49 protein-coding genes (1 of these 49 running past the window's edge) are annotated in these 57383 nt (G+C 74.2%); 35 read left to right on the top strand and 14 right to left on the bottom strand.

The genetic code is table 11. From position 1 onward, the window contains the following. A protein-coding gene (locus HPT28_RS16320; RefSeq protein WP_219091827.1) for an MMPL family transporter crosses the window boundary here: on the top strand, positions 1 to 86 show its 3' end. It extends 2194 nt beyond the left edge of the window; 86 of the gene's 2280 nt are visible here — the last part of the coding sequence; the start codon falls outside the window, past its left edge; it ends in the stop codon at positions 84 to 86. Positions 87 to 164: 78 nt separating this feature from the next. Here HPT28_RS16320 and HPT28_RS16315 read toward each other — a convergent pair whose 3' ends face one another. The 4 genes from HPT28_RS16315 to HPT28_RS16300 form a co-directional block, all read right to left on the bottom strand. Continuing rightward, on the bottom strand, positions 165 to 1502 hold the full coding sequence (locus HPT28_RS16315; protein ID WP_219091826.1) for an NAD(P)/FAD-dependent oxidoreductase: 1338 nt from the start codon (positions 1500 to 1502) through the stop codon (positions 165 to 167). Continuing rightward, the gene (locus HPT28_RS16310) at positions 1495 to 2292 is read right to left on the bottom strand and encodes a hypothetical protein (protein WP_219091825.1); all 798 of its coding nucleotides are present in this window, start codon (positions 2290 to 2292) and stop codon (positions 1495 to 1497) included. The genes HPT28_RS16315 and HPT28_RS16310 overlap by 8 nt, the downstream gene beginning before the upstream one ends. A 133-nt stretch (positions 2293 to 2425) precedes the next feature. Next, positions 2426 to 4066, bottom strand: a complete 1641-nt coding sequence (locus HPT28_RS16305) for an AMP-binding protein (RefSeq protein ID WP_219091824.1) — start codon at positions 4064 to 4066, stop codon at positions 2426 to 2428. 280 nt (positions 4067 to 4346) lie between these two features. After that, positions 4347 to 5705, bottom strand: coding sequence for an NAD(P)/FAD-dependent oxidoreductase (locus HPT28_RS16300; protein WP_219091823.1), 1359 nt, complete (start codon positions 5703 to 5705; stop codon positions 4347 to 4349). 148 nt (positions 5706 to 5853) lie between these two features. Here HPT28_RS16300 and HPT28_RS16295 point away from each other — a divergent pair, with 148 nt between their 5' ends. Then, the gene (locus HPT28_RS16295) at positions 5854 to 6810 is read left to right on the top strand and encodes a 4-hydroxy-3-methylbut-2-enyl diphosphate reductase (protein ID WP_374226974.1); all 957 of its coding nucleotides are present in this window, start codon (positions 5854 to 5856) and stop codon (positions 6808 to 6810) included. Continuing rightward, positions 6807 to 7868, top strand: coding sequence for a polyprenyl synthetase family protein (locus HPT28_RS16290; RefSeq protein ID WP_219091821.1), 1062 nt, complete (start codon positions 6807 to 6809; stop codon positions 7866 to 7868). The genes HPT28_RS16295 and HPT28_RS16290 overlap by 4 nt, the downstream gene beginning before the upstream one ends. Before the next feature lie 315 nt (positions 7869 to 8183). On the opposite strand, the gene HPT28_RS27455 is transcribed toward HPT28_RS16290, so the two are convergent. From HPT28_RS27455 to HPT28_RS16275, 3 genes are all read right to left on the bottom strand, one after another. Then, a complete protein-coding gene (locus tag HPT28_RS27455) occupies positions 8184 to 10601 on the bottom strand; it encodes a LuxR C-terminal-related transcriptional regulator (RefSeq protein ID WP_219091820.1) in 2418 nt (805 codons plus the stop codon). A gap of 318 nt (positions 10602 to 10919) precedes the next feature. Continuing rightward, a complete protein-coding gene (locus HPT28_RS16280) occupies positions 10920 to 11540 on the bottom strand; it encodes a TetR/AcrR family transcriptional regulator (protein ID WP_219091819.1) in 621 nt (206 codons plus the stop codon). Positions 11541 to 11628: 88 nt separating this feature from the next. After that, positions 11629 to 12990, bottom strand: coding sequence for an MFS transporter (locus HPT28_RS16275; RefSeq protein ID WP_219091818.1), 1362 nt, complete (start codon positions 12988 to 12990; stop codon positions 11629 to 11631). Between the two features lie 99 nt (positions 12991 to 13089). Between HPT28_RS16275 and HPT28_RS16270 the strand changes: the two genes are divergently transcribed. The 6 genes from HPT28_RS16270 (at position 13090) to HPT28_RS16245 (ending at position 19860) form a co-directional block, all read left to right on the top strand. Next, on the top strand, positions 13090 to 14088 hold the full coding sequence (locus HPT28_RS16270; RefSeq protein WP_219091817.1) for a LysR family transcriptional regulator: 999 nt from the start codon (positions 13090 to 13092) through the stop codon (positions 14086 to 14088). 237 nt (positions 14089 to 14325) lie between these two features. Further along, on the top strand, positions 14326 to 14889 hold the full coding sequence (locus HPT28_RS16265) for a hypothetical protein (protein ID WP_219091816.1): 564 nt from the start codon (positions 14326 to 14328) through the stop codon (positions 14887 to 14889). Continuing rightward, complete coding sequence (locus tag HPT28_RS16260) at positions 14889 to 17090, top strand: glycosyltransferase (protein WP_219091815.1); 2202 nt, start codon at positions 14889 to 14891, stop codon at positions 17088 to 17090. Before HPT28_RS16265 ends, HPT28_RS16260 begins: the two co-directional genes overlap by 1 nt. Then, complete coding sequence (locus HPT28_RS16255) at positions 17087 to 18253, top strand: acyltransferase family protein (protein ID WP_219091814.1); 1167 nt, start codon at positions 17087 to 17089, stop codon at positions 18251 to 18253. The genes HPT28_RS16260 and HPT28_RS16255 overlap by 4 nt, the downstream gene beginning before the upstream one ends. Before the next feature lie 80 nt (positions 18254 to 18333). After that, on the top strand, positions 18334 to 19278 hold the full coding sequence (hemC, locus tag HPT28_RS16250) for a hydroxymethylbilane synthase (RefSeq protein WP_308119299.1): 945 nt from the start codon (positions 18334 to 18336) through the stop codon (positions 19276 to 19278). A gap of 111 nt (positions 19279 to 19389) precedes the next feature. Further along, a complete protein-coding gene (locus HPT28_RS16245) occupies positions 19390 to 19860 on the top strand; it encodes an SRPBCC family protein (RefSeq protein ID WP_219091813.1) in 471 nt (156 codons plus the stop codon). 369 nt (positions 19861 to 20229) lie between these two features. Here the strand turns inward: HPT28_RS16245 and HPT28_RS16240 are convergent, their stop codons facing one another. Further along, on the bottom strand, positions 20230 to 20697 hold the full coding sequence (locus HPT28_RS16240; protein ID WP_219091812.1) for a hypothetical protein: 468 nt from the start codon (positions 20695 to 20697) through the stop codon (positions 20230 to 20232). Between the two features lie 212 nt (positions 20698 to 20909). After that, positions 20910 to 21791 carry a trypsin-like serine protease gene (locus HPT28_RS16235; protein WP_219091811.1) on the bottom strand — a complete coding sequence of 294 codons (882 nt, stop codon included), beginning with the start codon at positions 21789 to 21791 and terminating at the stop codon, positions 20910 to 20912. Positions 21792 to 21965: 174 nt separating this feature from the next. Here HPT28_RS16235 and HPT28_RS16230 point away from each other — a divergent pair, with 174 nt between their 5' ends. From HPT28_RS16230 to HPT28_RS16220, 3 genes are read left to right on the top strand one after another with little or no spacing between them, the layout of a single operon-like run. Then, entirely contained in the window at positions 21966 to 22265 is a 300-nt protein-coding gene (locus HPT28_RS16230; RefSeq protein ID WP_219091810.1) for a hypothetical protein, read from the top strand. Positions 22266 to 22273: 8 nt separating this feature from the next. After that, entirely contained in the window at positions 22274 to 23140 is an 867-nt protein-coding gene (locus HPT28_RS16225; protein ID WP_308119298.1) for an alpha/beta hydrolase, read from the top strand. After that, complete coding sequence (locus HPT28_RS16220) at positions 23137 to 23973, top strand: class I SAM-dependent methyltransferase (protein WP_219091808.1); 837 nt, start codon at positions 23137 to 23139, stop codon at positions 23971 to 23973. The genes HPT28_RS16225 and HPT28_RS16220 overlap by 4 nt, the downstream gene beginning before the upstream one ends. A 16-nt stretch (positions 23974 to 23989) precedes the next feature. Here the strand turns inward: HPT28_RS16220 and HPT28_RS16215 are convergent, their stop codons facing one another. Together HPT28_RS16215 and HPT28_RS16210 are read right to left on the bottom strand one after the other, a co-directional pair. Then, positions 23990 to 24577: a TetR/AcrR family transcriptional regulator gene (locus HPT28_RS16215; protein ID WP_219091807.1), complete on the bottom strand. Its 588-nt coding sequence runs from the start codon at positions 24575 to 24577 to the stop codon at positions 23990 to 23992. Then, complete coding sequence (locus HPT28_RS16210) at positions 24570 to 25412, bottom strand: alpha/beta fold hydrolase (RefSeq protein WP_219091806.1); 843 nt, start codon at positions 25410 to 25412, stop codon at positions 24570 to 24572. The genes HPT28_RS16215 and HPT28_RS16210 overlap by 8 nt, the downstream gene beginning before the upstream one ends. A 325-nt stretch (positions 25413 to 25737) precedes the next feature. Here HPT28_RS16210 and HPT28_RS16205 point away from each other — a divergent pair, with 325 nt between their 5' ends. The 9 genes from HPT28_RS16205 to HPT28_RS16165 all read left to right on the top strand — a co-directional run bounded on the left by HPT28_RS16205 (position 25738) and on the right by HPT28_RS16165 (position 36639). Next, the gene (locus HPT28_RS16205) at positions 25738 to 26046 is read left to right on the top strand and encodes a GNAT family N-acetyltransferase (protein ID WP_219091805.1); all 309 of its coding nucleotides are present in this window, start codon (positions 25738 to 25740) and stop codon (positions 26044 to 26046) included. A gap of 490 nt (positions 26047 to 26536) precedes the next feature. Beyond that, positions 26537 to 27487, top strand: a complete 951-nt coding sequence (locus HPT28_RS16200) for a hypothetical protein (protein WP_219091804.1) — start codon at positions 26537 to 26539, stop codon at positions 27485 to 27487. Positions 27488 to 27589: 102 nt separating this feature from the next. Beyond that, positions 27590 to 28984 (top strand): NarK/NasA family nitrate transporter, encoded by a 1395-nt coding sequence (locus HPT28_RS16195; protein WP_219091803.1) that lies wholly within the window; start codon positions 27590 to 27592, stop codon positions 28982 to 28984. Between the two features lie 175 nt (positions 28985 to 29159). Next, on the top strand, positions 29160 to 30278 hold the full coding sequence (locus HPT28_RS16190) for a uroporphyrinogen-III synthase (protein WP_219091802.1): 1119 nt from the start codon (positions 29160 to 29162) through the stop codon (positions 30276 to 30278). 124 nt (positions 30279 to 30402) lie between these two features. Next, a complete protein-coding gene (locus tag HPT28_RS16185) occupies positions 30403 to 30966 on the top strand; it encodes a sigma-70 family RNA polymerase sigma factor (protein WP_219091801.1) in 564 nt (187 codons plus the stop codon). Continuing rightward, positions 30963 to 31679, top strand: coding sequence for an anti-sigma factor (locus HPT28_RS16180; protein ID WP_219091800.1), 717 nt, complete (start codon positions 30963 to 30965; stop codon positions 31677 to 31679). The genes HPT28_RS16185 and HPT28_RS16180 overlap by 4 nt, the downstream gene beginning before the upstream one ends. A 151-nt stretch (positions 31680 to 31830) precedes the next feature. Then, positions 31831 to 34119, top strand: a complete 2289-nt coding sequence (locus HPT28_RS16175) for a UvrD-helicase domain-containing protein (protein WP_308119296.1) — start codon at positions 31831 to 31833, stop codon at positions 34117 to 34119. Positions 34120 to 34607: 488 nt separating this feature from the next. Beyond that, positions 34608 to 36011 (top strand): NAD-dependent malic enzyme, encoded by a 1404-nt coding sequence (locus HPT28_RS16170; RefSeq protein ID WP_219091799.1) that lies wholly within the window; start codon positions 34608 to 34610, stop codon positions 36009 to 36011. A gap of 346 nt (positions 36012 to 36357) precedes the next feature. Next, entirely contained in the window at positions 36358 to 36639 is a 282-nt protein-coding gene (locus HPT28_RS16165) for an HU family DNA-binding protein (RefSeq protein WP_219091798.1), read from the top strand. A gap of 166 nt (positions 36640 to 36805) precedes the next feature. Here the strand turns inward: HPT28_RS16165 and murA are convergent, their stop codons facing one another. Next, positions 36806 to 38131 (bottom strand): UDP-N-acetylglucosamine 1-carboxyvinyltransferase, encoded by a 1326-nt coding sequence (murA, locus tag HPT28_RS16160; protein ID WP_219091797.1) that lies wholly within the window; start codon positions 38129 to 38131, stop codon positions 36806 to 36808. Between the two features lie 204 nt (positions 38132 to 38335). Here murA and HPT28_RS16155 point away from each other — a divergent pair, with 204 nt between their 5' ends. The 8 genes from HPT28_RS16155 to HPT28_RS16120 all read left to right on the top strand — a co-directional run bounded on the left by HPT28_RS16155 (position 38336) and on the right by HPT28_RS16120 (position 48242). Then, entirely contained in the window at positions 38336 to 38899 is a 564-nt protein-coding gene (locus HPT28_RS16155) for a YqgE/AlgH family protein (RefSeq protein WP_219091796.1), read from the top strand. 42 nt (positions 38900 to 38941) lie between these two features. Next, positions 38942 to 39241 (top strand): DUF3039 domain-containing protein, encoded by a 300-nt coding sequence (locus HPT28_RS16150; RefSeq protein ID WP_219091795.1) that lies wholly within the window; start codon positions 38942 to 38944, stop codon positions 39239 to 39241. Between the two features lie 419 nt (positions 39242 to 39660). After that, positions 39661 to 40590 (top strand): xanthine dehydrogenase family protein subunit M, encoded by a 930-nt coding sequence (locus HPT28_RS16145; RefSeq protein WP_219091794.1) that lies wholly within the window; start codon positions 39661 to 39663, stop codon positions 40588 to 40590. After that, complete coding sequence (locus HPT28_RS16140; RefSeq protein WP_219091793.1) at positions 40587 to 41993, top strand: (2Fe-2S)-binding protein; 1407 nt, start codon at positions 40587 to 40589, stop codon at positions 41991 to 41993. The genes HPT28_RS16145 and HPT28_RS16140 overlap by 4 nt, the downstream gene beginning before the upstream one ends. Beyond that, positions 41990 to 44311 carry a xanthine dehydrogenase family protein molybdopterin-binding subunit gene (locus HPT28_RS16135; protein WP_219091792.1) on the top strand — a complete coding sequence of 774 codons (2322 nt, stop codon included), beginning with the start codon at positions 41990 to 41992 and terminating at the stop codon, positions 44309 to 44311. Before HPT28_RS16140 ends, HPT28_RS16135 begins: the two co-directional genes overlap by 4 nt. A gap of 193 nt (positions 44312 to 44504) precedes the next feature. Further along, positions 44505 to 46286, top strand: a complete 1782-nt coding sequence (locus tag HPT28_RS16130) for a DEAD/DEAH box helicase (protein ID WP_219091791.1) — start codon at positions 44505 to 44507, stop codon at positions 46284 to 46286. Positions 46287 to 46723: 437 nt separating this feature from the next. Beyond that, the gene (locus HPT28_RS16125) at positions 46724 to 47368 is read left to right on the top strand and encodes an IclR family transcriptional regulator (RefSeq protein ID WP_219091790.1); all 645 of its coding nucleotides are present in this window, start codon (positions 46724 to 46726) and stop codon (positions 47366 to 47368) included. A 79-nt stretch (positions 47369 to 47447) separates the two neighbouring features. Continuing rightward, complete coding sequence (locus tag HPT28_RS16120; protein WP_219091789.1) at positions 47448 to 48242, top strand: S16 family serine protease; 795 nt, start codon at positions 47448 to 47450, stop codon at positions 48240 to 48242. A 62-nt stretch (positions 48243 to 48304) separates the two neighbouring features. Here HPT28_RS16120 and HPT28_RS16115 read toward each other — a convergent pair whose 3' ends face one another. Further along, positions 48305 to 48781 carry an Lrp/AsnC family transcriptional regulator gene (locus HPT28_RS16115; protein ID WP_219091788.1) on the bottom strand — a complete coding sequence of 159 codons (477 nt, stop codon included), beginning with the start codon at positions 48779 to 48781 and terminating at the stop codon, positions 48305 to 48307. A 121-nt stretch (positions 48782 to 48902) separates the two neighbouring features. Between HPT28_RS16115 and hppD the strand changes: the two genes are divergently transcribed. From hppD to HPT28_RS16090, 5 genes are all read left to right on the top strand, one after another. Beyond that, a complete protein-coding gene (gene hppD, locus HPT28_RS16110; RefSeq protein WP_219091787.1) occupies positions 48903 to 50045 on the top strand; it encodes a 4-hydroxyphenylpyruvate dioxygenase in 1143 nt (380 codons plus the stop codon). Between the two features lie 101 nt (positions 50046 to 50146). Beyond that, positions 50147 to 51556 (top strand): FAD-binding oxidoreductase, encoded by a 1410-nt coding sequence (locus HPT28_RS16105; RefSeq protein ID WP_219091786.1) that lies wholly within the window; start codon positions 50147 to 50149, stop codon positions 51554 to 51556. Positions 51557 to 51699: 143 nt separating this feature from the next. Next, entirely contained in the window at positions 51700 to 52611 is a 912-nt protein-coding gene (locus HPT28_RS16100; RefSeq protein ID WP_308119304.1) for a universal stress protein, read from the top strand. Continuing rightward, on the top strand, positions 52598 to 55345 hold the full coding sequence (locus tag HPT28_RS16095) for an HAD-IC family P-type ATPase (RefSeq protein WP_219091784.1): 2748 nt from the start codon (positions 52598 to 52600) through the stop codon (positions 55343 to 55345). Before HPT28_RS16100 ends, HPT28_RS16095 begins: the two co-directional genes overlap by 14 nt. Positions 55346 to 55442: 97 nt before the next feature. Next, positions 55443 to 56093: a universal stress protein gene (locus tag HPT28_RS16090; RefSeq protein WP_219091783.1), complete on the top strand. Its 651-nt coding sequence runs from the start codon at positions 55443 to 55445 to the stop codon at positions 56091 to 56093. Positions 56094 to 56149: 56 nt separating this feature from the next. Here HPT28_RS16090 and HPT28_RS16085 read toward each other — a convergent pair whose 3' ends face one another. Continuing rightward, positions 56150 to 56590 (bottom strand): SsgA family sporulation/cell division regulator, encoded by a 441-nt coding sequence (locus tag HPT28_RS16085; protein WP_219091782.1) that lies wholly within the window; start codon positions 56588 to 56590, stop codon positions 56150 to 56152. Between the two features lie 217 nt (positions 56591 to 56807). Here HPT28_RS16085 and HPT28_RS16080 point away from each other — a divergent pair. After that, on the top strand, positions 56808 to 57383 hold a 576-nt coding region (locus HPT28_RS16080; RefSeq protein WP_219091781.1), incomplete at its 3' end, for a DUF2510 domain-containing protein.

Here is a 57383-nt window from a genome sequence, read left to right as displayed (position 1 = left end):
CGGCGGGCGGGGACGCGGAGCGAAGCCAACGCGGGGAGGACGGCACTGACCACGCCGCCGAGCCGCGTCCCGCAGGACGGGTCTGACCCCCGGGTCCCGTCCGCAGGTGCGGTGCACCCCAGGCCTGGTGGCCCGGGGTGCACCGCCGCCGCGTGCCGTACGGCTCAGCCGTCCAGCCAGGCCCGCACCCGGGGCACGGCGAGCCGTGCCGACCCGATGGCGGCCTCGCTGCTGGGCCGCAGATACAGCCAGTCGCCGGCGTACTCCACCGGCTGGGCGGGGCGGTCGAGGAACCGCCGACGCAGAGCGAGGGCCTTGGGCGGCGCCTCCGGCAGCGCGTGGCGCCAGCGGATCACGTCATACCCGACGACGGCCGAGCGCAGCCCGTCGATGAGCTTCCCGCCCTCCGCGATCACCGCATCGGCGACCTCGGCGTCCGGCTTCTCGTCGAACTCCGGCACCCGGCGCGGGGAGATGAGCAGCGACACCATCCCGGCCCCTCGCGGCACCCGGGCCCCGCACTTGTTGTGCTCGACGGTGCAGCCCGCGAGCAGCGGGCTCGCGCCCTCCGCCATCAGCGCCGCGTACAGCCGCGGGCCGAACCGGCCCCGGCGCGGCTCCAGCGGGCGGTCGAGCAGCAGCGCCACGCGCATCACCCGGGTGAACGTCGAGGCCTCCAGGAACTCCCGCTCCTCCTCGGGCACCTCCGGGTGGAGCGCCGGGATCTGCGGGGAGGGCATCGTGAGGACGGCCGCCCGGGCCGAGACGTCGGAGCCGTCTTCGAAGCGCAGCCGGGCCTCCCTCGCCCCTTCCCGCTTGACCTCGGTGACCCGCTTCGAGAGGTGGACCGTCAGCCGGTCGCCCAGAGCGCGGGCCATGGTGTCCTGCCCGTCCCGGTAGGTGCGCCAGCGCCACACCCCCTTCGTGGCCAGGACGATGGCGATCAGCGGCGCCGCGGCCGAGCGCTCCGGCAGCCAGCCGAACGCGGAGGCCGCCATCGGGGCCAGTACCCGGTTCATCGCCTCGGGGCCGTACTCCTCGCCGACCTCGGTGAGCGTGCGGAGCCCGTAGGGGGAGCTCTCGGGCGCGTCCTGGTCGATCGAGCGGGACTTCAGCATCGCCGAGCCCAGCAGCCTGGCCGACTGCAGCCGGCCGCGGGCGGACAGCCCCGCGCCGGTCAGGGTCGAGAGCGGATGCCCCAGCCACGGATGCGCCTTCCCGTCCCGCCACAGGGCGACGGGCTGTCGGATGCGGGAAACCTGCCCGGACCGGTCAAGCCCCAGCTCCCGGATCAGCTCCCAGGTGGCCGGGTAGCCGAACGGGGCGAGCGTCTCGGCTCCGTGGTCCACCGTGTAGCCGTCGACCCGGCGCGAGTACATCCGGCCGCCGAGGTGCGGTTCGGACTCGAACACCTCCACGCGGTGACCCTGTTCGGCCAGCCGCCAGGCGGTGACCAGCCCGGAGATCCCGGCTCCGACCACCGCGACGTCGAGATCAGCCATGCGCCACGGCCTCCTTCTCCGCGTCCTCCCCGGCGGCGCGCGGGCCGCCGGACCGTTGCCGGGACTCGGCCGGACCGGCCACCGGCGGCCGGTTGAAGGCCCACGGCGACTGCCCCTCGCTGGTGATCTGCCGGTGCAGCAGGACCGTGTAGACGAGGTCGATGCCGAGGATGGTGAAGCCCGCCAGCGTGAGGAGCCAGCGGTCGGGGAACATCGCGTAGAACATGAGCGTCACCGCGAAGGTGCCGATCATCTTGGCCATGGCGATGTGCAGCGACTGCCCGGCCGAGCTGCCCCGGCGGCGCAGCGTCGCGATGAAGGCGTAGCTCATGTAGACGTTGATGCCGATGGCGCCGTAGATGCCGTGCTCGTCGCCCAGCTCCCAGCCCAGCGTGAAGTGGAAGACGCCGAAGTAGAGGATCGAGCCGAACAGCATCCAGCGGAACGCGCGGCGGCTCAGCCCGGGGAAGTCCTTCTCCCCGAAGCGGTAGGCCATCCACAGGATGAAGCAGTTGACCCCCGCCCAGATGATGTTGATCGGCTTCTGCTCGGGCGGGATGGGGAGCACGAAGCCGTACACCAGCTCCCAGCTCAGGTTGAGCCCGAGCGCGAACAGGGGCATGGCGAGGTACTTGTCGACCAGGCTCCGCTGGATCACGCACACATAGGTGTAGATCCAGCAGGCGCCCTGGACCATGAGCAGCGGCCAGTAGATCCAGCCCGCCGGGTCGACCGGGTCGAGCGTGACCGGCGGATCGTCCGGCAGGGGAACGAGGGTGGGGCCGTCCATCAGACCTTCTTTCGAGGGAGCCACCGGCGGCGGCCGGTGGGGGAAGCGTTTCCCTGGGTGGGTTCGTCGTCCGGTTGTGCTCCGGGAAGCCGTCGGGCGCGGGGCGGGTGAAGCGGCGGGCGGGCGGCGCGGCTCAGGTCCAGCGCCCGGTGCCCACGCCGTGCCGGGCGCCCAGCACCCGTTCGCGCAGCTCCAGCCGGCGGACCTTCCAGGTCGCCGTGCGCGGCACCTCGTGCCAGGGGACGAGGTGGGGCTCGGCCAGCTCCGGCAGGCCGACGGTGGCCTCGCGCCACTCCTGCGGGTCGAGCGTGTCGTCCCGCATGGACAGCACCGGGACGGGCGGGCCGTCCGGCACGCCCAGCACCGTCACGTCGGAGGCCCGGGGCAGCCGGTCGAGCAGCAGCGTCTCCAGCTCGACGCCGCTCATACCGGGGATGATGTCCACCTCGCGGTCCACCAGGCGCAGTTCGCCGAAGCGGCCCAGCTCACCGATGTCCCCGGTGTTCCACCACCTGCCCCGCACCTTCTCGGCGTGGCGGTCGGACTCGCCCAGGTAGTCGAGGCAGCGGCCCTTGGAGGCGACCATCATGATGCCGGGCTTGCCGCGCGGCATCGTACGGCCCGTCTCCGGGTCCACCACCTTGACCTTCGCCAGGCCCGGCACCGTCCAGCCGATGCTGTTGGTGACGGCCTTCTCCGGGCCGCCGCCCTTCTTCCCGCCCTTGCTCAGCCGCCCCCGGGTGAAGACCGCGATGCACATGGGGCCCACCTCGCTCTGCCCCCAGCTCTGCCCCCACACCGGGAAGCGGCGGCCGGAGGCGCGCAGGAAGGTGCGGACGGTGCGCTCGTGGATCGCGTCGAACGTGCCCGCGTACAGCCGGACCTGGCGGAACAGGTCGGGCTTCTCGTCGGCCAGCTCCTCCCAGTACTGGAAGATGTTCGGGCACGCCTCCAGCGTCGTCGGCCGGTGCTCGCCGATCATCCGTGCGGCCACGTCCAGCTCGTGCCGGGAGATCATGACCAGCCGGCGCGGGGCGAGCGCGAACTGGCCCATCGTCCAGGAGGCGATCCGGCCGTGGGCGAAGGAGACCGAGATGCCGACGACGTCGTTGTGCTTGCTCGCGACCACCGGGAAGGGGATCTGTTCCATCGCGGCGACCCCGCCCAGCAGCGTCTCACCGGAGTGGACCACCAGCTTGGGCACGCCCGTCGTACCCGAGCTGTGCATGATGAGCTGCGGCTGCTCCGGCGACCGGTAGGACTCCGGCGCCCGCTCCGCACCCGCCAGCTCCGCCAACGTGACGGTGTTCTCCGGGACCTCCTCGACAGCGTCCCGCTCGCCCAGCAGCAGGACCCGCACCCGCGGCTCGACCAGCTTGACCCCGGCGGCGGCGGCCTGCGCCAGGACGTCGGGCGTGGTGACGAGCACCTTCGGGTCCAGCCGCTCCAGCATGACGCGGTGCGCCTCGGGGGAGTTCTGCCCCGCCAGCTGGGCGGGCACGGCCCCGATCCTCGCCGCGGCGGCCGAGCACAGGAAGACGTCGTAGTGGTTGTCCTTGACGACGGCCACGCGGTCGCCCGGGCGGGCGCCGGCGGCGTACAGCCGGGCGGAGAAGTCCCGCACGAGCCGGGCCAGCTCCTCGGCGCCGTGCCGCACGCCCGCCTCGGGGGCGAGGTCGAAGGGGCGGTCGAGGTACATGACCGTCTGGCGGCGCAGCGTGGTGTGCCAGTCGAAGAGCTGGCCGATGTTCAGTGGATGTTTGCGAAAAGGCATTCCGGCACTCCCGGCGTGGGTCGGGGCAGCGAGGGGCGTCGCGCGCGGGCGATGACGCGGCGCGGGCCACTGGGACGTCTGCCGTGATCGGGCTGGCTCGGCGCCGGGCTCAGCGGCCGGCGCACGGTGTGCGACGCGGACGTCGGCCACCCGGTGCCGATCCGGGGTGATGCAGCCTCAAAGTACGTACTGACCTGCGGGAATCGCCATAGCAGAAGGCATGGCAAACACTCCGCCACCGGGTAGCAAGAATCAGCCTCCCCGGGCCCTGCCGCCCTCGTCAGCGGCCGGTCAGGGCACCGAGGAGCACACGCGGCGAGAACAGGACGCCGGCCGGGGTGTCGAGCTGGCTGACCCGGGTCATGGCCTGGGCCACGGCGGGGCTGGTGGTGGCCGTCCTCAGCAGACGGTTGACGTACGCCCCGCCGAGCCGGGCCGCGAGGTCCGGCTCGCCCTCCGTCCACGGGTAGACGAGATCGGTGTTCGCCGACACCGTCCAGGCCGCGTCGATACGGCGGGCCACGCGCCTGCGCAGCCCGGAGGCGATCCCGGTGAGCGGATCGGCCCCGCCCCGGGCCGCCGCCTCCACCGCCCGCGCCAGGTCGAGGGCGCAGAGCGCCGCCACGGACACCCCCTGCCCGTAGGAGGGGTTGAGGCAGCCCGCGGCGTCGCCGAGCACCAGGAAGCGGTCCGGCCAGCGGGAGAGCCGCTCGTAGCGCCGACGGCGGTTCTCCGTGCGCCCCGAGCCGTGGATCTCCCCGACGAGGGGGGCGTCCCGGATCGTCTCGTACAGCAGCGGCGTGCGCAGGTTCCGCGTGAACTCCAGGAACCCGGCGTGGTCGGTGGGCGGGCGCTCCCCGCCCATGGCGGCGACGGACACCACCCAACGGTCGTCCTCGACCGGGTGCAGGATCGCCGAGTGCGGTGCCTGCGGTGTGGCCTGCACGATCAGGGACTTCCACGGCGCCGTCGGTTCCGCCGGACGCTTGAACAGGGCCGTCGCGTACGCGGTGCCCGCGTTCACCACCGTCTCGGCGGGCGCCGGAAGGCCCAGCCCGGCCAGCCAGGAGGGCGTCCGCGAGGTGCGGCCGGTGGCGTCCACGACGAAGTCGGCGTCCAGGGTGAACGGCTCGCCCGCGACACCCGAGGCGTCCCGCGTCTGCGCCCGGACACCGCGGACCGCCGCCGCGTCGCCCGTCAGCCCGAGGACCGTGGTGCGCTCCAGGACCCGCACCCTCGACAGCTCCCGGACGCGGCACTGGAGCAGCCAGTCGAGCAGGGGGCGGGTGCCGCAGACGATGGTGTAGTCGCTCGGGTACGCGCACAGCCAGCCGGTGGGCAGCAGCAGCCGCACCTCGTCGGGCCAGCGCACCTCGGCCATGCCGGCGTCCAGCAACCGCGCCCGCAGCCCGGGGAACAGCTCCTCCAGCGCGTTCTGCCCGCCGCGCAGGATGTTGTGCGTGTGCCGGGACTGCGGCACGCCCCGGCGCCAGTGCGGGCCCTCGGGGAGGGCGTCCCGCTCCACCAGCGAGACCCGGCCGACGTGCCGGGCCAGGGCCGCCGCCGCGCACATCCCGGCCAGGCTGCCGCCCAGGACGACCGCGTGTCCGCCGTTGACGGCGGAGCCGCCTCCCACCATGAACCGGCCTCCCTCAGACATGGATTACCGCGGCGTCACGCTACCGGCGACTGCCAACACCTCCCATGACAGATAACTGCCAGCGGATTGTCATGGCTTTTCGGCGCTCTCGTTGGCGAAGTTGGGAGCACGAAGCTTTGGAGGTCCAGTGAATTCGTCGACCACGACTTCGACTTCCGTCCGCAAGCGCCTCGTCATGGCCGAACCCCGGGGTTTCTGCGCCGGTGTCGAGCGAGCCATCGGCATGGTCGAGCGGGCACTCGAAATCCACGGGGAGCCGGTCTACGTACGAAAGCAGATCGTCCACAACCAGCATGTGGTGAGCCAGCTCGAAAAGCGTGGCGCGATTTTCGTGGATTCCGAGGAGGAGGTCCCGGAGGGGTCCGTCTGCATTTTCTCGGCGCACGGGGTGTCACCCGAGGTGCGGAACAATGCGCAGACGCGGTCCCTGGACGTCATCGACGCGACCTGCCCGCTGGTGTCCAAGGTGCACCAGGAGGCCAAGAGGTTCGCGGGCGCCGGCCACACCATCCTCCTGGTGGGCCACAAGGAACACGAGGAGGTGGAGGGCACGTTCGGCGAGGCGCCGGAGAACACGATCATCGTGGAGACCCTCCAGGACGCCCGGGAGCTGTCCGTTCCCGAGGGCGACAGCCTCTCCTATCTGACCCAGACGACCCTCTCGGTGGACGAGACGAGCGAGATCATCGAGGAGCTCGTCCGCCGGTTCCCGCACATCCGCGGCCCGCACACGGCCGACATCTGCTACGCCAGCACCAACCGGCAGAACGCCGTCAAGGAGCTGGCCGCCACGTGCGACGTGGTGTTGGTGGTCGGTTCCGACAACTCCAGCAACTCCGTGCGCATGGTGGAGGTCGCGCGGCAGCACGGCGCGCGGTCCTGGCTGTGCAACGACGTCACCAGGCTTCAGGAGTCCTGGCTGGAGGGGGCGTCGAAGGTCGGCGTCACCTCCGGTGCGAGCGCTCCGGAAATCCTCGTGCGGCAGCTCGTCGAACGCCTGGAGGAACTCGGCTACGGCGACACCGAGACCCTGACCCACACCACCGAGGACATGTTCTTCGCGATGCCCGGGAGGCTTTCGTGACCACCGTAGCCCCGCATGAGCTCGCCACCGGCGCGCCCCGGGAGCAGCGCCAGGCCCTGCTGGCCCGTGTCGAGGAGCGGCTCAGCGGCTTCCTGGCCGCCGAGCGCAGCGCATGGCGGACGCTCAACCCGGACGCCGTCGAGCTGATCGACTGCGTCGCGGAGATCACCGGCAGCGGCGGCAAGCGGCTGCGGCCCGCGTTCTGCCTCGCCGGATATCTGGCGGCCGGCGGGGACCCGGAGGCGCCCGAGGCCGTCGACATGGCCGCGGCACTGGAGCTGCTGCACTCCTTCGCCCTGCTGCACGACGACGTCATGGACGCCTCGGAGCTGCGCCGGGGCCGCCCGACGGCGCATGTGCACCACGCCCTGCTGCATCGCGAGCGCGGCTGGTCCGGCGACGCGGCACGCTACGGCGAGAGCGTCGCCCTGCTCGCCGGCGATCTGGCGCTCGTGTACGCCGAGCGGCTCCTGGCCGGGGCCACGCCCGTCGCCCGCCGCGTCTGGGGCGAGCTGTGCACGGAGCTGATGATCGGCCAGTTCCTCGACGTCCGGGCCGCCGCCCGGTTCCAGCCCGACGTGAAGCTGGCCCGCTGGATCGCGCTGTTCAAGTCGGGCCGTTACACCGTCTACCGGCCGCTGTCGATGGGCGCCGCACTGGCGCGGAACACCGAGCTGCTGCCCGCCTACGAGGAGTACGGGCTCGCGCTCGGCGAGGCGTTCCAGCTCCGGGACGACCTGCTGGACGCCTTCGGCAGCACCCAGGACACCGGCAAGCCCGCCCGGCTGGACTTCAAGCAGCACAAGATGACGCTGCTGATGTCCTTCGCGCTGGAGGACGAGCCGGAGGTGCGGGAGCTGGTGGGTGACGACCTGCCGGGGACGGACCCGGACGTCCTGCACGCCCTGCTGACCCGCGTCGGCATCCGCGGCCGGGTCGAGGAGATCATCGACGAGCGGGTGAAGGCGGCGGCCGAGGCCGTGGGGGCGGCGCTGCCCGCGCCCTGGGCCGAGGAGCTGCGGGCCATGGCCCAGGCGGCCGCCTACCGCGACTTCTAGGGAGTGCTCCGAAACCAGCGTCGTCCGCCCGGAGGGCGGGGCTGGGGGCGTCTGGTGCGTGTGATCGCAAGGCGGAGGGAGGAAAGCGCTGGGGGCACCTCCCAGCGTGAGCTGGGGGAGTGCGTGCCAGGCGTTGCCAGCCAGACGGGACGTTCGAAACACCCCTGGCCCCTCCGGGGGCCAGCCCCGCGCTGTGCGCGCTGGGGAGGTCTGCGCTGAAGCGCAGGGCCGGCAAGCGCAGCCCTCGGCACCGGGCGCCGCCTGGGCAGGGGCGCCCGGTGCCTGCGCGTCGCAGGGTGCGGGGAACCGCGCGGCTCAGCCGATGTCGCGCTGCTGCACCAGCCGGGCGACGTGCACCCGGGAGGGGCAGTTCAGCTTGCTCATCACCTGACGCAGGTGGTTGACCACCGTCCACTCCGACAAGCCCAGTTCTCTGGCCATCTGGCGGTTGGTCATGCCCTCGGCCACCAGATCCGCGATCTGCTGCTGCCGTGGGGTGAGCCCCTTCAACCGGGCGACGGGCGCCTCGGGAGCGGCCGGTTCGGGCGCGGGCAGGGCGGCGGCCGCCGTCAGGGCGTCGAGCAGCGCGCGCTCACGGCACTCCGCGTCTCCGGCGAGCGCGGGCGCCTCGGCACCGCCCTCGTCCCGGGCCCGGCCCGGTTCGTGGGCGTCCTCGCCGGGTTCGGCGCCGCGGTCCGGCTCGGCGGCGGTGCCCAGCCCGTAGGCCGCCCGCAGAGCCCGCGCGGCCCCCAGCACGCCCTCCCGCGCGGACTCGGTGTCGGGGTGCCGGCCGCACACGGCCGCGGCGGTCTCCAGCGCGGCGACGGCGCACTCCGGGGCGCTGCCGTACGCCGTCAGCAGCCGCAGGGCCTCCCGCACCGCCAGGTGCGCCTCAGCGGGCCGCCCCAGGGCGAGCCGGACCTGTGCCTGCGCGGTCAGGGCGCGGGCGCGCAGGGCCGGATCGGCGTGCGGGAGGGACCGCCGCACCACCTCCTCCGCCTCGCCGTCACCGCGTTCGGCGCGCAGCCGGGCGAGCAGGACACGGGCGGCGAGGGCGTCGGCGGCACAGCCCAGCACCTCCAACTCGCTGATGGCGGAGCCCACCTGCCGTTCGGCCGAGGCGCCGGCGCCCGTGCGGTGGAACACCTCGCCGCGCAGGAGCGCCACCCGGGCGAGCCCGGCCCGGTCGCCGTGCGCCCGGTGGTGGGCCTCCGCGCGCAGCAGCAGCGCCTGGGCCTCCTCCACCGCCCCGGCCATCGCCGCCCAGCGGGCCGCGGTGTCCAGGGCCCGGCCCCGCAGGGCCGCGTCCGCGGCCTCGGCCTCCTCCGTCTCCAGAGCGTCGGCGGCCCGGCCCAGCAGCCGGCCGGCCTCGGCCGTCAGCCCCTCGGCGGACCACGCGGGCGCCAGGGCGAGCAGCAGTCGGGCGGCCTCGGCGGGCCGGTCCGTGAGCCGCAGCCACTCCAGCGCCGCCCGGATGTCGGCCAGCAGCTCGCGGAACTCCGCCAGCCGACGCCGCCAGTCCGCGCGGGAGAGGCCCGGCTCGCACAGGGCGGAGCCCAGAGCCTCGGCCCGCTCGCCGATGTGACGGGCGTGCAGGGCGCGGGTGGCCCGCTCCTCGGCGGGGTCCTCGGCAAGCCGGGCCCGGTAGTGCGCGCGAGTGGCGCGCAGCATCCGGAATCCGGGCTCGGCGTCGGCCGGACGGCGCACGCTCAGCAGCAGGCTTCGGTGGACGAGGGTGTCCAGCCGGTTGGCGGCCTGGGCGGCGCCGATTCCACCGAGGCGTTCGGCGGTGTGCACGTCCACCGGCATCTCGCAGACGGACAGCCGGCGCAGCAGGGTGCGCTCGGGCGGGGCGAGCGCGGGCTCCGCCCAGGACAGGCAGGCGTCGAGCGAGCGGTGCCGGGCGGCGACGTCGAGGGGCCGCCTGCCGAGGGGCTGTTCCCCGCGCCGGAGCCGCTCCAGCAGGGCGCGGGGGCTGAGTGCGCCCACGGCTCCCGCCGTCACCTCGATGGCGAGCGGGACGCCGTCGAGCAGTGCGCAGATCTCGTCGATGGTGCGCTCGTCCGCGTCGGCCAGGACACTCCTGCGGTAGTGCGCCCGCACCCGCTCCAGGAAGAGCCGCGCCGAGTCCGTGCCGCACCCGGCGTCCCGTCCGGTCGCGGTGGTGAGCGGCGTGACGGGGAAGAGGAGTTCGGCGGTGACGTCCAGGGCCGTCCGGCTGCTGAGGACGACGCGCAGTTCCGGGCTGCCGTGCAGGAGCGCCGTGAGATCGGTGGCGAGGTGGTGGACGGCCAGGTCGGCGTTGTCCAGCACGACCAGGACGCGGCGCCCGGCGATCGCGGCACGGACCTCGGCCAGCCTCCGGGCGGGCGGCGCGCCGTCCCCGGGGGCCCCGTTGCCGGGTTGTCGGCCCAGGGCCGTGACGACGCGTTCCCAGGTGTCGGCGCGGCGGCTGGACGAGGCCAGCTCGACGGTCACCGTCAGCTCCTCGCCGAGGGGCGCGGGGCACGCCGCGAGGGCGCGGCGGACCAGGGCGCTCTTGCCCACCCCCGCCGGCCCGGTGACGGTCAGCAGCCGTACCGCCGGGTCGCGCAGGGCGCGGAGGAGGTCTGCGGTGTCCTCGTCCCGGCCGATGAGTCGGTTGCGGTGATCCTGGACGGCCTCCTGAGGGGTGTCGTACGGGATGGGCAGGGCTGCGAGATCCAGCGTGGGCAGGACGGAAAGACGGCTCACGAGACTCCCCCGATACTCGAGAACGTGTGGTCCGCGTTCGAGCAGCCCTCAAGTGGGCTGCGAGCGGCATACGACGAGCATGCGGTGCGGACCTGGTGAATCGCTGAAGGCTCGTTCCACACGCACGAACGGCGGTCGGCGGGAATCGGACAACGGCCCGGTGGGCAGGGGCGACGCCTCGGTGGGGCCCGGACGTGACTTGGGGAATCGGGCCGAGATCGAGTGGAAGCCGGGCCGAAACCGGTCGCGAGCCGGGAGGAGGCCCGGCGAGCCGGGAGGAGGCCCGGTGCGGACTGCGGACGCGAGCCGGACAGGCGCTCAGGCCGCCCCGGCGTCCCGGCCGTAGGTCGCGAGGAAGCCGTCCACGAGCTCCGCGACGTACGCGGCGGGGATACGCTCGCCGGCGACGAGGCGGCGGAAGACCATGGGCCCGATCAGCCACTCGACCATCGTCTCGGTGCCGGGCGAGGAGGCGAGCCGCCCCTCGGCCCGCGCCGCCTCCAGCACCTCGCGCAGCCCGTCCATGCCCTGCCGCCCGCAGGCGCGCAGGATCTCGGCGCAGCCCGGGTCCAGCGTGGCCCGCTCGACGAGGACCCGGACGGCGCGCTCGCCGCCGGGGTCGTGCAGGACGTAGCGCATGGAGCCCAGCTCGGCGATCAGATCGCCGCGCAGCTCGCCGGTGCGGTCGGGGCGCGGGGCCTGGAACAGCTCGGCCAGGACCTGCCGGATGAGCATGGACGTCTCCGGCCAGTGCCGGTAGAGGGTGCTGCGGCCCACGCCGCTGCGGGCGGAGACGGCGACGTAGGTGACGGCGGACCAGCCGTCCTCCAGCAGCAGTTCGCGCGCCGCACGCAGGGCGAGGGCCCGGCTGCGCTGGGCGCGTGGGTCCGAGCTGTGCTCGGCCGCCGCCACGCCACCGGTCTGTGCCGAGTCCGTCACCGCTCGTCCTCCTGGAGTGACCGGCCTGCGTTCCGGCCCCACCCGCTGGGCTGTCACCGTCCGTGACAACCATAGCCGAAGCCTGCCGTCAGGGGACCGTTCCGTGCGGAGTCCGCGGACCGCCGAGTGCGGCGAGGACGGCGGCCAGGGCAGCGGCGGACGCCGGGGCGAGGAAGCCCGCCACCGGGCCCAGATGTTCCGTCGTCCAGCCACCGGCCGCGGCGCCGCAGGCGAGGCCGCCGAGCAGTGCGGTGACGGCGAGGGTCATGCCCTCGTTCAGGCGGTCGCCGGGGACCACGGTCTGGACGAACGCCATGCCGGTGACCATGGTCGGCGCGGTCGCCATCCCGGCCAGCAGGAGGGCGGGGGCGAGCCCGAGGAGCTGCCCGGTGCCGGCCGCGGCCAGCAGGGGCAGCGCCATGAGGCAGGCCATGGCCGCGACGCACGCCCGGAAGCGGCGGCCGAGGTCGGCGGCGGGACGCAGGAGTCCGTACAGCAGCCCGGCGACACCGGAGCCCGCCGCCTGGAGGCCGAGGACGAGCCCGGCGGCGCCGCGCTGTCCCTCGGCGTCGGCGAACGCGATCGTGACGACCTCCATCGCGCCGAAGACGGCGCCCGTGGCCAGGAAGACGACGAGCAGCGCCGGGAGGCCGGGGAGCCGGAGCAGCGTGCCCGCGGTGGCCTCCCGCCGGACGGCGACGGGGGGTTCGGTGCGGCGCTGCGCCGCGAACAGCAGCGTGCCGGTCAGCAGGAGGGCCGCCGCGGCCAGCGTGCCCGCGTACGGGACGAGGGAGACGCACAGGAAGGTGGCCAGCACCGGGCCCGCCATGAAGCACAGCTCGTCGGCGGCCTGCTCGAAGGAGTTGGCGGTGTGCCGGGCGGCGGCGTCCCGGGAGAGGAGGTGCGCCCAGCGGGTCCGGGCCATGCCGCCGAGGTTGGGCGTGGTGGCCGAGGCGGCGTAGCAGGCGAAGAGGGTCCACGCGGGCGCACCGGTGCGGACGCACAGTACGAGGGACAGCTGCGCGGCGACGGCGACGAGCACGGCGGGCACGGCGACGCGGGCCTGCCCGTACCGGTCGACGAGGCGTGCGGTCAGCGGGGCGAGGACGGCGGTGGCGGCGAGCCCGGTCGCGGTGACGGCACCGGCGAGCGCGTAGGAGCCCCGGGTCATGGCGATCATCAGCACGGCGGAGACGGTGAACATGCCCATCGGGAGCCGCGCGAGCAGGCTGCCGGCGGTGAAGGCCCGGGTGCCGGGGACGGCGAACAGCCTGGCGTAGGGCGCCCACAGCCGGGACGAGAACCGGGACCGGGGCCGCGCCACCCGAGGGGAGCGGACCGGTCGGGGGGCACGGGCCGGCCGAAGGGAACGGGAGTGGGGCGGAGGGGGTGCGGTGTCGACGTGCACCAGGGTGGTGCCGGAGACGGCCAGAAGCGGCGAGGAGGGCATGCGTCAACCCTCGGTCGGGCGGCCCGCCTCCGTCCAACACCAGGTGAGCGGCCATTGACGCGCTGGTGTTGTCAATCGGTTCCCTGGCACCATGGCCGGGTGACCCCCGCTCCCGACCCCCGCCTGCTGCGCGCGTTCGTCGTCGTCGCCGAAGAGCTGCACTTCACCTGGGCCGCCGCCCGGCTGTACGTGGCCCAGCAGGCGCTCAGCCGCGACATCCGGCGGCTGGAACGGGAGCTGTCCGTCACGCTGTTCGTCCGCACGACCCGGCAGGTCACCCTCACCGCGGAGGGGGCGGCGCTGCTGCCGCACGCCCGCCGCGTCCTGGACGCCTACGCGGACCTGACGGCGGCGGCCTCCGGGGCCGACCGGCCGCTGCTGGTGGACGTCTCCGCCCCCGCCAGTACCGGGCAGCGGGTGCTCGACGCCGCCCGGGCGGCGGCGCCCGACCTCGAGTTCGTGGCCCGGTTCCACAGCGGGCTGGCCGGTGCGGTCGCCGGGATCGCCGCCGGCACGGTCGACGTGTCCTTCGGCCGTGTGGCCGGGCTCGCCCCGACGCTGCTCGCCCACGTCGACCACCGGCTGCTGCGCTACGAACGCGTCGCCGTCCTGCTGCCCGAGGACCACCGGCTCGCCGCCCTCCCCGCCGTGCCGCTCGCCGCGTTGGCGGGGGAGACGCTCTACGCGGGCGCGGGCAACGCGGAGACGGTTGAGTGGACGGACTACGCCCGGCATCTCCTCGCCGGGCGCGGCGTCCACCTCGCGCCGCCGTATCCGCGGATCGAGGGGGACGCCGAGTTCACCCGCGTCGTACGGCGCCGCGGGTGGTCGGTGCTGGCCAGCGAGGTCTTCGCCGACATACCGGGCATGGTGCTGCGTCCGCTGACGGAGCCGGTGCCGCTGTCGCCGGTGTCGCTGGTCTGGCGGCGCGGCCTGCGCCACCCCGGGCTGAGCGCCCTCCTGGCCGTGGGAGCCGAGCTGGCCGCGTCCGGCGACTGGCTGGCGCGACCGCCGGGTGCATGGCTGCCCGAGGCCGACGCGGCCGTGCCGCGCGCGGTGTCCGACGGCGGTTCGGCCGGGCGCCCGGCCGGCGGCTGAACCGCCGTCCGAGGAGAGGCCCGGTTGGCTCCATGGTGTCATCGGATTGTCATCCGATGTGCGCGTCCGATGGGTGAAACGTCGGACTTGTGTCCGGAAGTGTGCGGTAGATTCAGGGTCTGACGAAGCGGTGTCGGAGAGGCGGTAGGTGCCGGGCGTGCCTGTTGCCACAGCGGGTGGGGCATCCCTCCTGGCAACCTCGGCTGACCGCTCGGTAGTCGAGGGGTACTTGGAACCATGAGCCTGAACTCGCCGGTCTTCGTCGACAGCAGCGGGCGGCGGAGACGGACGCTCCGGCGCGTCGGCTGGCTGCTCGGGACCGCCTGTGCGTGCTACGCCGTCGTGCTCGGCGTCAGCCTCGCCGGTGGCAACGCCAGCGCGCCCTGGCTGCCCATATCCGGTCAGAGTGACCCGGGTTCCGACAAGGTGATCATCCCGAACGACGACGCCGAGCCCGAGGCCGAGCCGACCACCGCGCCCGAGTCGGCCGCCGCCGACCCCGAGCGCCCCGCCAGCGCACCCGCCCAGCCCGACCCTGCCCGGTCCCCCGCGCCGGCCCCGTCCTCCGCCCGGCCGAGCACCACCCCGGAGCCCGCCGAACCCCCCGAGCCGGCCGTGACCGAGACCACCGAACCGGCCACCGAGCCCGAGCCGCCCGCCGACGACGAGACCCCGGCGGACGAGGACACCCAGACGCCGACCGATCCGCCCATGCCCACCGACACCGGAGAGCCGGAGGACCCGGGCGGCCCCGGGGGCTCGGGCGGTCCCGACACCGGCAGCCTGCCCGGAACCGACTGATGGGCAACGCCGCCCACAAGCGGCAGCGCGGCCCGCGCCGACTGCCCCTGCGCTACCTCCTGCCCTCGCTCGTCCTCGTCGCCGTCATGGCGATGATGCTCCTGCGCGGCTACGTCCACAGCGAGTTCCTCGCCGACCACCGGGTCAGCGATCCCGTCGCCAACGACCGGGTGCCCAGAGAGGTCCTGGAAGGCGGGCCCGTCATCGACGCCCGCGGCCCCGAACCCGTCACACACCGCCTGCCGGAGCGCACCGTCGTGCTCACCTTCGACGACGGCCCCGACCCGGAGTGGACGCCGAAGATCCTCGACGAGCTGGCCCGCCACGACGCCCACGCCGTCTTCTTCGTCACCGGCGCCATGGCCGCCCGCCACCCCGACCTCGTCAAACGCATGGTGGACGAGGGCCACGAGATCGGGCTGCACACCTTCAACCACCCCGATCTCGACCTCCAGTCGCGCTCCCGCATCGACTGGGAGCTGGCGCAGAACCAGCTCTCCCTCGCCGGGGCCGCCGGCATCCGCACCTCCCTCTTCCGGCCGCCCTACTCCTCGCACTCCCACGCGCTGGACAACAACTCCTGGGACGTGACGCGGTACATCGGCGGCCGCGGCTACATCACCGCCCTGAACGACACTGACAGCAAGGACTGGGCCCGCCCCGGCGTCGAGAAGATCATCGACAACGCCCTGCCCGACGAGCCCGGCCAGGGCGCGATCGTCCTCATGCACGACGCCGGCGGCGACCGCTCCCAGACCGTCGCCGCCCTCGCCCGGATGCTGCCCGAGCTGAAGCAACAGGGCTACGAGTTCGCCAATCTCACCGAGGCCCTCGGCTCCCGCAGCGCCCACACCGAGGTGACCGGCTTCGAGCTGTGGAAGGGCAAGGCCTTCGTCGGCGCCGTCTCCGTCTCCATGAACGCCATGAGCGCCCTGACGGTGCTCCTCGCCGTCATCGGCAGCCTCGTCTTCGCCCGCTTCGGGCTCATGCTGCTGCTCTCGTTCCTGCACGCCCGCCGCGTCCGCCGCCCCGGCTTCTCCTGGGGCCCGCCGGTCACCGAGCCGGTCACCGTGCTCGTCCCCGCCTACAACGAGCGCAAGTGCATCGCCAACACCGTTCGCTCGCTGGCCGAGAGCGACCACCCCATCGAGGTCATCGTCATCGACGACGGCTCCAGCGACGGAACCGCCGACCTGGTCGAGGAGCTGGCCATCCCCGGCGTCCGCGTCGTCCGCCAGCCCAACGGGGGCAAGCCCTCCGCCCTCAACAACGGCATCGCCCACGCCAGCCACGACATCATCGTCATGATGGACGGCGACACCGTCTTCGAACCCTCCACCGTCCGCGAACTCGTCCAGCCCTTCGGAGACCCGGAGGTCGGCGCCGTCGCGGGCAACGCCAAGGTCGGCAACCGCGACAAGCTCATCGGCGCCTGGCAGCACATCGAGTACGTGATGGGCTTCAACCTCGACCGCCGCCTCTACGACGTCCTGCGCTGCATGCCCACCATCCCCGGTGCCGTCGGCGCCTTCCGCCGCACCGCGCTCCAGCGCGTCGGCGGGATGAGCGAGGACACCCTCGCCGAGGACACCGACATCACCATGGCCCTCCACCGCGACGGCTGGCGCGTCGTCTACGCCGAGAACGCCCGCGCCTGGACCGAGGCCCCCGAGACCGTGCAACAGCTGTGGTCCCAGCGCTACCGCTGGAGCTACGGCACCATGCAGGCCATCTGGAAGCACCGCCGAGCCGTCGTCGAACGCGGAGCCTCCGGCCGCTTCGGCCGCGTGGGGCTGCCCCTCGTCTCGGCGTTCATGGTCGTCGCCCCGTTGCTCGCGCCGCTCATCGACGTCTTCCTGCTGTACGGCATCATCTTCGGCCCCACCGGAAAGACCGTCCTCGCCTGGTTCGGTGTCCTCGCCGTCCAGGCCCTGTGCGCGGCCTACGCCTTCCGGCTGGACCGGGAGAAGATGACGCACCTGCTCTCCCTTCCGCTCCAGCAGGTCCTCTACCGCCAGCTCATGTACGTCGTCCTGCTCCAGTCCTGGATCACCGCCCTCACCGGCGGACGGCTGCGCTGGCAGAAGCTGCGCCGCACCGGAGCCGTCGACTCCGCGCCGACCCCGTCCGGCCCGTCGGCCCCGGACCAGCGCACCGCACGACACGAGCCGAGCCGGCCAGAAACGAGCCACATCGCATGACCGCCACCGCCCCCGCGCCCCGGCACCCCGCCGAGCCCGAGCAGGCGGCTGCGACCGCCACCGGACGCGATCGGTACCTCGACCTCCTGCGGGCCCTCGCCCTCCTGCGCGTCGTCGTCTACCACACCTTCGGGTGGGCCTGGCTGACCTTCCTCTTCCCGTCCATGGGCGTCATGTTCGCCCTCGCCGGCTCGCTCATGGCCCGCTCCCTGTACCGCAGCCCCGCCACCGGCGTCATCCTCCGCCGCGTCCGACGACTCCTGCTGCCGCTGTGGCTCTACGGCGTCCTCGTCCTCGGCATGCTCTTCCACCAGGGCTGGGGCCCGGCCAAGGGCGAGGAGACGTGGTTCTGGCTGCGGGCGCTGTGCTGGGTGGTGCCCGTCGGCTCCCCGCCGTTCCCGTGGCACATCGGCAGCGAGGACGGCCTCCTCTCCGACACCTGGGCCGTTCAGGCCGCCGCGCCCCTGTGGTACCTGCGCGCCTACTTCTGGTTCGTCCTCCTCTCCCCGCTGCTGCTGTGGTGCTTCCGCAAGCTGCCCTGGGCCACCCTCCTCGCCCCGCTCGGCCTCACCGCCGTCTTCGGCACCGGGCTGGTGGAGATCCCCGGACAGACCGGCCACGCCGTGGTCGACTTCGTCACCTTCGGCGCCTGCTGGGTGCTCGGCTTCGCCCACCACAGCAAGCTGCTGCACAGCATCCCCGCCTACGTCGCACCCTCCCTCGCGCCCGTGTTCATGGGTTTCGGCCTGTGGTGGGCCTCCGGCCACCAGGGCGCCGACGGCATGGACCTGGGCGACATCCCCCTCGCCCAGGCCTTCTGGTCCTTCGGCTTCTGCGTCCTCCTCCTGCGCGTCAGCCCCTCCTGGGACGCCCTCCCCGGCCGCCTCGCCCGCTGGGACAAGCCGATCACCCTCGCCAACAACCGTGCCGTCACGCTCTACCTGTGGCACGAGATCGCCCTGATCGCCTCGATCCCCCTGCTCGACCCCCTGTGGGACATCCCCGGCGTCTGGCCCACCCACGCCGACCTGCTCACCAGCCTCTACCCACCGCTGATGTTCCTCCTCGTCTGGCCGCTCGTCGCGCTGTTCATCCTCGCCGTCGGCTGGTCGGAGGACGTCGCCGCCGGCCGCCGCCCCCGGCTCTGGCCCACCCGCCGCTGAGACCCGCACGCGCGTGAACCCGGCACCCGTTCGCCCCCGCGGGCGGGCGGTCCGGACCCGCCGCGCCTACCGTGGCGGACGTGGCACGTGAGCCGATCCGCATCGCCACCCGCTCCTCGCCCATGGCCCTGGCCCAGGCGGAGCGGGTGCGCCGCGAGCTGGCCGCCCGCTTTCCCGAGGTGCCCACGCTCACCGTCCCCGTCACCGCCTACGGCGACCGCTGGACCGGCAACCTCGCCGCGTTCGGCGGCAAGGCCGCCTTCACCCGCGAGGTGGACGAGCTCGTGCTGTCCGGCGGGGCCGACGCCGCCGTCCACTGCGCCAAGGACATCCCCGGCGACGAGCCCGAACCCGACGGCACCGTCATCGCCGCCTGGCTCCGCCGCGACGACCCCCGCGACGCCCTCGTCCACCCCGACGGCCGCACCCTCGACGAGCTGCCGACCGGCACCCGCGTCGGCACCTCCTCGCTCCGCCGCGCCGCCCAGCTCGCCGCCTCCCACCCGCACCTGTGCCGCGTCCCGATCCGGGGCAACGCCAACCGGCGGCTGGAGAAGCTGGACGCGGGCCGCGTCGACGCCCTCGTGCTCGCCGTCTGCGGCCTCCACCGCATCGGCGCCGCCTCCCGCATCGCCCAGATCCTCCCGGTCGAGACGATGTGCCCGCCGCTCGGCGCGGGGGTCCTCGCCGTCCGCTGCCGCGAGGACGACGAGCCCGTCGCCACGCTGATCAACGCCCTCGACGACCCGGCCACCGCACGCGAGATGACCGCGGAACGCACCCTCCTCACCGCCCTCCGCGGCCACTGCAACGCCCCCATCGCCGGCTACGCCCGGACCGAACTCTCCGGCTCCCTTCTGCTGCACGCCCGCGTGTTCGCACCCGACGGCACCGCCGTCCTGAACGCCGAGGAGCACTCCACCACCAACCCGGCCGCCCTCGGCCTCGCCGTCGCCGAGGAGCTCCTCGACCAGGGTGCCCGCGCCCTCATCGACGCCCTTGCCCCCTCGGAGGAGGGTTCGTAGGCCGTCCGGCTCCTCGGATGCCGGGGCGGCCCGGCGCGGTTACGGTCGAAGAACCGCCGAGCGGCCGACGTGCCGCGGCGGGTGCCCGTGCGTGGAAAGGACGTGGTCGGTGTGGCCCGCAGCCGTCGGCTGATCCTGAGTTCGCCGTCCGAGGTGTGGGGCCTCCTCGCCGACGGCCACCGCTACGGCGAGTGGGTCACCGGAACCCAGCACGTCCTCGCCGTCGATCCGAGCTGGCCGGACGTGGGCGCCCGGCTGCGGGTCCGGGTCGGTGTCGGACGGCTGACCCTGGACGACGTCTGCGTGGTCCGCGTCTGCGAGCCCGAACACCGCCTGGATCTGGAGGCCAAGGCCGACCCCTTCGGCGCGGCCCGGATCGCCATGCGGTTGATTCCCTGGGGCGGGAACACCCTCCTCATCCTCGACTGGCATCCTCTGCGGGGCCCCGGCATCCGCATGCACGGGCTGCCCGTGGACTACGTCGTCGCCGTCCGCAACGGCATGATGCTGACGAAACTCGCCCGGATCGCGGTGCGCGAACACGCCGCGGACGCCCTCTCCGGCGGCCGGAGCACCCCCTGAGCCCGCCGCCCCGCGCTGACGGCCGCCGCCCCCTACCGCGTTGCCGCGAACGCGGTGAACGCCCGCCACGCCTGGACGGCCGCCTCCAGGTGGAGGTCCACGACAGCGGGGTCGGGGAGCCGCGCGTTCCGGGGGGCGGCGCCGGACGCCGAGTCGGGGCGCGGGTTGTTCCTCGTCGGGGAGTTGGCCGACGCGTGGGGCGTGGCTCCGCGCGATCCCGGAAAGATCGTGTGGTGCGCCTTCACCGTCGCCCACCCCTCGTCCCGGCGGAGGCTCACCGTGGCGGAGGTCGTCGCGGCGCTGCCCGAGCACACCCGTGCCCCGGCGGGGTGCCGCCGGGGCGCGGGAGACGGGCTGAGCGGGCGGGCCTCAGGGGATCTCGGGCGGCGCGCAGGCGACGTCGAGGAGCTTGAGGGGCTTGTCGGCGTCGAGGTCGACGTAGGCGGTGAAGACGCTGACCTCGTGGCCTGCGCCCCAGCTCAGCCAGATCGAGGCCCATCCGACGCCTGCGGACTGCGCGGTGGTGACCTCCCCGACCGTGATGTCCTTCGGCACGTTCTGGCTGCACAGGAGCAGGTCGTACTCCTTGATCTCCCCGGCCCGCCGCTTGAGGTCCTCCGCGACGAGGTTCTCCCGCTCCCAGGGGCGGGGGCCGTGGTTGCCGTAGAAGCCCTCCAGGAAGTGGTGGACCTGTTCGGCCTCGTACTGGGCGCGCTGCTGGTCGGTGGTGCTGGAGGAGGCGACGGCCGGAACCGCCGCCGTGAGTGTGAGGCCGAGTCCGAGCGTGACGGCGCAGGCCGCCGCCGTGCGTCCCTTGCGTGACAGGAAACTCGTCATGCGGTGTACCCCGGTTTCTGTGGTGTGGTCGTTCGGGTCAGCCATGAGGGCAGACCATCCGGCCCCGGTGGGCGTTGCGCCCCGGGAGCGGATGTCGCTGTTCTATGACATGTCCTCACCTGTCGGACGCACGACCCGTCTTCGACACGCCGCAGGGACCTCGACGTGGTGAGGGAGCTGTCCCACGGTCGGGTGAGCCCCCTCACCGGGGTTCACGGGAGGTCGACGAACGGGGCGAGGAAGGCGCGGGCGCCGGGTGCGTCGAGGCGGTACGTCACGTTGGTCGCGTAGCAGGGGGCGTCGCCGGTGATGGTGGTGCCGACGAGGAGCCGCTCGCCGTCGATCCGGGCGAAGTTGGGGCCGCCGGAGTCGCCGTAGCAGGCGCCGCCGTTGTCCTGGGCGCCGATCATGGACAGCCGCAGCCACGCCTTGTTGAGCGCGTTGTACGACAGCGGGGCCTGGAGTCGCTCGCCGCCGCCGGGGTGGGTGTGGCCCCCGGGCTCGCGCTGGGCCTCCTGGGTGCCGTACCCGGCGACGGTGTAGTCGAGGTCCTTCAGGCCCTGGGGGCCCAGCGCGTCGAGCTGCCCGGCGTTCGGCAGCGTGGCCGGGGTGAAGTCCCAGCGGGACGCGGTGGCTTCGGCGGAGACCTCGACGACGGAGATGTCACCGGTGTCGGACGAGGGCCCCGGATACCCGGGGTGGTTGTGCGCGGTGCCGGGGACGGCGACGGCGGCGGCGACGGCGTCGGGGTCGCCCGGGTGCGCGGCGGCGGCCTCGTCGAGGGCGCCCTGCACGTCCTGGTCGAGGGAGACGTGGAACGTGGTGCCCTTCGGCCAGTCGGTGGTGCAGTGCGCGGCGGTGAGGAAGGTGTCGGCGTCGATCATGGTGCCGGAGCAGACCCAGCGGACCCGGTCGGGCGTGCCGGGGTCGTCGTCGTTGTCGTACTGGACGACGAGGGCGCCGACCTCGGTGCGCTCGGGCGCGGGGCTGGAGTTGTAGGAGTTGATCGCGGACGAGGGGAGGGCCGTGGCGAGGACGGCGGCGCAGGCCGCGGCGGTGACGGCGACGGCTCGTCCGGCATGGGTGGCGGTCAAGAGAAGCCCTTCGCTGGAACGGAACGTTCGGACAGCCCCGGGTAAGGGGTGACGCACAGTGAAGCCCCGGCCCCGACGGCTTCGCAAGGGTGCTGCGGCGCCCGGCCGCGTGTGTGTCCGGCTCGGGCGCTTTCGGCGGGGTCCGGCGGGCGGCTCGGGCGTAAAATGCGAGGTATGCGGGCCATGGTCGGCGCGGTCGAGGACGGTCGGCGGGCCTTGGGGCGGCGGCGGTGGGAAGACGCCCCCGCTTGGCTGGCCGAGGCGGGCCGTCAGGCCGCGTTCGGCCCGGACGCCCTCCCACCGCACCCGACGGCCGTCTGCCTGGTGGGGCGCGACGAGGACGGCGTTCCGGCCCGGCAGCGGCCGTACCACCGGTGGACGGGGGAGTGCGCGCCCGCGCGCACCGCGCACCGCGCGCCGGGGACGGCGCTGAACCGGGTCGGGCTTTGCGAGGTGGAGCCGTGCGGAAGGTGATCCCCGTCGTGACCGCTCTCGGAGCCGAGGAACGGCTGCTCGGGGAGGTGGCCGTCACGGAGCGGGAGCTGCGGTGTGCGGGAGTGCGCACCGCCGTGCTGGTGGGTGGCGAGGGGCCGCCGGTCGTCCTGCTGCACGGGCCGGGGGAGTTCGCGGCGTGCTGGTTCGGCGTGATCCCGGCGCTGAGGGGGGCGCACCGGGTCGTGGCGCCGGACCTCCCCGGGCACGGTTCGTCCGGTGAGGCCGACGGGCGGCTGGACGCCGACCGGACCGTGCGGTGGCTGGACGAGCTGATCGCGCAGACCTGCGCCGAGCCGCCGACCGTCGTCGGCCACCTGCTCGGGGGAGCCATCGCGGCGCGGTTCGCCGCCGCCCACCCGGACCGGCTCGCCCGGCTCGTCCTCGTGGACTCCTACGGGCTCACGCGGTTCCGTCCGGAACCGGGCTTCGCCCTCGCCCTCGCGGGCTTCGCCGCCCGGCCGACCGAGCGGTCCCGCGACCGGCTGTTCCGGCGGCGCGCGGTGGAGCCGGACCGGGTGCGGGACGAACTCGGCGCCGCTGTGACGGCGTTCGAGACCCAGGTGCTGGCCGCCGCGCGGACGCGACGGCAGCGGGCGGCGCTGCGCAGCCTCTTCCTCCGACTGGCGCTCCCGGCGATCCCGGAGGAGGAGCTGGCCCGCGTCACGGTGCCCACGTCGCTCATCTGGGGGCGGGAGGACCGGCAGGCGCGGCTGCGGGGCGCGCAGGCGGCGCACGAGCGCTACGGCTGGCCGCTGCACATCATCGACGGCTCCGGCGACGATCCCGCGCTGGAGCGGCTGGAAGCGTTTCTGACGGCGCTGCGCGCCGCCCTGGCGGAGGGAGGACGACCATGACGATGCCGGCACCGCTGCGGGAGCCCACCGCCCAGGCGTGGGACGGGCTCGCGGAGTCGTTCGACGAGAACATCACCCCGCTGAACCTGTCCCTGGGCGAGCGGCTCCTGCGGCTGGCCGGGCTGCGGCCGGACGAGCGGTTCCTGGACGTCGCCGCCGGCACGGGGGCGCTGGCCGTCCCGGCCGCGCGGATGGGCGCACAGGTCCTCGCGGCGGACTTCTCGCCCGAGATGGTGGCCCGGCTCGCCGCGCGGGCCCGTGACGAGGGGCTGCTCGGGGTGGAGGCGCGGGTGATGGACGCCCAGGCCCTCGACCTCGACGACGGCGCCTTCGACCTCACGGGTTCGCTCAACGGCGTCACCATGCTGCCCGAGCTGCGCCGCGGGCTGGCGGAGATGGTCCGGGTGACGAAGCCGGGCGGGCGGGTCATGGTGGCCGCGTTCGGGGCGCCGCCGCCCCGCACGGAGGTCATCGGCTTCTTCGTCGCGGCCGTCTCCGCGGCCGTGCCCGGCTTCACCCCGCCGCTGGACCCGCCGCCACCACCGTTCCAGCTGGCCGATCCCGAGCGGATGCGCCAGGAGCTGTCCGACAGTGGGCTGCGGGACGTCCGGGTGGAGACGGTCGACTGGACGATGGAGATCGGCTCGCCCGAGCACCTGTGGGAGATCGTGGCGTCCGGGCACCCCATCGGGGCCATGATGGCCGCGTCGGTGCTCCGGGAGCACCGCCGCGCCGTCCGGCACGAGCTGGCGGCCAGGCTGCGTGAGCGCGCGGGTGGGGACGGCCCCGCCCTGCTGACGAACCCGATGAACGTGGGCATCGGCACCAGGTGAGCCCGACGCGCGGCCGTCAGGCCGTCGCGTCCCCCGACGGCGGGGAGGTGCCGTCGGCCCGTGGGAGCCCGGCGGTGAGCGCGCCGACCAGGACCGTGTAGCTGGTGTCGAGGTCCTCGGGGAGGCCGAAGCCGTCGGCCGCCTCCAGGACGGCGAACCCGTGCGCGGCGGAGCGCAGGCAGCGGGCGGCGTGGACGGCCACGGAACCGCGCAGGCCGCGCCCGCGCAGCACGGCGAGCAGGACGTCGAGCAGGCGCCCGGCGGCGGCGTCGAGTGCGGGCTCGGGCTGCTGCTGGAGGGCGGTGTACCGACTCGGGTGGGTGCGGACGTAGGCGCGGTAGGCGTGCAGGAAGGCGGCGAGGGCCTCGTCCCCGGAGCGTCCGAGGACGGCGGCCGCGGTGCGCTCGGCCAGCTCGTCCAGCACGCGCACCGAGATGAGCAGCCGGAGTTGGGCGAGGCCGCCGACGTGTTTGTAGAGGGACGGGGCGGCCACGCCCGCGCGCTGGGCGACGGCGCCCAGGGTCAGGGCCGCGGGTCCGGAGTCGTCGATGAGGCGGACGGCGTGCTCGACGACGGCCGCGGTGGTCAGGCCGGCCCTAGGCACGGGCCTGCTCCCCGAGGAAGGACAGGATCGCGGCGGCGACGGTCTCGGGGTGCTGGGCGTGCGGGTAGTGCCCGGAGCCCTCGATCATGGCGACGTGCGCCCGGCCGGGCGGCATCGCGGCGGCGACGGCCTCGGCCTCGGCGCGCGGGTCGGGGAAGTCCGGGTCGCGGGTGCCCATGACGACGAGGGCCGGGACGGCGACGTCGGGCAGCGCCGCCTGCGCGTCGGCGGGGGAGGAGAGGGCCATGGCGGAGAGGGCGGCCATGCGGCCCGGCTCGCGGAGCTTGGCGGAGAGGGCGGCGAGGACGACCTCGAAGTCGGCCGGGCGGGCGCCGGGGTAGGCGAGGCGCTGGTAGCGCTTCCAGAGGGGGACGCTGCGCAGGAGTGCGGCGCCGCCGATGAGGGCGAGGCCGTGGAGCAGCCGTGGGCTCAGGTCGCGCGGGCCGATGGCGGGTTTGCGGGTGCCGGGGCCGATCTCCACGACCGCGCGGACGTCGGCGGGGTGCCGGGCGGCGGCGATGGTGGCGGCGCCACCGGAGAACGAGGCGCCGACGATGACGGCCGGGCCGCCGCCGAGGTGCCGGACGAGGGCGACGAGGTCACCGGCGACGTCGGTGCGTGAGTGCGACGGCCAGCCGGTACTGGACTCCCCATGGCCGCGCAGGTCGACCGTGGCGACGCGGTATCCGGCCGTCACCAGGGCCGGTGTGAGGAAGCGGTAGGCGGCGCGGACGTCACCGAGGCCCGGCGCCAGCACGAGGAGCGGGCCCTCCCCGGTGACGTCGTAGGCCAGCCTGCCCTCGTCGAGGTCCAGGAATCGCGTCGTGGCGGTCATGGGGAGCCTCCATTGGCTACTCTGTATAGCCTCAAAGCTAAGACCATTAGCTTTGTGCGTCAAGCCTCGCCGCGATGCGGTGCGTCTGAGGGGGCGGATCGCCCCTCGCCCGACGCCGGACACGGGCGTAACCTGGGAGTACAGCCTCCGAGGGAAAGAGGAGGTGGCGTGATCCTGATGTGGCAGAGCGCTGCTGCGCCGCGTCGACGGGGGACGTTCTAGGGCGCGGCCTCCAGCAGGGCGTCGAAGACACCCGACACCGTGGCCCCGCGGGTGCGGGGCTGCGGCTTGCCGAGAGGGTTTCGCTCCCCTGGAGGGGTTTTCCGTGGATGTCGAGATCGTGAACGCCACCGGTCAGCACCGGTTCGAGGCGCATCTCGGTGACCGGGTGGCGGCGGTCGTCGCCTACCGGGACACCGGCCGGGTGCGCGAACTGATCCACACCGAGGTGGACGCCGAGTTCGAGGGGCGGGGCGTCGCGAGCGCGCTGGCGCGCGGAGCGCTGGACGAGCTCCGGGCCGAGGGGCTGCTCGTCCGGCCCACCTGCCCGTATGTCACCGGCTGGATCAAGCGGCACGCCGAGTACCTGGACATGGTCGAGCCGCAGGCGAAGCCGCTGGTGGCGTCGTCCTGATGAGGGGGCGTCAGGGTGTGACGGGCGGGCCGCCCGTTCTGCGGCTTCTTGTCCCGCGTCGTCGAGCGCGCTGACCGAGCCCCAGGCCACACCGCCGGATTCAGCCGGAGGGCTGGAACTCCCCGGCGGACAGCTGTCGATGAGCGGGTGCCCGCGCGTGCCCTTGCCGGGTTCCTCGCGTTGGCGGCCTGCCGCGGGACGTCCAGGCGGGTACGCGTTCCCGGAGTCACGACACCCGTACAGGCGGTGCACATTCGGCATGTGCGAGGCCCTTGCCCTCGGCAACGAACTGGTGATGTGATGTGCCCGTGTGACGCCCGCACACTCGGTTGGCGGGCGGCAATCGGCCCGGCCTGACCAGCCGTCGGCCTGTCGACGCATGCGGAGACGCCATGATCACGCTGGTGCCAGGCGGGGGTGCTAGCACCCGTCGCCGAACCCAACGCCAGTGCATATACCTCGGCTTGACGGCCTCCTGGGGGATCGCGTGGTGAGTCCCGCGCATCCAGCCGCGCACCCGCCCACGGCCGTGCTCCTGAGTCCGCGCGGCGAGGCCGTCAGAGCGGCCCGGACGGCCGGGGCCAGGACGGTGGTCGTCGGCCCCGACCTCGCCGCCCCGGGCATGCGGCGCGCCCTCGCCGACGCCGACGAGGCCGCCGAGTGCGACTGGAGCGACCGCGGGCGGCTGCTCGACCTCCTCGCCCCCTTCGCGGGCCAGCCGCAGGTCTCGGTGTTCGGCTTCGACGCCCCCGCCGCCCTCCAGGCCGGCTACGCCAACGCGCTGCTCCGCCTGCCCGGCAACCCACCGGGACCGCTACGCGCGTTGACCGACCCGGCGGCCCTGCGCGCGCTGGCCAACCGGTACACCTCCTTCCCCGTGCGGGCCGAGCGGACCGACGCCGCGGGCCTGTCGGGCGCCGCCCAGCGGATCGGCTACCCCTGTCTCGTCCGGCCGGCCACCGGCCGCCCGCGCGTCCTCCAGGGCCCGGCCGAGGCGGTGGAGCTGGCCGGCTCCCTGGCCCTGGAGGAGGGACGACTCCTGGTGGAGGAGGTCCTCGTCGGCCCGGTCTACGACGTGTGCGCCCACTCCTTCGGCGGCGCGCACACGATCCACGGCATCGCCCCCGCCGGTTTCCCGTCCACCGCCTGCGGCGCCCCGGCCGGGCGCGGCGGCATGGCGGACGGCGTCGACGACGAGACCGTGGACGGGCTGGACGTCCCCGCCGTGCGCGCCGTGCGGCGCCTGGTCACCTCGACCCTGGAGGCGGTGGACCACCAGGTGGGCCTCACGCACGCGGCCGTCGTCCTCACCGAGGCCGGGCCGCGGCTCCTCGGCGCGGGCCCCGGCCCGGCGCCGGGCGCGGAGTGCGCGCTGTACGAGCTGGCGATCACCGCCGTGCTCTGCCTGCCACGGCGGGCTCACCGGGCGGCTGTCGGCTAGGTGAGCGCGAGGTTTCGCCTACGTCACTTCACGCCACAGCCTCGAAACCCGTGCCGTCTACTTTCAACAGGCGATGACGACGTGTGCCAGGGAGGCGACGTGATGACAGCCCGAAAGACGCCAGGCGGCGGCCGGTGGATCCAGCACTGGGAGCCGGAGAACGACACGTTCTGGAAGGAGAAGGGCGCGAAGATCGCCAACCGCAATCTGCTCTTCTCCGTGATTTCGGAGCACATCGGCTTCTCGATCTGGTCCCTGTGGTCCGTGCTGGTGCTCTTCATGGGCCCCGAGTACGGCATCGACCCGGCCGGCAAGTTCTTCCTCGTGGCCATGGCGACGCTGGTCGGCGCGTGCGTCCGCGTCCCCTACACCTTCGCCGTCGCCCGGTTCGGCGGACGGAACTGGACCGTCATGTCGGCCGGGTTGCTCCTGGTGCCGGGCGTAGCCGCCTTCATCGTCATGGAGCCGGGGACGTCCTACACGACGTTCATGGTGGTGGCGCTGCTGACGGGTGTCGGTGGCGGTAACTTCGCCTCGTCGATGACCAACATCAACGCCTTCTTCCCGCTCCACAAGAAGGGCTGGGCGCTCGGCCTCAACGCCGGCGGCGGCAACATCGGCGTCGCGGCGATCCAGCTCGTCACGCTCGCGGTCATCGCGGTCGCGGGTGACGGTCAGCCCCGGGTGCTGCTGTCGATCTACCTGCCGCTCGTCGTCGTGTCCGCCACCTTCGCCTGGCTGCGGATGGACAACCTCGCCGTCATGAAGAACGACAGCGGGGCGTTCAAGGAGACGGCGCGCGACGCCCACACCTGGATCATGTCGTTCCTCTACATCGGAACCTTCGGCTCCTTCATCGGATACAGCTTCGCCTTCGGGCTCGTCCTGCAGAACCAGTTCGACCGCACCCCGCTCCAGGCCGCCTCGCTGACCTTCATCGGCCCGCTGCTGGGCTCGCTCATCCGGCCGCTGGGCGGCTGGCTCGCCGACCGCTACGGCGGCGCCCGCATCACTCTGTGGAACTTCGCCGCGATGGGCCTGGCCACCGCCGTCATCCTCCTGGCGTCCGTCCAGGAGTCCCTGGGGCTCTTCCTCTCGGGCTTCATCGTGCTGTTCGTCCTCACCGGCGTGGGCAACGGCTCGACGTACAAGATGATCCCCGGCATCTTCCAGGCCAAGGCCCGCATCCTGGGGCTCGTCGGCGAGGAGGCCAACCACTACGGCCGACGGCTCTCCGGCGCGGCCATCGGCGTCATCGGCGCGGTGGGCGGCCTCGGCGGGCTCGGCATCAACCTCGCCTTCCGGCAGTCCTTCCTCTCCACCGGCACCGGCATCAGCGCCTTCGCCGCCTTCCTCGTCTTCTACGCGGTCTGCTTCGTCGTCACCTGGGCCGTCTACCTGCGGCGCCCGGTCGGCGGCGGGCGGACGCGTACGGTGGCGGGAGGCGCCGGTGCCACGGAACAGTCCGAGGAGCGCCCCTCGTTCGCGCGGGTCTGAACCGCCCGCGCGATCCCCGTCACAGCCGGCCGCCCCCGTCGACCAGGGGGCGGCCGGGCGACGCCCATACGAAACGTCACGTAACAAGGGGGAAACCCAGCGGAACCGAGCCTGTCACGCACTCCCGGCAGGCTCGGTCCCACGGTCTTGAACGCCAAGGGTCGAGGACCATCCCATGCAAGAACACGCGCACGACATCAAGCCCCTCGAGGGCTTCACGATCGGCGTCACCGCGGCCCGCAGGGCCGAGGAACTGATCGCGCTCCTGGAACGCCGCGGCGCCACCGTCCAGCACGCGCCCGCGCTGCGGATCGTGCCGCTCGCGGACGACACCGAGCTGCTCGACGCCACCCGGCTGCTCCTCGACTCGCCCCCCGACACCGTCATCGCCACCACCGCCATCGGCTTCCGCGGCTGGGTGGAGGCCGCCCACGGCTGGGGGCTGGGTGAGGACCTGCTGCGCCGCCTGGACGACGCCGAGCTGCTCGCCCGCGGCCCCAAGGTGCGCGGCGCGATCCGGGCCGCAGGGCTCACCGAGGACTGGTACCCGCCGTCGGAGTCGATGGCCGAGGTGCGCGAGCGGCTCCTCGCCGGTGACCTGACCGGACGCCGCGTCGCCGTGCAGCTGCACGGGGAGCCGCAGCCCGGGTTCGTCGAGGCGCTGCGCACGGCCGGCGCCGAGGTCGTCTGCGTCCCCGTGTACCGCTGGCTCCCGCCCGACGACCCCACCGCGCTCGACCGGCTCATCGACGCCACCTGCTCCGGCGCCCTGGACTGCGTCACCTTCACCAGCGCCCCCGCCGCCCTGTCCCTGCTGCGACGGGCCGAGGAGCGGGGCCTGCGCGAGGAACTGCTGGAGGCCCTGCGCGGCGAGGTGCTGCCCGTCTGCGTCGGCCCCGTCACCGGCGCCGTGCTGGAAGGGGCGGACGTCCCCACCCGCCAGCCCGAGCGCTTCCGGCTGGGCCCGCTCGTCCAGCTCCTGTGCGCCGAGCTGCCCGCCCGCTCCACGCCGCTGCCGGTCGGCGGCAGGGTGCTGGAGATCCGTGGGCACGCCGTCGTCGTGGACGGCGAGCTGCGGCCCGTCCCGCCCGCCGGGATGGCGCTGCTGGGAGCCCTGGCCTCGCGGCCGGGCTGGGTCGTGCCCCGGGCCGAGCTGTTGCGGGCCCTGCCCGGAGCGGGCCGCGACGAGCACGCGGTCGAGACGGCGATGGCCCGGCTGCGCTCGGCGCTCGGCGCGCCCAAGCTGATCCAGACCGTCGTCAAGCGCGGCTACCGGCTGGCGGTCGACGCCTGAGGCCGCTCACCCCGTGGGACGTGGGTCCCGAGGGGGTGAACGGACGGGCTCCGGCGTGCGTACCGCTGGGTGCGTGCGGCGTGTCACGGGCGGGACAGCACGTCGGCCGCCGCGCGGGGAGCGCATGCGTATCGACCGGGGACACAGCGTGGGTGAGGATGCCGTCGTGGCCGACCGAACGTCACAGGACGACGCCCTCATGCGAGCGCTCTACGACGAGCACGCGGGCGCGCTGCTGGCCTTCGTGCTACGGCTGGTCGGTGGCGACCGGCACCGCGCCGAGGACGTCGTCCAGGAGACGCTGCTGCGGGCCTGGCGCAACGCCGACCAGCTCCGGCGCGCCGCCGGCTCGGTGCGGCCCTGGCTGGTGACGGTCGCCCGCCGCATCGTCATCGACGCCCACCGCGGCCGGCAGGCCCGCCCGCACGAGGTGGACGCCGCTCCGCTGGAGACGCTCCCGGCCGCCGACGAGATCGACCGGGCCCTGCGCCTCATGACGATCGCCGAGGCCATGGCGGACCTGACCGAGCACCACCGCTCGGCGCTCGTCGAGACGTACTTCAGGGGCCGGACGGTCAACGAGGCGGCCGAGGTGCTGGGCGTCCCGCCCGGTACCGTCCGGTCACGGGTCTTCTACGCGCTGCGCTCGTTGAGACTCTCGCTGGAGGAGAGGGGGATGACGGCATGACGTCGCACGCGCACCACACCGACGTCGGCGCCTACGCCCTCGGCGCCCTCGACCCGGCGGACGCCGAGCGCTTCGAGGAACACCTCGCCGACTGCCCGTCCTGCGCCCGGGAGCTGGAGGAACTGCTCGGGCTGCGGTCCGTGCTCGCGGAGTTCGCGCAGGACGCCCCCGCCACCGGGGACCACGGCGACGGGCTCAACGCCCGGCCCGCGCCCGGCATGCTGGACCGGCTGCTGGGCGAGGCGGCCGCCGAGCGGCGCCGCCGCGGTCGCCGGCGGCTCGCGCTGGTCGCCGCCGCCCTCGCCCTGGTCGTCGCCGGGCCCCTCGCGGGCGCCGCCTGGACGACGGGGCAGGACGCGGACCGGGCACGGCCCGGCGCCGCCGCCGAGGCCGTGTACGCCGAGGGCGACAAGCGGAGCGCGACGGACCCGGCCACCAGCGTCGCCGCCACCGTGGCCACCGTCCCGCGCGCCTGGGGGACGGAGGTCGCCGTCCGGCTCTCCGGAGTCAGCGGGCCGCGCACCTGCGGGCTGGTGGCCGTCGGCAAGGACGGCACGGAGCAGACCGTCACCACCTGGACCGTCCCCGCCACCGGCTACGCCCCGCGCGAGCAGCGCTATTACCTGGGCGGGGCCGCCTACGACCGGTCCGACATCGACCACTTCGAGGTCCGCACCCTCGACGGCACGCACCTGGTGACGGTGCCGGGCTGAGCCGCCGGGCGGCACCGGGCCGCCCGGCCGGGGGAGCCCGCCGGGCTGAGTGCGGGTCAGCTGACCACCGTCTCCCACCGTGGCGTACGGTGGACGGCTGCCCTGGACACAGCAGAAGGGGGCCCTTGCGTTGGAGGCGCAGGACACGAGCGTGCGGGACCGTGAGATCCACGCCGAGCAGAACCACCTGGACGCGGTCTACCGCCGCCTGGAGGAGAAGATCCACGAGGCCGAGTTCCTGATGGCCGACGCGGGCAAGCGCGCGCAGGTCGGCACGCCGGGCGCCCTCGCCGAGCGCGACGCCCAGGTGTTCCGGGCCGGGGTCCACCTCAACCGGCTCAACAGCGAGTTCGAGGACTTCCTCTTCGGCCGCATCGACCTCCTCGACGGCAAGGACGGCGAGCGGGGCCCGGACGGCGCCTACACCTCCGTCGAGCCCGCCGAGGACGCGATCCGCCCCGACGGGACCGCCGACGTCGCCGAGACCCTGCACATCGGTCGGCTCGGCGTGCTCGACGCCGACTACTCCCCCCTCGTCATCGACTGGCGCGCCCCCGCCGCCGCTCCCTTCTACCGGGCGACCCCGGTGGATCCCGGCCGCGTCGTCCGGCGCCGGGTCATCCGCTCCCGTGGGCGGAAGGTCCTGGGCGTCGAGGACGACCTGCTGCGCCCCGGGCTCACCGCCCGCCTGCACGGTGCGGAGCTGCCCGTCGTCGGCGACGGCGCGCTGATGGCGGCGCTCGGCCGCGCCCGCGGGCACGCCATGCGCGACATCGTCGCCTCCATCCAGGCCGAGCAGGACGAGGTCATCCGCGCGCCCGCCGCCTCCGTCACCGAGGTCGAGGGCGGGCCGGGTACGGGCAAGACCGCCGTCGCCCTGCACCGCGCCGCCTACCTCCTCTACCGCGACCGCCGCCGCTACGCCGGGGGCATCCTCATCGTCAGCCCCACCCCGCTGCTCGTCTCCTACACCGAGGGCGTCCTGCCCTCCCTGGGGGAGGAGGGGCAGGTGGTGATCCGTGCGCTGGGCTCGCTGGTGGAGGGCGCCGAGGCCGACGCCCACGACCCGATGCCGGTGGCCCGGATCAAGGGCTCGGGACGGATGGCGAAGGTGCTGCGCCGGGCCGCGCGCGGGACGCTGGAGCTGGCCGGGACCCGGGAGGCCGCGGCCGGGCTGCGGGTCGTGGCCTTCGGCGCCAGGGTCGAGCTGGACGTCGAGGAGCTGAGGGCGGTGCGCTCGGCCGCCCTGAGCGGCACCGCACCGGTGAACCTGCTGCGCCCGCGCGCCCGCAAGCTGCTGCTCGACGCGCTGTGGGAGAAGTCCGGCGGCCCGCTGCGCCATCCGCCGGGGACGGACCCGGAACTGGCCGCCGAGGCACGGCAGGGCTTCGACGAGGACGTCGCGGACGAGGACGCCTTCCAGGAGTTCCTGGCCGCGTGGTGGCCGGAGCTGACACCCCGGCTGGTGCTCGCCGCCATGCGGGACGAGAAGCGGCTCGGCCGCTGGTCGCGCCGCTGGCTCCAGCCGCGCGAGGCCCGGCGGCTCGCCCGCTCGCTGTCCCGGCTGGACGCCGCCGGGCAGGGGCCGCTGTCCGTGCACGACGTCGCCCTGCTGGACGAGCTGCACTCCGTGCTCGGCGCCCCCGCCAAGCCGCGGAAGCGGGAGATCGACCCGCTGGACCAGTTCACGGGGCTGGCGGAGCTGACCACGGCCGCCGACCGCGACCCGACCCGGCGCGAGGCCCGGCCGGCCGGCCCCGCCGAGGAGCGCCGGGACTACGCGCACGTCATCGTCGACGAGGCGCAGGACCTCACGCCCATGCAGTGGCGCATGGTCGGCCGTCGGGGCCGCCAGGCCACCTGGACGGTGGTGGGCGACCCCGCGCAGTCCTCCTGGTCCGACCCGGAGGACGCCGCGGAGGCGCGCCGGGAGGCGCTGGGCACCCGGCCCCGCCGCCGCTTCGAGCTGACGGTCAACTACCGCAATCCGGCCGAGGTCGCGGAGCTGGCCGCGCGGGTGCTGGCCCTGGCCATGCCCGGCGTGCAGCCGCCGAAGGCGGTCCGCTCGACCGGTCTCGTGCCCCGGTTCGCGGTGGCCGACGGCGACCTGGGCGCCCGGGTGCGTGAGGAGGCGCGGCGGCTGCTGGCGGAGGTCGAGGGCACGGTCGGCGTCGTCGTCCCCATGGCGGCCCGGGAGGCGGCGGCCGACTGGGTCGCCGGGCTCGGCGACCGCGTGGTTGCGCTGGGCAGCCTGGAGGCGAAGGGGCTGGAGTACGACGCGACGGTCGTCGTGACCCCGGCGGACATCGCCGACGAGTCCTCCGCCGGGCTCCGGGTGCTCTACGTCGCCCTGACCCGGGCAACGCAGCGGCTGACGATCCTCGCCGGCGAGCGGGACCTCCCGGACGCGGACGGCGTGCCGGACCTGCTGCGGGACTAGGGGGGTGCTTCGACCGGCCGCGACGGGAACGCCGGGTGCCGGGCCATGGGCGGGCCGGGGCGGAAAAGCGTGGGAGGCGGGCCCTGAGGCCCGCCTCCCACGGTCGTTCAATGGCGCCGACCCGCCAGCTCGCCTCGCGGCAAGTGGTCGCTCGAAGCGACGAAGGTTGGGCCCGGGGGCATGGATCGGGCCGACGCCACGTCCAGGCTAACAAACGGGATTCCCTTGCTCGAGACACCCGTTCGGCCGAGGTGGCGGAGCGGGGTGGCGCGCACGCCCGGAACCGGCGACGCCCGGGCCTTTGTCCCCGGGAGTGCCCGGCCGGGGACCAGGGGGAGGTCCGGGCTTCCACCACGAGAGCAACTCTCGTATGGTGGAATAACTTTTCCGGATCGTGCTCCGTTTACCGCGTACCCGACGGTAGGTGGGACGATTCCGAGGCAAACGCGCACCCGCGAAGTGCTTGAGTGAAAGCAGAGGAAGTCGGCATGGCTACGGCGCCCAGCGTCTCCTACTCGATGACCGTCCGGCTGGAGGTTCCGGTCGGCGGCTCGGCGGTCAGCCAGATCACCACGGTCGTGGAGTCGTCCGGCGGTCACGTCACCGCCCTCGACGTCACCGCCTCCGGGCACGAACGGCTGCGCATCGACGTCACGGTCGCCGCGACCTCCACCGACCACGCCAACGAGATCGTGCGGAAGCTCGGCCGGATCGACGGCGTGACGCTGGGGAAGGTCTCCGACCGCACCTTCCTCATGCACCTCGGCGGCAAGATCGAGATGTCGTCCAAGCATCCCATTCGCAACCGTGACGACCTCTCCATGGTCTACACCCCCGGTGTGGCCCGGGTGTGCACGCAGATCGCCGAGAACCCCGAGGACGCCCGCCGCCTGACCATCAAGCGCAACAGCGTCGCCGTCGTCACCGACGGCTCCGCCGTCCTCGGCCTCGGCAACATCGGCCCCCAGGCCGCACTCCCGGTCATGGAGGGCAAGGCGGCCCTGTTCAAGCGGTTCGCGGGCATCGACGCCTGGCCGCTGTGCCTGGACACCCAGGACACCGACGCCATCGTCGAGATCGTCAAGGCCATCGCCCCCGGCTTCGCCGGCATCAACCTGGAGGACATCTCCGCGCCCCGCTGCTTCGAGATCGAGGCGCGGCTCCGGGAGGCCCTGGACATCCCCGTCTTCCACGACGACCAGCACGGCACCGCCATCGTCGTCCTCGCGGCCCTCCACAACGCCCTGCGGGTCGTCGGCAAGTCCATCGGCGACGTGCGGGTGGTCATGTCCGGCGCGGGCGCCGCCGGCACCGCCATCCTCAAGCTGCTCATCGCGGCGGGCGTCAAGCACTCCGTCGTCTGCGACATCAACGGCGTCGTCCACGCCGACCGCGACGACCTCCCCGCCGCCGGCACCGCGCTGCGCTGGATCGCCGACAACACCAACCCCGACGGCGTCACCGGCACGCTCAAGGACGCCGTGGCCGGTGCCGACGTCTTCATCGGCGTCTCCGCGCCCAACGTCCTGACGGCCGAGGACGTGGCCACCATGGCGGACGGCGCCATCGTCTTCGCGCTCGCCAACCCCGACCCGGAGATCGACCCCGCCGTGGCCCGGCAGACCGCCGCCGTCGTGGCCACCGGCCGCTCCGACTTCCCCAACCAGATCAACAACGTCCTCGTCTTCCCCGGCGTCTTCCGCGGCCTGCTCGACGCGCAGTCCCACACGGTGACGGACGGCATGATGCTGGCCGCCGCCCGCGCCCTCGCGGACGTCGTGGGCGAGGAGGAGCTGAACCCGAACTACATCATCCCGAGCGTCTTCAACGAGAAGGTCTCCGGCGCGGTGGCCGGCGCCGTCCGCGAGGCCGCCCGGGCCGCCGGAGCCTGAGCCGTCGGGCCTGAGCCGGACGGCCGACGACCGAACGGGTGGCCGGGCCTCCGGGCGCCCGGGCGGGGGTGGCGGCCGGGAACGGCGCGTCGCGGACGTGCCACAGCCGGGCCCCCGTAGGGTTGCGGGCGGACAAAGCCCGCGCAACGTCATCCTGACGCGACGGCGGAGCTTTTCGTGTGATGCGACGGGCCCCGGATTGGCTTTCCCGCCACTGGTGGGGGCAGGATGCGTGCCGGGCGCGAGGGTCTGGGAGCAGACCCGGGTCGCGGCACTGTCCGAGGGCCCTGGCAGCATCGGCTTCGTCTCACGCCTCAACGGCAAGAAGAACACGGGAGTAACACACATGAACCGCACTGAGCTGGTGGCCGCTCTGGCCGATCGCGCCGAGGTGACCCGCAAGGACGCCGACGCCGTTCTGGCCGCCCTCGCCGAGACGGTCGGCGAGGTCGTCGCCAAGGGCGACGAGAAGGTCACCATCCCGGGCTTCCTCACCTTCGAGCGCACCCACCGTGCCGCTCGCAGCGCCCGCAACCCGCAGACCGGCGAGCCGATCCAGATCCCGGCCGGCTACAGCGTCAAGGTCTCGGCGGGCTCCAAGCTGAAGGACGCCGCCAAGGGCAAGTAAGCCCCACGCGACAGCGAGGGCGGCTGTCCCGGCCACGAGGCCGGGGCAGCCGCCCTTTCGCGTCCCCCGGGCCCCGTCGGGGCGCCCGCGCCGCCCGCCGGGAAACGGCGACAGCCCGCCCCCGGGTGCTCGGGGCGGGCTGTCGCGGAGGTTCGGGGCGAGGGCGTCAGGGAGTCTCGACCTTGGCGCCGAGGCCGGGGAGCTTCTCCATGAAGTTCTCGTAGCCCCGGTTGATCAGCTCGATGCCGTGCACCCGCGAGGTGCCCTGGGCCGCCAGGGCGGCGATGAGGTACGAGAAGCCGCCGCGCAGGTCCGGGATGACCAGCTCCGAGGCATGGAGCTTCGTCGGCCCCGACACGACCGCCGAGTGCAGGAAGTTCCGCTGGCCGAAGCGGCAGGGCGTGCCGCCCAGACATTCGCGGTAGAGCTGGATGTGGGCGCCCATCTGGTTCAGCGCCTCGGTGAAGCCCAGCCGCGACTCGTACACCGTCTCGTGGACGATCGACAGCCCGGAGGCCTGCGTCAGGGCGACGACGAGGGGCTGCTGCCAGTCCGTCTGGAAGCCCGGGTGGACGTCGGTCTCCAGGGCGATCGCGTTGAGCGGGCCGCCGGGGTGCCAGAAGCGGATGCCCTCGTCCTCGACCTCGAAGACACCCCCGACCTTGCGGTAGGTGTTGAGGAACGTCATCATCTCGCGCTGGCTGGCGCCGCGGACGAACACGCTGCCCTCGGTCGCCAGGGCGGCGCAGGCCCAGGACGCGGCCTCCAGACGGTCGGGCAGGGCGCGGTGACGGTAGCCGCCGAGCTTGTCCACGCCGGTGATGCGGATGGTGCGGTCGGTGTCCATCGAGATGATCGCGCCCATCTTCTGGAGCACGCAGATCAGGTCCTCGATCTCCGGCTCCACGGCCGCGTTCGACAGCTCGGTCACGCCCTCGGCGAGCACGGCCGTGAGCAGCACCTGCTCGGTGGTGCCGACGGAGGGGTAGGGGAGCTTGATCTTCGTCCCGCGCAGCCGCTGCGGGGCCTCCAGGTACTGCCCCTCCGGCCGTTTCTCGATCACCGCTCCGAACTGGCGGAGCACGTCGAAGTGGAAGTCGATCGGCCGGCCGCCGATGTCGCAGCCGCCCAGCCCGGGGATGAAGGCGTGGCCCAGCCGGTGCAGCAGCGGGCCGCAGAACAGGATCGGGATGCGGGACGAGCCCGCGTGCGCGTCGATGTCCGCGACGTCGGCACTCTCCACGTTGGACGGGTCGAGCACGAGCTCGTCGGATTCGGCGCCGCTGCGCACGGTCACCCCGTGCAGTTCGAGCAGGCCCCGCACCACGCGCACGTCACGGATGTCGGGAACGTTGCGCAGGCGGCTCGGCTCGCTGCCGAGCAGGGCCGCGACCATGGCCTTGGGCACGAGGTTCTTCGCGCCTCGGACCCGGATCTCGCCCTGGAGCGGGGTGCCGCCGTGGACGAGCAGGACGTCTTCGCTGCCGGTCATGGAACTCGCGATCTCTACATCTTGGGCGGGGGACAGACGAATGGTAGCCGTCGTTCGACCGGGCTCCGGAAGACACGCGTCCGGCACGACGCGGCGGAGTGCGCGGCCCTCGCGCCGGACGTCCCGCCGAGCGGGGCGGGGGACGGGGCGCCGGGTACCGGAGTCCGGCACCCGGCGCGGGACGCGGTGCGGAATCATGGGGGCATGTCCTCCGAGGTGTCCTCGCTCACCGGACGGTTGCTCGTCGCCACTCCGGCGCTGACCGACCCGAACTTCGAGCGTGCCGTCGTGCTGCTCCTCGACCATGACGCGGACGGTTCCCTGGGGGTGGTGCTCAACCGGCCCACACCCGTGGACGTCGGCGACATCCTGGAGCCGTGGGCCGAGCTGGCGGGCGCGCCCGGTGTCGTCTTCCAGGGGGGACCGGTCTCGCTGGACGCCGCGCTGGGGGTGGCGCTCATCCCCGGTGGTGAGGGGCCCCTCGGCTGGCGCCGGGTGCACGGCGCGATCGGTCTCGTGGACCTCGACGCCCCGCCCGAGGTGCTCGCCGCCGAGCTGGGCTTCCTGCGGATCTTCGCGGGCTACGCGGGCTGGGGCGCCGGCCAGCTGGAGCAGGAGTTGGAGGAGGGCGCCTGGTACGTGGTGGACTCCGAGCCCGGCGACGTCTCGTCCCCCGACCCCGAGGGGCTGTGGCGCGCGGTGCTGCGGCGGCAGCGCGGCGCGCTCGCGCTGGTGGCCACCTATCCGGACGACCCGTCCCTCAACTGAGGCCCGTCCCGCAGTCCGGACGGATCGGTACCCTTGGATGCCATGAGCACTCTTGAGCCCGAGCGCGGTACGGGTACCGGCACACTGGTCGAGCCGACGCCCCAGGTGTCGCACGGCGATGGCGACCACGAGCGCTACGCCCACTATGTCCAGAAGGACAAGATCATGGCGAGCGCGCTGGACGGCACGCCCGTGGTCGCGCTGTGCGGCAAGGTCTGGGTGCCCGGCCGCGACCCGAAGAAGTACCCGGTCTGCCCGCTGTGCAAGGAGATCTACGAGTCCATGAGCAGCGGTGGCGACAAGAACGGCAAGGACGGCAAGGACGGCGGCGGCCGGAAGTGAGCCGAGCGGGCCGGGGCGGGCAGCGCTCGCCCTGCACCGCGCGCCGCCCCGGCGGATGAGCCCTCCGTCCGTCGTCCGCGTGCCTCTCTTCGCCTGCCTCCCCGTACCGGTCCGGCGCGGTTCCTTCGGACGCCCGATCGACGCCGCGTCCCCGATCGTGTGAGAGGGACCCGATGCCGTACGGCACGACCCCCACGCCCTGCGAGCGTGGGGGTCGTGCCGTACGTGTGCGTTGAAGGAACGATTCGTCAGCCCGGTTGCTGCTCTCCCGCCCCGCCCCGGCCCGTCCCGGCCGAGCGAGCCGTCCCGGCGGGTGCCCGCCCTGCTGTGGCGTCAATACATGTGCCAGAGTTGCCACGCCCGCCCCGTGAGCACGTACGGTACGGCTGGGCATCCGGGAGACCGGGGAAGGGGCTGGGTTGAGCACGCACGCACCGCATGCGCCACATGATCCAGGGGTGACGCGGCCCGTCACCCTGCCGTCCACCCTCGACGAGGCCGTGGCGGCCCTCACCGCCATGCCCGCCGCCGTGCCCGTCGCCGGCGGCACCGATCTCATGGCGGACGTGAACGCCGGGCGGCTGCGTCCCGCCGCCCTCGTCGGCCTCGGCCGGATCAGCGAGATCCGCAGCTGGGAGTACCAGGACGGCAACGGGCTCCTCGGCGCCGCCCTCACCCACGCCCGCATGGGCCGCCCCGACTTCGCCGCCCTCTTCCCCGCCCTGGCCGCCGCTGCCCGCGCGGCCGGCCCGCCGCAGATCCGTAACGCCGGGACGCTCGGCGGCAACATCGTCAGCGCCGCCCCCACCGGGGACACGCTCCCCGTGCTGGCCGCACTGGAGGCCACCCTCGTCGTCGCGTGCCCCGGCGGGGCCCGCCGCGAGATGCCGGTCAGCAACCTGCTGAGCGGGCGGGAGCTGCTGAACCCCGGCGAGGTCGTCGGCTTCGTCCGGGTGCCACTCCTGCACGCGCCGCAGACGTTCCTGAAGGCCACCGGGCGCACCGGGCCGGGCCGCGCCATCGCCTCGGCCGCCGTCGTCCTCGACCCGGCCCGGCAGGGTCTGCGCTGCGCGATCGGCGCCGTCGCCCCGATGCCGCTGCGTCCGCTGGAGGCCGAGCAGTGGGCGGCCTCGCTCATCGACTGGTCCCAGGTGCGGGTGCCCGGCGGCACCGCGCTGGCCCCGGAGGCGCTGTCCGCCTTCGGCGACTACGTCGCCATGGCCTGCATCCCCGACCCACCGGCCGAGCCGGAGACGGGAGAAGCACCGGCCCTGCCGCCGGCCGTGGCCCAGCTGCGGCGTACCGTGTCGGCACTGGCCCGCCGAGCCCTCGGGAGGGCGCTCGCATGAGCAACGACCCGCACCCCGCGTCGTCCGCTCCGCCGCAGGGCGGCTGGGGCGGCGAGTACGACGGTGACGCGACCGCGTTCATCCAGCTTCCGCCGCGGGTCGCCGAGGGCGGCCACGAGGATCCGGCCTTCGCCGGGCAGAGCCCGCTGGCCGCGCCCGGCACCGGCCAGGGCTGGGAGCCGCCGGTCATCCCGCCGCCCACGCCCGCGGCCACCACGGACCCGGCGGACACCGGAACCTGGACGATGCCGTTCGCCGCCGCCCCCGCCCCCGCCCCCGCCGACGCCCCCGACGCCGCCGCCCCCGCCGACGCGGCCGCGGGTCAGATCCCGTACACCGCCGCACACCAGGACCACGTGCACGGCGCGGAGTTCGGGCGGCCCGCGACGGGCACGCCCGGCCGCTCCGCCGCGGCCGCCCTCGGGCAGGGCGCGGCCGCGGCCCTCGCGGGCTCCCACGAGGGTCGGCTGCACGCCGACGCGGGCGCCGCCGGGCAGGGCGCCCCGGACGCGCATCCGCACTGGTCAGAGCCGAGCCCCTCCAGCCCGCAGGGTCCGGGGCATCCGCCCGCCGCGCCCTTCGTCCCGGCCCCCGCGGCGGCCCCGGACGCCCAGCCCCAGCACGTCCCGGCCGCGGTCCCGGGGTCCGAGAGCCCGCACCCGACGGTCCCCCACGCGTCGGCTCCGGAGCCGGGTGCCCCGGAGTCGGCGCTCCCTGAGCCGGGCGCCCGGGAAGGGGCCGGCCACGTGCCCGAGGACGCTCTGGGGCCCGGGGCCCCCGCCGAGCTCCCGGCCCAGCCCGAGCCCCAGGCCGAGGCCGCGGACGAGCACCCCCTGACCTCGTACACCCTGCACGTCAACGGCAGCGAGCGGCACGTCGGTGACGTGTGGATCGGCGAGTCGCTGCTGCACGTCCTGCGCGAGCGGCTCGGGCTGGCCGGGGCCAAGGACGGCTGCTCGCAGGGCGAATGCGGGGCCTGCTCGGTGCTGGTGGACGGACGGCTCGTCGCCTCCTGCCTGGTGCCCGCCGCGACCGCCGCCGGGAGCGAGATCCGCACCGTCGAGGGCCTGACCGCGGACGGCGTCCCCTCGGACGTCCAGCGGGCCCTCGCCGCCCGCTCCAGCGGGCAGTGCGGCTTTTGTGTGCCGGGCATGGCCATGACGGCGCACGACCTGCTGGAGGGCAACCACGCCCCCACCGACCTGCAGATCCGCACCGCCCTGTGCGGCAACCTCTGCCGCTGCTCCGGCTACCGGGGCGCCATCGAGGCCATCCGCGAGGTCGCCGCGGAGCGCGCGGCCCACGCCCGTCCCGAGCGGGGCGAGGCCGGGGCCGACGCCGAGTCCGGCGCTCCCCGCATCCCGCAACAGGCCGGGCCCAGTGACGAGGGAGACCCGCAGTGACGTCCAGCGACGCGGTGACGGCGACCCCGGCCGGGGGCACACCGCTGCCGCCGTCCCGACCGCAGCCTCCGCCGGAGCCGCACGGCCTCGGCGCGTCCGTGCTGCCCACCGACGCGCTCGCCAAGGCGCAGGGCACCTTCGCCTACGCGGCCGACCTGTGGGCCGAGGGCCTGCTGTGGGCGGCCGTGCTGCGCGCCCCGCACCCGCACGCCCGCATCGTGTCCATCGACACCGAGCAGGCCGCGGCCATGCCCGGGGTGCGCGCCGTCATCACCCACGCCGACATCCCGGGCGACGCCAACCACGGACGCGGCGTCGCCGACCGCCCCGCCCTCGCCCGCGACCTGGTCCGGCACCATGGCGAGGCCGTCGCCGCCGTCGCGGCCGACCACCCCGACACCGCGCGCCTCGCCGTCGCGGCCATCGCCGTCGAGTACGAGGTCCTGGAGCCCGTCACCGATCCGGAGAAGGCCTTCGAGGCGGAGCCCCTGCACCCCGACGGCAACGTCGTGCGCCACCTGCCGCTGCGCTTCGGCGACCCCGAGGCCACCGGCGACGTCGTCGTGGAGGGTCTCTACCGCGTCGGCCGCCAGGACCCGGCTCCCATCGGCGCCGAGGCCGGGCTGGCCGTGCCGCGGGCGGACGGCGGCGTCGAGCTGTACACCGCCTCCACCGACCCGCACACCGACCGGGACCGGGCCGCCGCCTGCTTCGGGCTGCCCCCGGAGCAGGTCAAGGTCGTCGTCACCGGGGTCCCCGGCGCCATGGCCGACCGCGAGGACCTGAGCATCCAGATCCCGCTCGGCCTGCTGGCCATCCGCACCGGTTGCCCCGTCAAGCTCGCCGTCGGCCGCGAGGACTCCTTCCTCGGCCACGCCCACCGGCACCCCACGCTGCTGCGCTACCGGCACCACGCGGACGCCGAGGGCAAGCTCGTCAAGGTCGAGGCGCAGATCCTCATGGACGCCGGAGCCTACGCGGACGGCTCCCACGAGGCCCTGGCCGCGGCGGTGTCGTTCGCCGCCGGCCCCTACGTCGTCCCGCACGCGACGATCGACGGCTGGGCCGTGCGGACCAACAACCCCCCCTCCGGCCATATCCGCGGCGAGGGCGCCCTCCAGGTGTGCGCGGCCTACGAGGGCCAGATGGACAAGCTCGCCGGCGCCCTCGGCATCGACCCGGCCGAGCTGCGCGCCCGCAACGTCATGGCCACCGGGGACCTGCTGCCCACCGGGCAGACCGTCACCTGCCCGGCACCGGTCGCCGAACTGCTGCGGGCCGTGCGGGGGGCGCCGCTGCCCGCCCTTCCGAAGGACTGCCCGCAGGAGGAGTGGCTCCTGCCCGGCGGTCCGGAGGGCGCGGGGGAGCCCGGCGCCGTCCGGCGCGGGGTCGGCCACGCCGTCGGCATGGTCCACCTGCTCGGCGCGGAGGGCGCCGACGAGGTGTCCACCGCCACGGTGAAGGTCAACGGCCCGGTCGCCACGGTGCTGTGCGCCGCCGTCGAGACCGGCCAGGGCTTCGCGACGCTCGCCCGGCAGATCGTGCAGGAGATCCTCGGCGTCGACGAGGTGCGGGTCGCCCCCGTGGACACCGACCAGCCCCCGGCCGGCCCCGGCGCCCGCGGCCGCCACACCTGGGTGTCGGCGGGCGCGGTCGAGCGCGCGGCCAAGATGGTCCGCACCCAGCTCCTCCAGCCGCTCGCCGCGAAGTTCGGCATGTCGACCGAGCTGCTGTCCATCGCCGACGGCAAGATCACCTCCTACGACGGCGTGCTGTCCACGACGGTCGCCGAGACGCTGGAGGGCAAGGAGCTGTGGGCGACGGCGCAGTGCCGCCCCCACCCCACCGAACCGCTGGACGACAGCGGCCAGGGCGACGCCTTCGTCGGCCTCGCCTTCGCCGCGGTCCGGGCCGTCGTCGACGTCGACGTCGAGCTGGGCTCCGTCCGCGTGGTGGAGCTGGCCATCGCGCAGGACGTGGGCCGCGTGCTCAACCCGGCCCAGTGCCGGGCCCGCATCGAGGCGGGCCTCGCCCAGGGCGTCGGCGCGGCCCTCACCGAGCACCTGCGGGTCTCCCGCGGCCTCGTCCGGCACCCCGACTTCACGGGTTACCCGCTGCCGACGGCTCTCGACGTGCCCGACCTGCGCATCGTCGACCTCGTCGAGGAGCGCGACGTCGTCGCCCCCTTCGGCGCCAAGTCCGTCAGCGCGGTGCCGCTCGTCGTGGCCCCGGCCGCGATCGCCTCCGCCGTCCGCGCCGCCACCGGTCGCCCCGTCAACCGCCTCCCCATCCGTCCCTCCGCCGTCGTCACGGGATAGCCGCAGTGCCGCGTCCGCGGGGCGAGGCCGCCCAGTGGCGCGGGGTCCTGACGCGGCTCAGGTGAGGCTGGTTCGGCGGGTGCGGGGGCCTGGCCACAGGCGCGGGGCCGGGGTTGGCCGGACGGGGGCGTGGGGGACGGGGAGGCACGGGTAGGCTGGCGCGGTCCTGGCGTCGACCCCTCGCACGGAGACCGTGTCTACCACCTCACACCACCTGTCACCGGCCTTCCCCGGTCGTGCTCCCTGGGGCACGGCCGGCAAGCTGCGCGCCTGGCAGCAGGCCGCGATGGACCGCTACATCACCGCGCAGCCGCGTGACTTCCTGGCCGTGGCCACCCCCGGCGCGGGCAAGACGACGTTCGCGCTGACGCTGGCGTCGTGGCTGCTGCACCACCACGTCGTGCAGCAGGTGACCGTGGTCGCGCCGACGGAGCACCTGAAGAAGCAGTGGGCGGAGGCCGCCGCGCGGATAGGCATCAAGCTGGACCCGGAGTACAGCGCGGGCCCGCTCGGCCGGGAGTACCACGGCGTCGCGGTGACGTACGCCGGCGTCGGCGTGCGGCCCATGCTGCACCGCAACCGCTGCGAGCAGCGCAAGACGCTGGTGATCCTGGACGAGATCCACCACGCCGGCGACTCCAAGTCCTGGGGTGAGGCCTGCTTCGAGGCGTTCGAGCCCGCGACGAAGCGGCTGGCGCTGACGGGTACGCCGTTCCGCTCCGACACCAACCCGATCCCCTTCGTGGAGTACGCGGAGGACAACGCGGGGGTGCGCCGTTCCGTCGCCGACTACACCTACGGCTACGGGAACGCCCTCGCGGACGGTGTCGTGCGTCCGGTCATCTTCCTCTCCTACAGCGGCAACATGCGCTGGCGGACGAAGGCCGGCGACGAGGTCGCCGCCCGGCTGGGCGAGCCGATGACGAAGGACGCCGTGTCCCAGGCCTGGCGTACCGCGCTGGACCCGCGGGGCGAGTGGATGCCGAGCGTGCTGAGCGCGGCCGACCGCCGGCTCACCGAGGTCCGCAAGGGCATCCCGGACGCGGGCGGGCTGGTGATCGCCACCGACCAGGACTCCGCGCGGGCCTACGCCAAGCTCATCCGTGAGATCACCGGCACCTCCGCGACGCTCGTGCTCTCGGACGACTCCGGGGCCTCGCAGCGCATCGAGGACTTCAGCGGCTCGGACGACCGCTGGATGGTCGCCGTCCGCATGGTCTCCGAGGGCGTGGACGTGCCGCGGCTGGCGGTCGGCGTCTACGCGACGACGATCTCCACCCCGCTTTTCTTCGCACAGGCCGTCGGCCGGTTCGTGCGCTCCCGGCGGCGTGGCGAGACGGCCTCGGTCTTCCTGCCGACCATCCCGATGCTGCTGGGCTTCGCGCACGAGATGGAGGTGGAGCGGGACCACGTCCTGGACAAGCCGAAGAAGGGCGGGGACGAGGACCCGTACGCCGAGGAGGCCGACCTGCTGAAGGAGGCCGAGCGGGAGCAGGACGAGGACACCGGCGAGCAGGACATGCTGCCGTTCGAGGCGCTGGAGTCGGACGCCGTCTTCGACCGGGTCATGTACGAGGGCGCCGAGTTCGGCATGCAGGCCCACCCGGGCAGCGAGGAGGAGCAGGACTACCTGGGCATTCCCGGGCTGTTGGAGCCCGACCAGGTGCAGTTGCTGCTCCAGAAGCGGCAGGCGCGGCAGATCGCGCACAGCCGCAAGCGCCCGGACGAGGAGGCCGACCTGCTGGAGGTGCCGGCGGAGCGGCGGCCCGTCGTCACGCACAAGGAGCTGCTGGAGCTGCGCAAGCAGCTCAACTCGCTGGTGGGCGCCTACGCGCACCAGAGCGGCAAGCCGCACGGCGTGATCCACACGGAGCTGCGCCGCCTGTGCGGCGGGCCGCCGACCGCCGAGGCGACGGCGGGGCAGCTCACGCAGCGCATCACCAAGGTGCGCGAGTGGGCGACCCGCATGCGTTAGGCCCTGTCGTCGAAAGGACGTCCTGCTCGCGACTCTTCCAGCCAACGCTGGGAGGTGCCCCCAGGCACGGCACCTCGCTGCGTTGTCGGAGTCGCCCGAGTGCGCCCCCGGTACCCGGGGCACGGGTGGGCACGTGATCGGAGGCGGAACCGAGGGGTGCGTCGCCGAAACCTTTCGGACATGGAGCGTAAAAAGGGGGCCACTCCCGGGCCTCGCGTGCCCGGATTCTGGACGAAGTCTTCCGCTCAGCGGATCGGGTCGCTAGGTTTCGGACACGCACACGCCCCGTGGCAGCGCCGCCTCGGAGCGCAGCCGGTGCGGCCCTTGCCAGCGCGACCGGTGGCCTCCCCCCATGCTGCCCACGGGACCTGGGCAGCGACGCACGACGACCGTGTGGAGGGGGCGGGCGCCGCCGGCACCGACCCGAAAGGGGCGTCGTGACCGCGGAGACCTCTCAGACGCTCGACCGGGGACTCAGAGTCCTGAAACTTCTCGCCGATACCGACCACGGGCTGACCGTGACCGAGCTGTCCAGCAAGCTCGGGGTCAACCGGACGGTCATCTACCGGCTGCTCGCCACCCTGGAGCAGCACTCACTCATACGCCGGGATCTCGGTGGCCGGGCCCGGGTCGGGCTCGGCGTCCTGGGTCTCGGCCGTCAGGTACACCCCCTCGTACGCGAGGCGGCGCTGCCCGCCCTGCGCTCGCTCGCCGAGGAGGTCGGGGCGACCGCCCACCTCACCCTCGTGGACGGGGTGGACGCCCTCGCCGTGGCCGTCGTCGAGCCGAGCTGGACGGACTACCACGTGGCCTACCGACCCGGTTTCCGGCATCCCCTGGACCGCGGTGCCGCGGGCCGCGCGATCCTGGCGGGCCGTGGTCCCGGCTACGAGCAGCCGGGGGGATACGTACTGACCCACGGCGAGTTGGAGGCCGGTGCGAGCGGCGCGGCCGCACCTCTGCTCGGCGTGGCCGGGATCGAGGGCAGCGTGGGCGTGGTGATGCTCGCCGACTCGGTGCCGGAGAAGGTCGGGGACCGGGTGGTGGCCGCGGCCCAGGAGGTCGCGGACGCGCTGCGCTGACGCCGTGGGCCGCGCCGACGCCGTCGGTCGTGGGTGGGCACGCGGGCGGACGTCACCCGTGCTCTAGATTGCACGGGTGATGTCTGCTCTCGCCGCCCGCCGCCGTCCGGTGCTGGCCGTCTGCGGCCTGCTCCTCGCCGGCCTGCTCGCCGCCGCCGCGCTCGCCCCGCTGCCCTACTCCGTGGCCCAGCCCGGTGTCACCGCCGACGTCCTGGGCGAGTACCGGGGAGAGCCCGTGATCTCGGTCAGCGGCGAGGCCGTGCCGGAGGAGCCGGGGGAGCGGGACGGCGCCCTGCTCATGACCACGATCGCGGCCACCGGCCCCGACACCCCGGTCCGCCTCGGAGAACTGCTCTCGGGCTGGTTCGCGGAGGACCGGGCGGTGCTGCCGAAGGACGTCGTGTACCCGGAGGGCGACTCGCCGGAGGAGATCCGCGAGCACAACGAGGACACGATGCTCAGGTCACAGGACGCCGCGGTGGACGCGGCGCTCGAGAAGCTCGGCATCGCCGAGGACGACATCGACATCACCCTGCGCCTGGAGGACATCGGCGGCCCCAGCGCGGGTCTGCTCTTCGCGCTCGGCATCGTGGACACGCTCGACGGCGGGGAGAGCCTCACCGGCGGAGCGACCGTCGCCGGCACGGGCACGATCGACGCGGACGGCACGGTGGGGCCGGTGGGCGGGGTGCCGCTCAAGACCCAGGCCGCGCGGCGGGACGGCGCCACCGCCTTCCTCGTCCCCCTGGCGGAGTGCGCCGACGCCGCGGCCGAGGCGCCGGAGGGGCTGCGGCTGATCCCGGTGCGGACGCTGGACGACGCGCTCGCCTCGCTCGCCGCCCTGCGCACCGGGGAGCCGACGCCGGCCTGTTGAGCGCCGGTCGGCGTGTGCGGCCCCGGCCGCTCACCGCTGCGGCTCCCCGAGGCTCCGGCCGCTCACGGCGCCGGCGGGCGGGAGACCTGGCGCACGAGCGGCACGATCCGCAGCGGCACCGGGTTCTCCATGACGATCGCCGTCGAGGCGCGGACGATGCCCGCGAAGCCCACCACCCGGTCGATGACGCGCTGGAGGTCGGCGTTGGAGCGGGCCACCAGCCGGCAGAGCATGTCGCCGTGCCCGGTGATGGTGTGCAGCTCCAGCACCTCCGGCACGCTCGCCAGGTGCGCGCGGACGTCGGCGCCCTGCCCCTGGGTGATCTCCAGCGTGGCGAAGGCGGTCACCGGGTAGCCGAGTGCGGCGGGGTCGACGTCCGGGCCGAAGCCGCGGATGACACCGGTGCTCTGGAGCCGGTCCAGCCGGGCCTGCACCGTGCCCCGGGCCACGCCGAGCCGCCGTGAGGCCTCCAGGACGCCGATCCGGGGTTCCGCCGCGAGCAGCTCCAGCAGCCTGCCGTCCAGCGTGTCGACACCCATCGCCCGCCTCCCATGGTCATTGTGTACAGATCGTCCGATGGTTCTGGCATACCACTGAACAGATTGTCCAGTCACTCTGCGAACTATTGCGCACCCTGTGGAACGGAGGGACCCTGCGCCTATGACTGAGACCCTTCAGAACGCCCAGACCTCCCGGCAGGACGACCCCTTCCCGGTCAAGGGAATGGACGCGGTCGTGTTCGCCGTCGGCAACGCCAAGCAGGCGGCGCACTACTACTCCACCGCCTTCGGCATGCGCCTGGTGGCCTACTCCGGACCGGAGAACGGCAACCGGGAGACGGCCAGCTACGTCCTGGAGTCCGGCTCCGCGCGGTTCGTGCTGACCTCGGTCATCAAGGAGTCCACCGAGCACGGCCGGTTCCTGGCCGAGCACGTCGCCCGCCACGGTGACGGCGTGGTGGACCTGGCCATCGAGGTGCCGGACGCCCGCGCCGCCTACGCCTACGCCGTCGAGCACGGCGCCACCGGCCTCACCGAGCCCTACGAGCAGAAGGACGAGAACGGCACCGTCGTCCTGGCCGCCATCGCCACCTACGGCCAGACCCGCCACACGCTGGTGGAACGTTCCGGTTACGACGGCCCCTACCTGCCCGGCTACGTCGCGGCCGAGCCGATCGTGGCGCCCGCCGAGAAGCGCACGTTCCAGGCCATCGACCACTGCGTCGGCAACGTCGAACTCGGCAAGATGAACGAGTGGGTGACCTTCTACAACAAGGTCATGGGCTTCACCAACATGAAGGAGTTCGTCGGCGACGACATCGCCACCGAGTACTCGGCGCTGATGTCCAAGGTCGTCGCGGACGGCACCAAGAAGGTGAAGTTCCCGATCAACGAGCCCGCGGTCGCGAAGAAGAAGTCGCAGATCGACGAGTACCTGGAGTTCTACGGCGGCCCGGGCGTCCAGCACATCGCCCTCGCCACGAACGACATCGTCTCGACCGTCCGCGCGATGCGGGCCGCGGGCGTGCGCTTCCTGGACGTGCCGGACACCTACTACGACACCCTCGGCGAGTGGGTCGGCGACACCCGCGTCCCGATCGACGAGCTGCGCGAGCTGAAGATCCTCGCCGACCGCGACGAGGACGGCTACCTGCTCCAGATCTTCACCAAGCCCGTGCAGGACCGGCCGACCGTGTTCTTCGAGATGATCGAGCGCCACGGCTCGATGGGCTTCGGCAAGGGCAACTTCAAGGCCCTGTTCGAGGCGATCGAGCGCGAGCAGGAGCGCCGCGGCAACCTCTGAGCCGCCACCGCCCACCGCGAGCGGCCTTGTGCCGGACGGCCGTACAGCCGTCCGGTGCAAGGCCGTTGCCGCCGTCCCGCGCGGCTGGCACGCTGAACCGCATGGCTGACAGCGCGGGTGGTGCGGGCGGTGCGGGCACGGTGACCGAACGGCTCCTGGACGGCCTGCCCGCCGAGGCCGTCCTCACCGATCCCGACGTCCAGGCCGCCTACGCGCGCGACCACGCGGGCTTCTGCCCCGCCGGCACCCCCGCCGTCGTCGTCCTGCCCCGCACGGTGGAGCAGGTGCAGCACGTGCTCCGCACGGCGACGGCGACCCGGACGCCCGTCGTCCCCCAGGGCGCCCGCACGGGCCTGTCCGGCGCCGCCAACGCCACGGACGGCTGCATCGTGCTGTCGCTGGTCAGGATGGACCGCATCCTGGAGATCAGCCCCGTCGACCGGATCGCCGTCGTCGAGCCGGGCGTCGTCAACGCCACCCTCTCGCGGGCCGTCGCCGAGCACGGCCTCTTCTACCCGCCGGACCCCTCCAGCTGGGAGGAGTGCACGATCGGCGGCAACATCGGCACCGCCTCCGGCGGGCTGTGCTGCGTCAAGTACGGCGTCACCGCCGAGTACGTGCTCGGCCTCGACGTCGTCCTCGCCGACGGGAGGCTGGTGTCCACCGGCCGGCGCACCGCCAAGGGCGTCGCCGGGTACGACCTCACCCGGCTGTTCGTCGGCTCCGAGGGCAGCCTCGGCGTCGTCGTCAAGGCGGTGCTCGCGCTGCGTCCCGAGCCGCCGCGCTCCCTCGCCCTGGCCGCCGAGTTCCCCACGCCCGAGGCCGCCTGCGACGCGGTGTGCCGGATCATGGCGGGCGACGGCGGCCCCGGGCACACGCCCGCCCTGCTGGAGCTCATGGACCGCACCACCCTGCGCGCCGTCAACGAGCTCACCCGGATGGGCCTGCCCGAGACCACCGAGGCCCTCCTCCTCGCGGCCTTCGACACCCCCGACGCCGCCGCGGACCTCGCGGCCGTCGCCGCGCTGTGCCAGGCCGCCGGGGCCACCGAGGTCGTCCCCGCGGAGGACACCGCCGAGTCCGAGCTGCTGCTCGCGGCCCGGCGCTCCGCCCTGGTGGCGCTGGAGCGGCTCGGCGGCGCGACCCTCATCGACGACGTCTGCGTCCCCCGCAGCCGTCTGGCCGACCTGCTGAAGGGCGTCACCGCCATCGCCGACCGCACCGGGCTCACCATCGGCGTCTGCGCCCACGCCGGTGACGGCAACTCCCACCCCGTCGTCTGCTTCGACGCCGCCGACCCCGGGGAGGCCGTCCGGGCGCACGCCGCGTTCGACGAGATCATGGCCCTCGGGCTGGAGCTGGAGGGCACGATCACCGGCGAGCACGGCGTCGGGCTGCTGAAGAAGGAGTGGCTGGCCCGGGAGCTCGGCCCCGTCGGCCTGGAGCTGCACCGGGGTGTGAAGCAGGTCTTCGACCCCCTCGGGCTGCTCAACCCCGGCAAGCTTTTCTGACCTCCCCGCCCCCCGCGGGCCCCGTTCGCCGCACGCGGCCGGTCGGCCCGTTGGCGGAACCCGCGCCCGCGGGCGAACGTGGGATGAGGAGGCCGAGAGATGACCAACACGCCAGCACCGTGTCACCGCCGCAGGGCCGCGCCGTGAACCGGCCGGTCGTCGTGGGCGTCGACGGTTCCCCGTCGAGCCTGGAAGCCGTCGCCGTGGCGGCCCGCGAGGCGCGGCTGCGCCGCTGCCCGCTGGAGGTCGTGCACGCGTTCGTCTGGCTGGCCCTGCGCGTGCCCCCTCGCCCACCGGCGCTGGGCCCGGCCGAGGACGAGCTGCTCGGTCCCGTCGAGGGCGGGCTGCGGGACCAGGCCGAGCGCGCGGTGGCCCTCGCCGTGGAGCGCGCCCGCGCCGAGGAACCCGAGGTGGCGGTCACCGGCGCGGTCGTGCCGGGCGAGACGGTGCCGGTTCTGGAGGACCGCTCGCGCGACGCGGTGCTGCTCGTGGTCGGCAGCCGGGGCCGGGGCGGGTTCACCGGGCTGGTCCTGGGCTCCACGGCGGTGCACCTGGCCGCGCACGGCCACTGCCCGCTGCTGGTCGTGCGCGGCACCCGGGACGACACGCGCCCCGTCCTCCTCGGCGTCGACGGTTCGCCGGCCGGCGCGGCGGCGGCCGACTTCGCCTTCGCGGAGGCCGCCCTCCGGGGCACCGGCGTCCTGGCCCTGCACGCGTGGACCCCGTGGAACGTGAAGGCACCGCGTCCGGAGGACCCGGCGGCTCCCTACGCCCTGGAACAGGGGGAACTCGCCGCCGGCGAGGAACGGGTGCTGGCCGAGGCCCTGGCCGGACGGACGGAGCGCCACCCGGAGGTCCCGGTCGAGCACGAGGTCCTCCGCGGCGGGACGCGCGAGGCGCTGATCGAGAGGAGCGAGCGGGCCGGGCTCGTGGTCGTCGGGGCCCGGGGGCATGGCGGGTTCACCGGACTGCTCCTCGGCTCGGTCAGCCAGGCCGTCCTCCACCACGCCCACTGCCCGGTCGCCGTCGTCCGAGGGCACGATGCCCGGCACTGAGGCCACCGGGACCTCCCGCCCACCCGGCGGCCGGCACCGGGCCGAGGCGCACCACGCGCTGGTGGCGCACGAGGTCGTGCTGTTGCTGGAGACGGACGCCGAGCGCGGCCTGAGCGGGGCGGAGGCCGCGCGGCGGCTGGAACGGTTCGGCCCCAACCTGCTCCCCCCGGCCACCGGGGGGAGCCTGCTGCGGCGGATTCTGCGCCAGTTCCACCACCCGCTGATCTACGTCCTCCTCGTCGCGGGCGCCGTCACCGCCGCGCTGGGAGAGTACGTCGACTCGACGGTGATCTTCGCCGTCGTCCTCGTCAACGCGCTCATCGGGTTCGTGCAGGAGTCGAAGGCCGAGGCGGCCCTGGAGGGGCTGCGGGCGATGGTGCGCACCACGGCCACCGTCGTGCGCGAGGGGCGGGAGCACACCGTGCCCTCGGCGGAGCTGGTCCCCGGCGACCTCGTCGTCGTCGAGGCCGGCGACAGGGTTCCGGCCGACGTCCGGCTGGTGGGGGTGGCGGAACTGCGGGTGGACGAGTCGGCGCTCACCGGGGAGTCCGTTCCGGTGACCAAGGACGAGGTGGTGCTGCACCCGGAGACCCCGGTCGCCGACCGTCGGAACATGACGCACTCCGGGACGCTGGTGACGGCCGGACGGGGCGCGGGCGTCGTCGTGGCCACCGGTCCGGAGACGGAACTGGGCGCCATCCACCGCCTGGTGGGTTCCGCCGAGACCTTGGCCACGCCCCTGACCGCCAAGCTCGCCGCCTTCAGCAGGACCCTGACGGTGGTGATCCTGTCGCTGGCGGCGGTGACGTTCGCGATCGGACTCGTCCGCGGCGAGGAGGCGGTGCGGATGTTCACCGCCGCCGTCGCCCTGGCGGTGGGCGCGATCCCCGAGGGGCTGCCGGCCGCCGTCACCATCACGCTCGCCATCGGGGTCGTCCGGATGGCCCGTCGCCGCGCGGTGATCCGACGACTGCCCGCCGTCGAGACGCTGGGCGGCACCACGGTCATCTGCTCGGACAAGACGGGCACCCTGACCGAGAACCAGATGACGGTGCGGACGCTGTGGACCCCCGACGGCACCACCTACCAGGCGACGGGGAGCGGTTACGCCCCCTCGGGCACCGTGTGCGACGCCGACGGCACCGTCGTCACCGCCGACGCGAGCCACGCCCTGCGGTGGTGTCTGCTCGCGGGCGCCGCCTGCAACGACGCCGCCCTCACGCACACCGGGGGCGGCTGGGAACTGCGCGGCGATCCCACCGAGGGCGCGATGCTCGTCGTGGCGGGCAAGGCGGGCCTGCGAGCGGACGAGGTGGCCGAACGCCTCCCCCGGAACGACACGATCGCCTTCAGCTCGGAGCGGCGGTACATGGCCACCCTCCACGACGACGCCGCCTCGGGCGCCTCCGTGGTGCTGGCCAAAGGGGCCACCGAACGCGTCGTCGGCCTGTGCGCCGAGCAGATGGCCGCCGACGGCGGCACCCGGCCGCTGGACCGCGCCACTGTCCTGGCCGCGGCCGAGCGGCTGGCGGCCGAGGGGCTCCGCGTGCTGGCGACGGCGGCGCGCCCGGCCGCCGAACCGGCCGCCTTCAGCGAGCGGGAGCTGCCCGGCACCCTCGTCCTCACCGGGCTCCAGGCCATGCTGGACCCGCCGCGTCCGGCCGCCACCGCCGCCGTCGGCGCCTGCCACGACGCGGGCATCACCGTCAAGATGGTCACGGGGGACCACGCGGCCACCGCGTCCGCCGTCGCCGGACGGATCGGCCTGCTGACCGGGCCGCGTCCGGGGGAGGGCGAGGTGCGCACGGGCACCGACCTCGCCGCGCTGACCGCGCGGGAGTACCCCGCGGCGGTCGACCGAGCCCGCGTCCTCGCCCGCGTCTCGCCCGAGCAGAAGCTCGGGCTCGTCCGGGCCCTGCAGGAGCGCGGCCAGGTCGTGGCCATGACCGGGGACGGCGTCAACGACGCCCCGGCCCTGCGGCAGGCCGACGTCGGAGTCGCCATGGGCCGCAGCGGTACCGAGGTGGCCAAGGACGCGGCCGACATGGTGCTCACCGACGACGACTTCGCCACCATCGAGGCCGCCGTCGAGGAGGGCCGCGGCGTCTTCGACAACCTCACCAAGTTCGTTGTGTGGACCCTGCCGACGAACATGGGCGAGGGCCTGGTGATCCTGGTGGCCGTGCTGCTGGGCAGCACGCTGCCGATCCTGCCCACGCAGATCCTGTGGATCAACATGACGACGGCCGTCGCGCTCGGGCTGATGCTCGCCTTCGAACCGAAGGAGAGGGGCGTCATGAACCGGCCGCCCCGCGATCCCGCCCGCCCACTGCTCACCCGGGCCCTGGTCGTACGGGTGCTGCTGGTCTCGGCCCTGCTGATCGCCGGTTCCTGGTGGGTGTTCGGCTGGGAGCGCGACGCGGGCGCGAGCCTGGCGGAGGCGCGTACCGCAGCGGTGAACCTGTTCGTCGCCGTGGAGGTGCTGTACCTCTTCAGCTGCCGCTCGCTGACCCGTCCGGCCTGGCGACTCGGCCTGTTCGGCAACCGGTGGGTTGTCGGCGGCGTGCTCATCCAGGTGCTCGGGCAGCTCGCCCTGACCTACATGCCGACGATGAACCACCTCTTCCACACCGCGCCCATCAGCGCGCGGACATGGCTGCACATCCTGGGCGTCGCCCTGCTCGCCGGGCTCGTCATCGCCGTCGACAAACGGCTGCGCCCGGCGCCCGGTTAGCGGGCGGTCCACACAGCCATCCCGCGGACCGTCGACCACGGCCCGGGGAGGACGCGACAAGGAGACAAAGAGACCATGGGACAAGGAGAGGATTCCGATGGACAAGCTCGTGTTCGCCGTCATCGTGGTGGGGCTCTGGATCGCCATCGGACTCGTCACCGCGTGGTGGATGGCGCGCCGGGGTCACCGCGACCCGGGCTGGATCCTCATGGCGGCGTTCTTCGGCCCGGCGCTGGCCCTGGCCGCGAGCGAGCGCGTCCAGCGGCGTCCCCGGATGCTGGCTCTCACCGAGTCCGGGAGCCCGGCGCCCGACGGGGTGCGGGTCCTCGTCGGCGTGGACGGGTCCCCCGCCTCGGAGGCCGCCGTCGACCTCGCCGTCCGCCTCGTGGCCCAGGGCTCGGGGACGCTGACGGCCGCGGAGGTCCTCGACTACGACGCGGCCGAGTCCGCCGAGAAGGTGGCCGCGGCCCAGGACCGGCTCATCGCCACCGCGCGACGCGTCGGTGGCCGCGTCGCGCGGTGCGAGGTCCTGTCGGGGCCGCCCGCCAAGGCGCTGGCCCGCTTCAGCCGGGAGCAGGGCATCGACGTCGTCGTGGTGGGCAGCCACGGCCGGGGCCTGTCCAAGAAGCTCCTGGGCGATGTCGCTCACGGGCTGCTCCACGAGTCGGCCGTCCCGGTGCTGGTGGTCAGCCGTCCCGCCGCACGGGCGGACAGCCCGCCGGCCGGACGCTCCGCCCCGGGCGGGTGAGTTGCCCTCGGTAGGGCGGTCCCACCGGCCAGGGGTCCGGCCTACGGGACCGCCCCTCACACGCCCGGCTCCTCGCTGAGCAGCGCCCCCAGTTCCTCGTCCAGATCCAGTTCGGCCGACTCCTGACCCGGCGGCACCAGCCGAAGGGTGCGCTCCACCCACGCCGCCACCGGCCCCGAAGGCGCCTGGAGCAGCGCCTCGCCCTCGGGCGAGCTGAGCGCCACGCACATCACGCTGCGCCCCGGCGTCCGCCCCGCCAGACCGGGGGAGAGCGGCCACACCCGCACGTCCCCGTGGCCGGACGGCCGGAAGACGCCCTCCATGAGGAGTTCTCTGGCGAACGTCCAGTGCACGGGGTGCGCCGAGCCGATGTGGAAGGAGACGTGGACGGCGTATGGGTCGTCGGTGCGGTAGAGGAGCTTCGCCGGGACGGAGGTGCTGTGCTCCGGCGAGAGCACCAGAGTCATCTCCAGTTCTCGTTCGACGGTGGTGTGCATGACGGGATGCCCTTCCTGAATGCTGGCGTGACGCGGACTGCACCAGGTGAGAGAGCGCGGCGGCCGGATCATTACGCGACTTCGCGAAGAAATCCGCGAACGGTTCCGGTCCGGAGTGTGCGGGTCCGCCGACAGCGCGCCGAGACCCCGGCGGACTCTGGTAGATGTGGACGCTGCACACCCCAGACTTCGGCCAAGCAGATACGGGACCGGACAGATGAGCGCGCCTCCCTCGGCATCCGCCAACGGCAGCACCCCCGCAGGCTATTACCCGGATCCTTCCATCCCGGGATACATCCGCTACTGGGACGGCGTCGCGTGGGTACCGGGGACCAGCCGCCCCGAACCACGCCCCGGCGAGCCGCTTCCCGAGCCGCCGGCCGGGGTCCGTCCGCCCGCCGTTCCGGAGCCCCGGGCCGCCACGCCGGAACCCCGGGCCGCCACGCCCGCCGCCGAGCCCCGGGACGCCGTCCCCACGCCGTCCCGGAACGCCGCACCCGCACCCGCACCCGCACCCGTGCCCGCCGCCGAGCCGCGGGACGCCGCCCCGGTGCCGCGGGGCTCCGTGCCCGCCGAGGAGACCGGCCCCGTCTTCCTGGACGACCAGCCGGGTCCGTCCGACGCCCGGCCGGAGGGGCGGCAGGTGACGCCGCGCCAGGCCGCCGCGGAGCCCGACGGCCAGGCACGCCCCGAGCCCGCCGCGGCCTGGCGGGCGGACGCCTCCCGGCAGTCCGGCTTCGGCGCGGACGCGGACCGCCGCGTCTCCTGGGGCGCCGGAGGCGGTGCGGGCGCC

Origin of the sequence: Streptomyces sp. JJ38, from assembly GCF_019303475.1 — a bacterium.
Lineage (GTDB): Bacteria > Actinomycetota > Actinomycetes > Streptomycetales > Streptomycetaceae > Streptomyces.
Note: the sequence above shows the minus strand (reverse complement) of the source record. Positions and strands in the feature narration are given on the sequence as shown.

Bases quoted from the DNA above. Each gene is read 5' to 3' on its own strand.
- HPT28_RS16115 (WP_219091788.1), bottom strand. From the start codon at position 48,781: ATGGGTGTCGACACGCTGGACGGCAGGCTGCTGGAGCTGCTCGCGGCG.
- murA (WP_219091797.1), bottom strand. From the start codon at position 38,131: ATGACCGGCAGCGAAGACGTCCTGCTCGTCCACGGCGGCACCCCGCTC.
- HPT28_RS16300 (WP_219091823.1), bottom strand. From the start codon at position 5,705: ATGGTGGGAGGCGGCTCCGCCGTCAACGGCGGACACGCGGTCGTCCTG.
- HPT28_RS16180 (WP_219091800.1), top strand. From the start codon at position 30,963: ATGACGTCGCACGCGCACCACACCGACGTCGGCGCCTACGCCCTCGGC.
- HPT28_RS16265 (WP_219091816.1), top strand. From the start codon at position 14,326: ATGAGCCTGAACTCGCCGGTCTTCGTCGACAGCAGCGGGCGGCGGAGA.
- HPT28_RS16085 (WP_219091782.1), bottom strand. From the start codon at position 56,590: ATGCACACCACCGTCGAACGAGAACTGGAGATGACTCTGGTGCTCTCG.
- HPT28_RS16170 (WP_219091799.1), top strand. From the start codon at position 34,608: ATGGCTACGGCGCCCAGCGTCTCCTACTCGATGACCGTCCGGCTGGAG.
- HPT28_RS16190 (WP_219091802.1), top strand. From the start codon at position 29,160: ATGCAAGAACACGCGCACGACATCAAGCCCCTCGAGGGCTTCACGATC.
- HPT28_RS16090 (WP_219091783.1), top strand. From the start codon at position 55,443: ATGGACAAGCTCGTGTTCGCCGTCATCGTGGTGGGGCTCTGGATCGCC.
- HPT28_RS16220 (WP_219091808.1), top strand. From the start codon at position 23,137: ATGACGATGCCGGCACCGCTGCGGGAGCCCACCGCCCAGGCGTGGGAC.
- HPT28_RS16240 (WP_219091812.1), bottom strand. From the start codon at position 20,697: ATGACGAGTTTCCTGTCACGCAAGGGACGCACGGCGGCGGCCTGCGCC.
- hppD (WP_219091787.1), top strand. From the start codon at position 48,903: ATGACTGAGACCCTTCAGAACGCCCAGACCTCCCGGCAGGACGACCCC.
- HPT28_RS16275 (WP_219091818.1), bottom strand. From the start codon at position 12,990: ATGCCCTCCTCGCCGCTTCTGGCCGTCTCCGGCACCACCCTGGTGCAC.
- HPT28_RS16260 (WP_219091815.1), top strand. From the start codon at position 14,889: ATGGGCAACGCCGCCCACAAGCGGCAGCGCGGCCCGCGCCGACTGCCC.
- HPT28_RS16195 (WP_219091803.1), top strand. From the start codon at position 27,590: ATGACAGCCCGAAAGACGCCAGGCGGCGGCCGGTGGATCCAGCACTGG.
- HPT28_RS16210 (WP_219091806.1), bottom strand. From the start codon at position 25,412: ATGACCGCCACGACGCGATTCCTGGACCTCGACGAGGGCAGGCTGGCC.
- HPT28_RS16165 (WP_219091798.1), top strand. From the start codon at position 36,358: ATGAACCGCACTGAGCTGGTGGCCGCTCTGGCCGATCGCGCCGAGGTG.
- HPT28_RS16150 (WP_219091795.1), top strand. From the start codon at position 38,942: ATGAGCACTCTTGAGCCCGAGCGCGGTACGGGTACCGGCACACTGGTC.
- HPT28_RS16255 (WP_219091814.1), top strand. From the start codon at position 17,087: ATGACCGCCACCGCCCCCGCGCCCCGGCACCCCGCCGAGCCCGAGCAG.
- HPT28_RS16230 (WP_219091810.1), top strand. From the start codon at position 21,966: ATGCGGGCCATGGTCGGCGCGGTCGAGGACGGTCGGCGGGCCTTGGGG.
- HPT28_RS16095 (WP_219091784.1), top strand. From the start codon at position 52,598: ATGCCCGGCACTGAGGCCACCGGGACCTCCCGCCCACCCGGCGGCCGG.
- HPT28_RS16105 (WP_219091786.1), top strand. From the start codon at position 50,147: ATGGCTGACAGCGCGGGTGGTGCGGGCGGTGCGGGCACGGTGACCGAA.
- HPT28_RS16315 (WP_219091826.1), bottom strand. From the start codon at position 1,502: ATGGCTGATCTCGACGTCGCGGTGGTCGGAGCCGGGATCTCCGGGCTG.
- HPT28_RS16305 (WP_219091824.1), bottom strand. From the start codon at position 4,066: ATGCCTTTTCGCAAACATCCACTGAACATCGGCCAGCTCTTCGACTGG.
- HPT28_RS16310 (WP_219091825.1), bottom strand. From the start codon at position 2,292: ATGGACGGCCCCACCCTCGTTCCCCTGCCGGACGATCCGCCGGTCACG.
- HPT28_RS16140 (WP_219091793.1), top strand. From the start codon at position 40,587: ATGAGCAACGACCCGCACCCCGCGTCGTCCGCTCCGCCGCAGGGCGGC.
- HPT28_RS16185 (WP_219091801.1), top strand. From the start codon at position 30,403: ATGCGTATCGACCGGGGACACAGCGTGGGTGAGGATGCCGTCGTGGCC.
- HPT28_RS16155 (WP_219091796.1), top strand. From the start codon at position 38,336: ATGTCCTCCGAGGTGTCCTCGCTCACCGGACGGTTGCTCGTCGCCACT.
- HPT28_RS16120 (WP_219091789.1), top strand. From the start codon at position 47,448: ATGTCTGCTCTCGCCGCCCGCCGCCGTCCGGTGCTGGCCGTCTGCGGC.